This window comes from Streptomyces sp. NPDC025651 (assembly GCF_055558735.1).
The window spans coordinates 56,676-110,649 of the sequence record NZ_JBVHLZ010000021.1; the positions used below are offsets into that span (position 1 = coordinate 56,676).

The 53,974-nt window shown below is 70.7% G+C and carries 61 protein-coding genes and 1 pseudogene (2 of these 62 only partly in view); 43 read left to right on the forward strand and 19 right to left on the reverse strand.

The features are described 5' to 3' along the window. The 23 genes from ACZ4D5_RS41840 to ACZ4D5_RS41950 form a co-directional block, all read left to right on the forward strand. Positions 1-42 carry the end of a conjugal transfer protein gene (locus ACZ4D5_RS41840; protein ID WP_467777771.1) on the forward strand. Its footprint begins 1,065 nt before the window's first position, so only the last 42 of its 1,107 coding nucleotides appear in the window; the start codon falls outside the window, past its left edge; its stop codon occupies positions 40-42. Continuing rightward, on the forward strand, positions 39-368 hold the full coding sequence (locus ACZ4D5_RS41845; protein ID WP_467777772.1) for a hypothetical protein: 330 nt from the start codon (positions 39-41) through the stop codon (positions 366-368). The genes ACZ4D5_RS41840 and ACZ4D5_RS41845 overlap by 4 nt, the downstream gene beginning before the upstream one ends. After that, the gene (locus ACZ4D5_RS41850; RefSeq protein ID WP_467777773.1) at positions 365-955 is read left to right on the forward strand and encodes a hypothetical protein; all 591 of its coding nucleotides are present in this window, start codon (positions 365-367) and stop codon (positions 953-955) included. Before ACZ4D5_RS41845 ends, ACZ4D5_RS41850 begins: the two co-directional genes overlap by 4 nt. After that, positions 952-3,600, forward strand: a complete 2,649-nt coding sequence (locus tag ACZ4D5_RS41855) for an ATP-binding protein (RefSeq protein ID WP_467777774.1) — start codon at positions 952-954, stop codon at positions 3,598-3,600. The genes ACZ4D5_RS41850 and ACZ4D5_RS41855 overlap by 4 nt, the downstream gene beginning before the upstream one ends. Continuing rightward, entirely contained in the window at positions 3,593-3,952 is a 360-nt protein-coding gene (locus ACZ4D5_RS41860) for a hypothetical protein (RefSeq protein WP_467777775.1), read from the forward strand. Before ACZ4D5_RS41855 ends, ACZ4D5_RS41860 begins: the two co-directional genes overlap by 8 nt. Next, positions 3,949-6,423 (forward strand): hypothetical protein, encoded by a 2,475-nt coding sequence (locus tag ACZ4D5_RS41865; protein ID WP_467777776.1) that lies wholly within the window; start codon positions 3,949-3,951, stop codon positions 6,421-6,423. The genes ACZ4D5_RS41860 and ACZ4D5_RS41865 overlap by 4 nt, the downstream gene beginning before the upstream one ends. Then, positions 6,420-7,529, forward strand: coding sequence for a C40 family peptidase (locus ACZ4D5_RS41870; protein ID WP_467777777.1), 1,110 nt, complete (start codon positions 6,420-6,422; stop codon positions 7,527-7,529). The genes ACZ4D5_RS41865 and ACZ4D5_RS41870 overlap by 4 nt, the downstream gene beginning before the upstream one ends. Next, a complete protein-coding gene (locus ACZ4D5_RS41875) occupies positions 7,526-8,155 on the forward strand; it encodes a hypothetical protein (RefSeq protein ID WP_467777778.1) in 630 nt (209 codons plus the stop codon). The genes ACZ4D5_RS41870 and ACZ4D5_RS41875 overlap by 4 nt, the downstream gene beginning before the upstream one ends. 765 nt (positions 8,156-8,920) lie before the next feature. Then, entirely contained in the window at positions 8,921-9,373 is a 453-nt protein-coding gene (locus ACZ4D5_RS41880; RefSeq protein ID WP_467777779.1) for a MarR family transcriptional regulator, read from the forward strand. Next, positions 9,370-9,681, forward strand: coding sequence for a replication initiation protein, RepL2 (locus ACZ4D5_RS41885; protein WP_467777780.1), 312 nt, complete (start codon positions 9,370-9,372; stop codon positions 9,679-9,681). Before ACZ4D5_RS41880 ends, ACZ4D5_RS41885 begins: the two co-directional genes overlap by 4 nt. 1,007 nt (positions 9,682-10,688) lie before the next feature. After that, the gene (locus tag ACZ4D5_RS41890; protein ID WP_467777781.1) at positions 10,689-11,315 is read left to right on the forward strand and encodes a hypothetical protein; all 627 of its coding nucleotides are present in this window, start codon (positions 10,689-10,691) and stop codon (positions 11,313-11,315) included. Between the two features lie 194 nt (positions 11,316-11,509). Next, a complete protein-coding gene (locus ACZ4D5_RS41895) occupies positions 11,510-12,145 on the forward strand; it encodes an ATP/GTP-binding protein (RefSeq protein WP_467777782.1) in 636 nt (211 codons plus the stop codon). Between the two features lie 18 nt (positions 12,146-12,163). Beyond that, positions 12,164-12,868, forward strand: coding sequence for an SAF domain-containing protein (locus ACZ4D5_RS41900; RefSeq protein ID WP_467777783.1), 705 nt, complete (start codon positions 12,164-12,166; stop codon positions 12,866-12,868). After that, on the forward strand, positions 12,865-13,689 hold the full coding sequence (locus ACZ4D5_RS41905; protein ID WP_467777784.1) for a hypothetical protein: 825 nt from the start codon (positions 12,865-12,867) through the stop codon (positions 13,687-13,689). The genes ACZ4D5_RS41900 and ACZ4D5_RS41905 overlap by 4 nt, the downstream gene beginning before the upstream one ends. Next, positions 13,679-15,202, forward strand: a complete 1,524-nt coding sequence (locus tag ACZ4D5_RS41910; protein ID WP_467777785.1) for a CpaF family protein — start codon at positions 13,679-13,681, stop codon at positions 15,200-15,202. Before ACZ4D5_RS41905 ends, ACZ4D5_RS41910 begins: the two co-directional genes overlap by 11 nt. Continuing rightward, complete coding sequence (locus ACZ4D5_RS41915; RefSeq protein WP_467777786.1) at positions 15,199-16,131, forward strand: type II secretion system F family protein; 933 nt, start codon at positions 15,199-15,201, stop codon at positions 16,129-16,131. Before ACZ4D5_RS41910 ends, ACZ4D5_RS41915 begins: the two co-directional genes overlap by 4 nt. Continuing rightward, on the forward strand, positions 16,128-17,015 hold the full coding sequence (locus ACZ4D5_RS41920; protein ID WP_467777787.1) for a hypothetical protein: 888 nt from the start codon (positions 16,128-16,130) through the stop codon (positions 17,013-17,015). The genes ACZ4D5_RS41915 and ACZ4D5_RS41920 overlap by 4 nt, the downstream gene beginning before the upstream one ends. Positions 17,016-17,038: 23 nt before the next feature. Beyond that, positions 17,039-17,233 carry a hypothetical protein gene (locus ACZ4D5_RS41925; protein ID WP_467777788.1) on the forward strand — a complete coding sequence of 65 codons (195 nt, stop codon included), beginning with the start codon at positions 17,039-17,041 and terminating at the stop codon, positions 17,231-17,233. Positions 17,234-17,344: 111 nt separating this feature from the next. Beyond that, complete coding sequence (locus ACZ4D5_RS41930; RefSeq protein ID WP_467777789.1) at positions 17,345-17,560, forward strand: hypothetical protein; 216 nt, start codon at positions 17,345-17,347, stop codon at positions 17,558-17,560. Next, positions 17,560-17,991: a TadE family protein gene (locus tag ACZ4D5_RS41935; protein WP_467777790.1), complete on the forward strand. Its 432-nt coding sequence runs from the start codon at positions 17,560-17,562 to the stop codon at positions 17,989-17,991. Before ACZ4D5_RS41930 ends, ACZ4D5_RS41935 begins: the two co-directional genes overlap by 1 nt. A 5-nt stretch (positions 17,992-17,996) precedes the next feature. Next, positions 17,997-18,437 (forward strand): TadE/TadG family type IV pilus assembly protein, encoded by a 441-nt coding sequence (locus ACZ4D5_RS41940; protein ID WP_467777791.1) that lies wholly within the window; start codon positions 17,997-17,999, stop codon positions 18,435-18,437. Between the two features lie 2 nt (positions 18,438-18,439). Beyond that, positions 18,440-18,877 (forward strand): pilus assembly protein TadG-related protein, encoded by a 438-nt coding sequence (locus ACZ4D5_RS41945; RefSeq protein WP_467777792.1) that lies wholly within the window; start codon positions 18,440-18,442, stop codon positions 18,875-18,877. Continuing rightward, entirely contained in the window at positions 18,877-22,155 is a 3,279-nt protein-coding gene (locus ACZ4D5_RS41950) for a LysM peptidoglycan-binding domain-containing protein (protein ID WP_467777793.1), read from the forward strand. The genes ACZ4D5_RS41945 and ACZ4D5_RS41950 overlap by 1 nt, the downstream gene beginning before the upstream one ends. A gap of 317 nt (positions 22,156-22,472) precedes the next feature. Here ACZ4D5_RS41950 and ACZ4D5_RS41955 read toward each other — a convergent pair whose 3' ends face one another. From ACZ4D5_RS41955 to ACZ4D5_RS41965, 3 genes are all read right to left on the reverse strand, one after another. Beyond that, the gene (locus ACZ4D5_RS41955) at positions 22,473-23,018 is read right to left on the reverse strand and encodes a GNAT family N-acetyltransferase (RefSeq protein ID WP_467777794.1); all 546 of its coding nucleotides are present in this window, start codon (positions 23,016-23,018) and stop codon (positions 22,473-22,475) included. After that, positions 23,015-24,283: a Tat pathway signal protein gene (locus tag ACZ4D5_RS41960; RefSeq protein ID WP_467777795.1), complete on the reverse strand. Its 1,269-nt coding sequence runs from the start codon at positions 24,281-24,283 to the stop codon at positions 23,015-23,017. The genes ACZ4D5_RS41955 and ACZ4D5_RS41960 overlap by 4 nt, the downstream gene beginning before the upstream one ends. 294 nt (positions 24,284-24,577) lie before the next feature. After that, on the reverse strand, positions 24,578-25,348 hold the full coding sequence (locus tag ACZ4D5_RS41965) for a GntR family transcriptional regulator (protein ID WP_467777796.1): 771 nt from the start codon (positions 25,346-25,348) through the stop codon (positions 24,578-24,580). A 120-nt stretch (positions 25,349-25,468) separates the two neighbouring features. Here ACZ4D5_RS41965 and ACZ4D5_RS41970 point away from each other — a divergent pair, with 120 nt between their 5' ends. The 8 genes from ACZ4D5_RS41970 (at position 25,469) to ACZ4D5_RS42005 (ending at position 30,946) form a co-directional block, all read left to right on the forward strand. Beyond that, a complete protein-coding gene (locus ACZ4D5_RS41970; protein ID WP_467777797.1) occupies positions 25,469-25,720 on the forward strand; it encodes a hypothetical protein in 252 nt (83 codons plus the stop codon). Between the two features lie 33 nt (positions 25,721-25,753). Beyond that, entirely contained in the window at positions 25,754-26,167 is a 414-nt protein-coding gene (locus ACZ4D5_RS41975) for a hypothetical protein (protein WP_467777798.1), read from the forward strand. Positions 26,168-26,373: 206 nt separating this feature from the next. Further along, positions 26,374-26,751: a hypothetical protein gene (locus ACZ4D5_RS41980; RefSeq protein WP_467777799.1), complete on the forward strand. Its 378-nt coding sequence runs from the start codon at positions 26,374-26,376 to the stop codon at positions 26,749-26,751. After that, positions 26,748-27,287, forward strand: coding sequence for an ATP-binding protein (locus ACZ4D5_RS41985; protein ID WP_467777800.1), 540 nt, complete (start codon positions 26,748-26,750; stop codon positions 27,285-27,287). The genes ACZ4D5_RS41980 and ACZ4D5_RS41985 overlap by 4 nt, the downstream gene beginning before the upstream one ends. Further along, a complete protein-coding gene (locus ACZ4D5_RS41990) occupies positions 27,287-28,171 on the forward strand; it encodes a hypothetical protein (RefSeq protein WP_467777801.1) in 885 nt (294 codons plus the stop codon). Before ACZ4D5_RS41985 ends, ACZ4D5_RS41990 begins: the two co-directional genes overlap by 1 nt. Before the next feature lie 859 nt (positions 28,172-29,030). Then, positions 29,031-29,183 carry a hypothetical protein gene (locus ACZ4D5_RS41995; RefSeq protein WP_467777802.1) on the forward strand — a complete coding sequence of 51 codons (153 nt, stop codon included), beginning with the start codon at positions 29,031-29,033 and terminating at the stop codon, positions 29,181-29,183. Positions 29,184-29,357: 174 nt separating this feature from the next. Beyond that, the gene (locus ACZ4D5_RS42000) at positions 29,358-30,449 is read left to right on the forward strand and encodes a helix-turn-helix domain-containing protein (RefSeq protein WP_467777803.1); all 1,092 of its coding nucleotides are present in this window, start codon (positions 29,358-29,360) and stop codon (positions 30,447-30,449) included. Next, positions 30,446-30,946, forward strand: coding sequence for a hypothetical protein (locus ACZ4D5_RS42005; protein WP_467777804.1), 501 nt, complete (start codon positions 30,446-30,448; stop codon positions 30,944-30,946). Before ACZ4D5_RS42000 ends, ACZ4D5_RS42005 begins: the two co-directional genes overlap by 4 nt. Before the next feature lie 242 nt (positions 30,947-31,188). On the opposite strand, the gene ACZ4D5_RS42010 is transcribed toward ACZ4D5_RS42005, so the two are convergent. Then, entirely contained in the window at positions 31,189-32,109 is a 921-nt protein-coding gene (locus ACZ4D5_RS42010; protein WP_467777805.1) for a hypothetical protein, read from the reverse strand. Between the two features lie 473 nt (positions 32,110-32,582). On the opposite strand from ACZ4D5_RS42010, the gene ACZ4D5_RS42015 reads away from it, so the two are divergent. Beyond that, a complete protein-coding gene (locus ACZ4D5_RS42015) occupies positions 32,583-32,984 on the forward strand; it encodes a hypothetical protein (protein ID WP_467777806.1) in 402 nt (133 codons plus the stop codon). Between the two features lie 50 nt (positions 32,985-33,034). On the opposite strand, the gene ACZ4D5_RS42020 is transcribed toward ACZ4D5_RS42015, so the two are convergent. Beyond that, the gene (locus tag ACZ4D5_RS42020; RefSeq protein WP_467777849.1) at positions 33,035-33,451 is read right to left on the reverse strand and encodes a hypothetical protein; all 417 of its coding nucleotides are present in this window, start codon (positions 33,449-33,451) and stop codon (positions 33,035-33,037) included. Here ACZ4D5_RS42020 and ACZ4D5_RS42025 point away from each other — a divergent pair. Next, a complete protein-coding gene (locus ACZ4D5_RS42025) occupies positions 33,347-33,574 on the forward strand; it encodes a zinc finger domain-containing protein (RefSeq protein ID WP_467777848.1) in 228 nt (75 codons plus the stop codon). The genes ACZ4D5_RS42020 and ACZ4D5_RS42025 overlap by 105 nt on opposite strands. A 137-nt stretch (positions 33,575-33,711) precedes the next feature. On the opposite strand, the gene ACZ4D5_RS42030 is transcribed toward ACZ4D5_RS42025, so the two are convergent. From ACZ4D5_RS42030 to ACZ4D5_RS42040, 3 genes are all read right to left on the reverse strand, one after another. Then, positions 33,712-34,383, reverse strand: coding sequence for a nucleotidyl transferase AbiEii/AbiGii toxin family protein (locus ACZ4D5_RS42030; RefSeq protein WP_467777807.1), 672 nt, complete (start codon positions 34,381-34,383; stop codon positions 33,712-33,714). Continuing rightward, positions 34,380-34,742, reverse strand: coding sequence for a hypothetical protein (locus ACZ4D5_RS42035; protein ID WP_467777808.1), 363 nt, complete (start codon positions 34,740-34,742; stop codon positions 34,380-34,382). Before ACZ4D5_RS42035 ends, ACZ4D5_RS42030 begins: the two co-directional genes overlap by 4 nt. 213 nt (positions 34,743-34,955) lie before the next feature. After that, positions 34,956-37,640, reverse strand: a complete 2,685-nt coding sequence (locus ACZ4D5_RS42040; protein ID WP_467777809.1) for an ATP/GTP-binding protein — start codon at positions 37,638-37,640, stop codon at positions 34,956-34,958. A 130-nt stretch (positions 37,641-37,770) separates the two neighbouring features. On the opposite strand from ACZ4D5_RS42040, the gene ACZ4D5_RS42045 reads away from it, so the two are divergent. After that, on the forward strand, positions 37,771-38,025 hold the full coding sequence (locus tag ACZ4D5_RS42045) for a hypothetical protein (RefSeq protein WP_467777810.1): 255 nt from the start codon (positions 37,771-37,773) through the stop codon (positions 38,023-38,025). On the opposite strand, the gene ACZ4D5_RS42050 is transcribed toward ACZ4D5_RS42045, so the two are convergent. Next, positions 37,989-39,833: a zeta toxin family protein gene (locus ACZ4D5_RS42050; RefSeq protein WP_467777811.1), complete on the reverse strand. Its 1,845-nt coding sequence runs from the start codon at positions 39,831-39,833 to the stop codon at positions 37,989-37,991. The genes ACZ4D5_RS42045 and ACZ4D5_RS42050 overlap by 37 nt on opposite strands. 156 nt (positions 39,834-39,989) lie before the next feature. Here ACZ4D5_RS42050 and ACZ4D5_RS42055 point away from each other — a divergent pair. Further along, a pseudogene (locus ACZ4D5_RS42055) lies at positions 39,990-40,235 on the forward strand (helix-turn-helix transcriptional regulator); the annotation flags it as partial. A gap of 335 nt (positions 40,236-40,570) precedes the next feature. On the opposite strand, the gene ACZ4D5_RS42060 reads toward ACZ4D5_RS42055, so the two are convergent. The 3 genes from ACZ4D5_RS42060 to ACZ4D5_RS42070 form a co-directional block, all read right to left on the reverse strand. Continuing rightward, on the reverse strand, positions 40,571-41,470 hold the full coding sequence (locus ACZ4D5_RS42060; RefSeq protein ID WP_467777812.1) for a protein kinase domain-containing protein: 900 nt from the start codon (positions 41,468-41,470) through the stop codon (positions 40,571-40,573). 23 nt (positions 41,471-41,493) lie between these two features. After that, positions 41,494-42,264, reverse strand: coding sequence for a class I SAM-dependent DNA methyltransferase (locus tag ACZ4D5_RS42065; protein WP_467777813.1), 771 nt, complete (start codon positions 42,262-42,264; stop codon positions 41,494-41,496). Positions 42,265-42,343: 79 nt separating this feature from the next. After that, positions 42,344-42,775: a hypothetical protein gene (locus tag ACZ4D5_RS42070; protein WP_467777814.1), complete on the reverse strand. Its 432-nt coding sequence runs from the start codon at positions 42,773-42,775 to the stop codon at positions 42,344-42,346. A gap of 493 nt (positions 42,776-43,268) precedes the next feature. Between ACZ4D5_RS42070 and ACZ4D5_RS42075 the strand changes: the two genes are divergently transcribed. Next, complete coding sequence (locus ACZ4D5_RS42075; protein ID WP_467777815.1) at positions 43,269-44,492, forward strand: tetratricopeptide repeat protein; 1,224 nt, start codon at positions 43,269-43,271, stop codon at positions 44,490-44,492. Positions 44,493-44,561: 69 nt separating this feature from the next. Continuing rightward, positions 44,562-45,107 (forward strand): bifunctional DNA primase/polymerase, encoded by a 546-nt coding sequence (locus ACZ4D5_RS42080; protein ID WP_467777816.1) that lies wholly within the window; start codon positions 44,562-44,564, stop codon positions 45,105-45,107. On the opposite strand, the gene ACZ4D5_RS42085 is transcribed toward ACZ4D5_RS42080, so the two are convergent. Continuing rightward, entirely contained in the window at positions 45,043-45,981 is a 939-nt protein-coding gene (locus tag ACZ4D5_RS42085; protein WP_467777817.1) for a hypothetical protein, read from the reverse strand. The genes ACZ4D5_RS42080 and ACZ4D5_RS42085 overlap by 65 nt on opposite strands. Before the next feature lie 389 nt (positions 45,982-46,370). On the opposite strand from ACZ4D5_RS42085, the gene ACZ4D5_RS42090 reads away from it, so the two are divergent. Then, positions 46,371-46,628, forward strand: coding sequence for a hypothetical protein (locus ACZ4D5_RS42090; protein WP_467777818.1), 258 nt, complete (start codon positions 46,371-46,373; stop codon positions 46,626-46,628). An 83-nt stretch (positions 46,629-46,711) separates the two neighbouring features. Here the strand turns inward: ACZ4D5_RS42090 and ACZ4D5_RS42095 are convergent, their stop codons facing one another. Further along, positions 46,712-47,215, reverse strand: a complete 504-nt coding sequence (locus ACZ4D5_RS42095; protein ID WP_467777819.1) for a hypothetical protein — start codon at positions 47,213-47,215, stop codon at positions 46,712-46,714. Between the two features lie 160 nt (positions 47,216-47,375). On the opposite strand from ACZ4D5_RS42095, the gene ACZ4D5_RS42100 reads away from it, so the two are divergent. Beyond that, the gene (locus ACZ4D5_RS42100) at positions 47,376-47,735 is read left to right on the forward strand and encodes a hypothetical protein (protein ID WP_467777820.1); all 360 of its coding nucleotides are present in this window, start codon (positions 47,376-47,378) and stop codon (positions 47,733-47,735) included. A 111-nt stretch (positions 47,736-47,846) separates the two neighbouring features. Here the strand turns inward: ACZ4D5_RS42100 and ACZ4D5_RS42105 are convergent, their stop codons facing one another. Genes ACZ4D5_RS42105 through ACZ4D5_RS42115 form a run of 3 tightly spaced genes read right to left on the reverse strand, consistent with a single transcriptional unit; the run spans position 47,847 to position 48,877 of the window. Further along, positions 47,847-48,074, reverse strand: coding sequence for a hypothetical protein (locus tag ACZ4D5_RS42105; RefSeq protein ID WP_467777821.1), 228 nt, complete (start codon positions 48,072-48,074; stop codon positions 47,847-47,849). 56 nt (positions 48,075-48,130) lie between these two features. Further along, positions 48,131-48,382, reverse strand: a complete 252-nt coding sequence (locus ACZ4D5_RS42110) for a hypothetical protein (protein WP_467777822.1) — start codon at positions 48,380-48,382, stop codon at positions 48,131-48,133. Positions 48,383-48,439: 57 nt separating this feature from the next. Further along, on the reverse strand, positions 48,440-48,877 hold the full coding sequence (locus ACZ4D5_RS42115) for a hypothetical protein (RefSeq protein WP_467777823.1): 438 nt from the start codon (positions 48,875-48,877) through the stop codon (positions 48,440-48,442). 203 nt (positions 48,878-49,080) lie between these two features. Here ACZ4D5_RS42115 and ACZ4D5_RS42120 point away from each other — a divergent pair, with 203 nt between their 5' ends. Further along, a complete protein-coding gene (locus ACZ4D5_RS42120) occupies positions 49,081-49,935 on the forward strand; it encodes a hypothetical protein (protein WP_467777824.1) in 855 nt (284 codons plus the stop codon). On the opposite strand, the gene ACZ4D5_RS42125 is transcribed toward ACZ4D5_RS42120, so the two are convergent. Both ACZ4D5_RS42125 and ku read right to left on the reverse strand, forming a co-directional pair. Beyond that, positions 49,898-50,431, reverse strand: a complete 534-nt coding sequence (locus ACZ4D5_RS42125; RefSeq protein WP_467777825.1) for a hypothetical protein — start codon at positions 50,429-50,431, stop codon at positions 49,898-49,900. The genes ACZ4D5_RS42120 and ACZ4D5_RS42125 overlap by 38 nt on opposite strands. Positions 50,432-50,794: 363 nt before the next feature. Beyond that, positions 50,795-51,700 (reverse strand): non-homologous end joining protein Ku, encoded by a 906-nt coding sequence (ku, locus tag ACZ4D5_RS42130; protein WP_467777826.1) that lies wholly within the window; start codon positions 51,698-51,700, stop codon positions 50,795-50,797. Between the two features lie 139 nt (positions 51,701-51,839). Here ku and ACZ4D5_RS42135 point away from each other — a divergent pair, with 139 nt between their 5' ends. The 3 genes from ACZ4D5_RS42135 to ACZ4D5_RS42145 all read left to right on the forward strand — a co-directional run. Then, the gene (locus tag ACZ4D5_RS42135; RefSeq protein ID WP_467777827.1) at positions 51,840-52,895 is read left to right on the forward strand and encodes a DNA polymerase Y family protein; all 1,056 of its coding nucleotides are present in this window, start codon (positions 51,840-51,842) and stop codon (positions 52,893-52,895) included. A 29-nt stretch (positions 52,896-52,924) separates the two neighbouring features. Further along, a complete protein-coding gene (locus ACZ4D5_RS42140; protein ID WP_467777828.1) occupies positions 52,925-53,368 on the forward strand; it encodes a hypothetical protein in 444 nt (147 codons plus the stop codon). A gap of 509 nt (positions 53,369-53,877) precedes the next feature. Beyond that, positions 53,878-53,974, forward strand: the start of a protein-coding gene (locus tag ACZ4D5_RS42145; protein ID WP_467777829.1) for a DUF6292 family protein. Its footprint extends 923 nt past the window's final position; 97 of the gene's 1,020 nt are visible here — the first part of the coding sequence; its start codon is at positions 53,878-53,880; its stop codon lies beyond the right edge, outside the window.

Here is a 53,974-nt window from a genome sequence, read left to right on the forward strand (position 1 = left end):
CAAACCCTCACCACCGTGGCCGCTCAGGAGGCGCAGCGATGAACACGATCACTCTGGCCGCTGAGTTCTCCGACATCGGCGACAACCTCTTCGACGTCGGCACCAGCTGGGCCACCCAAGGTCTCAAGTTCGGCCTGCTGGCGATCGTCGTCGTCACGATCATCAAGAAGTTCTCCCTGAAGGCAGGCATCGGCGCCCTGATCGGCTTCGTCATCGCCAACGGCATCTACAACGGCCGCAACGACCTGTCCGAGGCTTTCAAGAACGAACTTCTCAACGTCGGCGCCCCGGCCGTGCACGCTCCGCAGTACCCCGGCACCGGCCCGGAAAGGGCACCGGAGCCCTCTGCGGGGGGTGGGCGCGCATGAACAGCCCCGCCACCCCGGTGCGGATCGGTCGCACCTACACCCGCGCCCGTCGCCATCCCTGGGTCCTGGGCAAGATCGGTGACTGGACGCTGCCGCTGGGCCCCTATACCCCGGCCCAGTTGACCATCGCGGCCGTCGGTATCTACGCGCTGATCAAGACGTTCTCGTGGTGGGCGCCGACCCTGGGGCCCGCGCCGCTGATCGTGCTCGGGGTGGCGGTCTGGCTGGCCCGCGCCTCGCGTATGGGCGGCCGCTCCCCGCTGTGGGTGGCCCTGGGCTGGCTGCAGTTCGCGCTGCAGCCCGCGGGCGGCCGCATCAACGGGCGCACCGTGCGCCCGCCCCGGGCGCAGGCCCTGGGTGGCACCTTCCTCATCGAGCACACCACCACGGCCCCTGACCCGGCTACCGCGGACCGCACCCCCACCAAGCACAGCAAGAGGGATGCCCCGTCGCGTACGAAGCCCGCGCGCCGCAGGCGCCGCACGGCCCGCCCCCGCGCCGCGGCTCCCGCGGCTGCGGCCCTCGCACAGCCGGTGCCGACGCCGCTGCAGCAGCTGCTGCGCGAGCGAATGGAGGCCCGCCGATGAAGCTCGCCATCCGGCACGTCGTGGACAACATCGTGTGGACCAACACGGGCGCGGTGTTCGGCATCTGGTCCCTCACCCCGCAGGGCTCGCGCTACATGGCCACCGGCCCTCGCGAGGAACTGCAGCACCGCATGACCGCCCTGGTGCGCTCGCTGCCGGGCGCGGCCCGCCTGTACGGGCTGTGCGCCCGCACGGACCCGGGCGAGGTCGTGGCGCACACCCTCGCCGGCATCGACCACCGCAGGCGCCCGCACTGGGCCGAGGTCGCCGAGGCGCAGCTGCGGCTGCTGGCCGGGGACGACCTGGCCTCGCCGGTGGAGATGCACCGGCGCACGCTGTGGCTGGCGGTGCCGCTGGAAGTGGGCGGGGCGCGGGCGGAGTTGTCCGCGGCTTTCGCCTCGGCCTGGGGCGAGCTGTCGGCGCTGCTGGGTCTGCCCCCGGCGCCGGTGCCGGCTCACGAGGTGGCCGAGTACCAGCAGCGCGCCCGCCAGCTGGCGGCCGAGCTCGGCGGCGGTCTGGAGATGTCCCCGGCGAGCCCGGCGGAGATCGTGTGGATGCACCAGCACGCGCTCGCGCGCGGTCTGGAGGAGCCGCTGCTGGCCGAGGCGGAACGCTCGACGCTGCGCGGCAGCCGTCTGGTGGGCGGGGCGCTGCGGGCCCCCTCGCATGCCGATCTCGGGCAGGTGCGGCTGCTGGAAGGCGGCCAGGACGAGCCTCATGCCAAGGCAGTGAAGTCCGCCCGTCCGCGCGGCAAGAGCGGCAAGGGGCGTGCCGGGCGGGTGGGGCGTCGGTGGCTGCAGGTCGAGTCCGAGGCGGGCACCTCCTATCAGGCGCAGATGGCGCTGGCGGAGATGCCGCGAAAGTTCTCCGCCGCCTCCGGCGACTTCCTCGCCTCGCTGGATCGCATGCCGTTCGGCGTGGACTGGGTGGTCGACCTCAAGCTCGTGCCCACCGAGAAGGTCCTGGACGAGGTCAAGAAGAAGAAGCGCGATCTCGTCGACCAGGCGGATCAGTACGCCGCGCAGCGCGCCACCGGTCTGCCCGAGGACATCCACGACGCCGCCGAGGACCTCGGCGACCTCGGCGCGCGCGCCGCCCGCACCAGCGTGGAGGTCGAGGTCCAGTCCGTGACCGTCATGACGGTGTGGGCCGACACCGCCGCCGAGTGCGACCGGCGGGCCGGCGCTCTGCAGGCCCGCCTGAAGGGCGCCAACTACCGCCTGGTGCGCCCGGTCGGCGGGCAGGAGGAACTCTTCTCGCTCACGCTGCCCGCCACGGCGACGCCGCCCGCCGTCCGCCAGTACGTCCAGCACCAGCTCGGCGAGGACTGGGCGATGCACGGCGCGATCACCGGCACCTCCTTCGGCGACCCGACCGGCGTGATGGTCGGCTTCAGTCAGGACGTCGGCACTGTCACCGCCACCCTGCTGGACATCGCCGACGCACCCATCCAGAACGCCAGCGCGTCGTTCGGCGTCTCCGGGGACCTGGGCGGCGGCAAGAGCGTCCTGCTCAAACTGATCTCCAGCGCCATCGTCGATCGCGGCGGGCGGGTCATCGCCATCGACCGCACCAAGCGCCGCGAATGGGCCGCCTTCGCATCCTCCGCGGCCGCGGGCCGCAGCCAGGTCGTGGACGCGGCCGCGGCCGAACTGTCCATCGACCCGCTGCGGGTGTTCGCCGACCCGGCCGTCGGCGCGCGCTATGCGCTCAGCTACCTCACCGTGCAGCTCGGCGTGGGGCCGATGACCGAACACGGCGCGCTGCTGAAAGCCGCGGTCAAGCAAGCCGCTGAGTCGGCGGTGCCGTGCATGGCCAAGGTCGTCGTCGCCCTGGAGGAGATGGCCGCGGGCGAGGGGCCGCGCGCACTGCGGGCCGCCGCCCTGGTCGAGTGGCTGCAGGTCGCCGCCGACGAGCCGCTCGCCGCCTCCGTCTTCGACCCCGAACTGCCCCCGCTGGACCTGTCCTCGGACGTTGCCAGCGACTTCGTCGTCATCACCACCACGGGACTGACCCTGCCGCCCCGCGAGGCGGTCACCAACCCCGAGCTGATGCGCAATCAGCCGCTGGAGGCCCTCATCGGCCGCGCCGTGCTCTACCTGATCGCCGCCATCGCCCGCGAGACCGCGTTCACCGACCCGCGGTTCACCCTGATTCCGCTGGACGAGGCGTACTGGCTGACCTCCTCCGCCGAGGGCCAGGCCCTGGTGGACGAAGTCGTCTTCGACGGCCGCAAGCACGGCGCGGGGGTAGCGCTCGGCTGCCACGACGTGCGTGAGCTCGGCACCTCCACCGGCCGCGGCCTGCTCGCCTACCGCTTCCTGTCCCGCACCGCCGACCCCGAACTCGCCGCGCGCGGCCTGGAATGGCTCGGACTGCCCGGCGACGACGAGGAACTCCTGCGCATGGTCACCACCGACCTGTCCCCGTTCGGGAAGCGCGAGCGGGCCGGCGAGTTCCTCGGCCGCGACCCGCGCATGCAGATCGGCCGCTTCAAAGCCCTCGTGCCCAACGTGGACCGCCTCCTCGACGCCATCTTCACCACCCCCGAGGACACCAACTCACCGCCCCCCGGCGGCGAGCAACCGCCGCCCACCCCTCCTGCCCCCGCCGCCCTGACGACCACCGGAGCCCGCGATGCGTAACCCCCGAGTCTCCCGCCCGCGCCACCACCGCGCTGCGACGCTGCTCCTGCTCCTGGCCGTCGCGGCCGTCGTAAGCGTCGTGCTCCTGGCCCCGCGCCTCCTGCTGCCGCGCATCGGCGAGGCCTTCACCGCCGCGCCCGCCGCGCCCGCCGCGACGTCGCACTCGGCCCCCGCCCAGCCCACCGCCGACAGCGAGGCCTGCGACCTGATCGTCGGCCCCGCCAAGGCCTACTGCCTGCGCAGCGACCCCGATGCCGAAGTGCACCCGGTGCGGATGGTGGGCGCGGTGCTGCTGGCTCCGGCGCTGCTGGGCGTGGCGGTTCTCCTCGTACGCCGCCGGAGCACGTCATGACCGCCGCCAACTTCCGCCGGTGGAAGGCGGCCGGGACTGTCGCAGCCCTGACCGTGCTCCTCCTGTCCGCCGGCACCGCCCCCTCCTTCGCCGCGGACGGCGCCGACTCCGGCGGCCTGCTCGACCCGCTCGACGTCACCACCACCGAGGGCGCGCCGCTGTCCCGGTACGAGCTCACCTCCGACGGCGAGGGCGTGATCGAGACCGTCATGCGGTTCTTGATGTCCGGCAGTTTCGCGATCTCCCGCACGGTGGTGGGTTTTTGCTGCTGGCTGATCGACTGGGCCTACCGGTTCCCGGTGCTGGAGAAGCTGGCCGGGCCCGCGCAGACGATCTCTGACGCCTATGAGCGCGAGATCATCGGCCCGCTCGGCATGGCAGGCACCTTCCTCGCCTGGAGCTTCGCCTTCGGCCTCGTTCTGATCATGCGGGGGCGGGTGGCGCGGGGGGCGGGCGAGATCCTGCTGACCCTTCTGATCGCCGCGCTCGCCGCGAGCACCCTGATCCGTCCCGCGATGCTGCTGGGCCACGACGGGCCGGTCCAGCAGACCCAGCGCGCCGCCCTGGAAGCCGCGGCCATCACCGCCAACGGCGGCGACAAGACCAAGGGTGCCGACCCGTGCGACCTGGTGCCCGGCCCCGCGCAGAACTCCTGCCGAAGCGCACAGGCCAACCCCGGCGCTGCGGCGGCCGAGCGGAAGAAGCAGCGGGCGGCCGACTGCGCCGCGGTGGCCGGACCGGCCCGGGACACCTGCATCAGCGGCGAGCGGCCGCTGGCGGCCGCGGACGTGTCCCGGCCGATCACACGCACGCTCACCGACACCCTCGTCGTGCAGCCCTACATGCTGCTGCAGTACGGCCAGGTCGTTCAGAAGGACAGCCCGCTCTACAAGGTCCACAAGAGGATCGTCGATCCGCCCTCGACCAAGAGTGACCGGGACTGCAGTGACATCAAGGGGCCTGCCCATAAGTACTGCGAAAGGAATGAGGACGCCTTCCCCTCCCAGCAGGAGATGAAGGAGCAGGGCAAGGAGGGCGAGGCGGCCGCCGCCTACGGCAAGACGGTCCCCTGGGAGCGTCTGTTCGGCGCGGTGCTGGTCCTGATCGTCACCCTCATCATCGCCGTCGTCATCCTGGCCATGGCGCTGGCGCTGTTCGCCGCGCAGTTCGGCTGTGTGCTCGCGGCCGCGGCGGCCATCCTCGTCTTCGCCTGGGCCATGCTGCCCGGCCCCAACCGCCAAGCCCTGTGGAAGTGGGGCGGCCTCTACGCCGCAGCCTGCATCACCCTCTTCGGCGTCGCGGTCTTCATCCCGTTCTTCGGCATCGCCGCTCGCGCGCTGCTGGCCGACAACTCAACGCCGATGATGGAGCGGCTGCTCACCCTCGTCGGCCTGGCCGTCACCGCGCTGGCCGGGCACCGCATCATGCTGCGCAAGAGCAGCCAGATCGGGCGCCGCTTCGCCGAGCGGATGCGCTACGCCCGCATCGGCGGCAGCCACACCATGGGCGACAACGCCGCCGCCACCGCGGCCGCCATGTCCTCCCTCGGCTATGCCGGCGGCGGTACTTCGCCCGCGCACCAGTCCTTCCTGAGCCGCCATACCGGACTCACCGCCAGCCTACGGGCCCTGAACGATCCCACCGGCCTGCCCGCCCACCCCGGCGCACTGCTCGCCGAGGCCCGCGCCGAAGGCCGCCGCGCCCTGGCCCCGCTCGCGCTGGGCGCCCGCGCCGCGCACACCGCCCTCATCGGCCCCCGGCGCCCCGGCCCGCAGACACGGCCGGGCACCCCCGGCGGCACGACGGCGCCGACAGTCATCGACGGCCACACCGGGCGCATCATCAGCGGCGGCGGTGACCAGTTCACCCCGATCGGCAGCCGCCTGGAGGCCGGGCTCAAGCGCACCCGGGGCGGCCGCATCGCGGTCGGCGCCGGCAAGGTGGCCTATCACTCCACCGTCGGCCTGCCCGCCACCTGGGCCCGCGCCCGCCGCGCCACGAGCACCCTCACCAGCGAGATGAACCAGGAACTGGGCCGTCAGATCGGTCACTACCAGGGTGTCGCCCAGCGGTGGGGTGGCGACACCCGCGACGGGACGCGCGACCTGACCGCTCCGGTACGCCGCACCTACGACGCCGTCTTCCACCACCGCAGCGCCGACCGCACCACGCCTGAACCGCCCAGCTCGGCCCCATTGTTCGACGCCACCGCCGCGCGTCCGCCCCGGCCCGAGACGGCGGACCCGGGCCACATCGACCTGTTCAACACCACCTCCCGCCCCTACCCCTGGTCCATCGAGGAGCGGTCCGCGCCGCTCGACCCGGCTGGCGAGGACCTCCCGCTCCTCGACGAGCCCGCCACCGCGGGCCTGTTCGAGGACCGGGCTGACCGGCGGGGCCGCTGGGACGAGATCTGGGAGGCACAAGAGCGCGAGCGCCGCGACGGCGAGGAGCCGGGGGAGGGCCGGTGAAGAAGCGCCTCGGCTGCGCCACCCTGCTCCTTGCCGTCCTCGCGGCCCCGGTCGTGCTGGTGATGGCTCTCGCCGCCCGCGAACCCGCCGCCGCACCGGCCATGGAGACCGTCGGGAAGGTCGCCGGCATCCCGCAACGGATGCTCTCCGCCTACCAGAACGCCGCCACCCGCCTGCCCGACGAGGTCCCCAAGTGCAAGGGCATGCGCTGGCCGATCCTGGCGGGCATCGCCCGGATCGAGTCCAACCACGCAGGCGGCCGCAAAGTCTCCAGCTCCGGCGACATCCGCCCCAAGATCCTCGGTGTCCTCCTCAACGGCTCAGGCCAAGGCGGGAACGTGACCACCTTCCCGGACACCGACGGGGGGAAGTGGGACGGCACCGGTAGTGGCGAACGGGCCGTCGGCCCCTTCCAGTTCTTACCTTCCACCTGGGAGGCGAACGCGGCCGACGGCAACGGCGACGGCACCAAGGACCCGCACAACGCCGACGACGCCGCCCTCGGCGCGGCCATCTACCTGTGCGGGAACGGCCGCAACCTCACCGACCGCTCCCAGCTCAAAGCCGCGATCTTCCAGTACAACCGGTCCAACGAATACGTTGCCAACGTCCTGTCCTGGGTCGACCGCTACAGCCAGATGGGCGACGGCACCATCCGCATCGGCCAGAAAGCCACGGGAGACGCCCGCACCGTCATCACCACCGCCCTCGACGAGATCGGCACCCCCTACTCCTGGGGCGGCGGCACCCCACAAGGTCCCAGCCGCGGCTCCTGCTGCTCCCCAAGCGGCAAATCCGGCTCGGGCATCACCGGATACGACTGCTCCGGCCTGACCACCTACGCCTACGCGAAGGTCGGCATAAGCCTGCCGCGCACCGCCGCAGCGCAGTCCCAGCGCGGCAAGCGCATCCCCGCCAGCCGCGGCATCAAGGCCCTCAAGCCCGGCGACCTCGTCTTCTTCGGCTACGGCAGCGACAGCTCGATCTACCACGTCGGCATCTACCTCGGCGACGGACAGATGATCAACGCCGCCCGGCCCGGCACGAAGATCCGCGTCGAGCCGATTTGGGATCATGGTTTTGCCGGGGGTGCCCGGCTCCTGTGACCACCAACCCCCGTACACAGAAACGCCCGTCGGCGCTGTGGCCGCTCCTGCTCGCTGGCGTCCTCCTCCTGCTCGGCCTGGCCCTCCTCGTTCCCGCCGCTCCGGGCAAGCACCGCAACGACACCGACCCGGAGACCCCGGCGACGTCGGCGCCCAGCGCCACTGTCCGCCCCGAACCCGAGCAGCGGCGCAGCGCCGCACCCGACACCCGCCCCCCACCCAGCTCCGTACCGCCGCCGGCGGACCCGGCCGACGTCCCGGTTCCCGGAGAGGGCCCGGCCGGAGACCACGCGGTCCAACGGCTCATGGACCGCACCTCACCGGCCAACCTGCCCCGCACCCAGGAGAAGCGGCTCGTCGCCCTCGGCTCCCGGATCCTGCGCGCCGACGTCACCGGCAAGGGACGCGAGCAGTGGCCCAGCTATTTCCCCAAGGAGCCGCTGCGCGCCCCCTACCGGGACATACGCATCCAGGCCGGGATCGCCCGCAGCATCGACGACCGCCCGGGCCGCGTCCGCGTCCAACTGGTCTGGGCCGGAACTGACCCGGCAGGCCAACCGCAGGATGGTCGCCCTGCTCAGATCCTCCTCGCCCTCCATGATCACGAGTGGGAGCCAGAGCAGTAACCCCGGATGAAGGACGGCAGTCGCGCTCGCGCTCTTCGCGCCCGAGGGTCGGCACATCCTCGGCCCTGGGGGCCTGCGGTGCACCGACGGGGTGTGCCGGTGAAGGGGCGGCTGCGGGAGGACCGGGGAATTAATGGAACAGCGTGGTCAGGGACATCCTGGGCTGATCGAGACACACGTGGCGGGCAACTGGTCGGCTGCGGCCGCGTCGTGGCGTGCTTTCGTGGGCTGAGGACGGGGGAGTGACGGAGAGCCTGCAGCCGACCAGAAGGTGGAACCGTGGGCAAGGATGCGCTGTAGGGGAGAACTGGCCTGAGCTTTGCCCGGTGGGCGGATGAGGGACGGCGTCCATTGGCGGCGCGGCTGTGGAAGACATGTCCCTTACTGCATAAGAGGGCGCAACCGCTGATCGGGCTCTGACCTGCGAGAACGATGTTCCCTATGCGGTTCTGCCGATCTTGCACCCAGATCGGCACATCGTGCACCAGGTTTACCAGAGCAGGGCACTCGGATCTGGGAACCGTGGTGCTCATGCTGAGGGATCTGGGACCACTGTTTCTGAACCGGAGTAGATGCACGTCACGTTCATGAGTAGACGCCATCTCTGGCAGGTGATCAGTGCTGTGGTTGATCGACTCTGCGTTCAGCGACACGCCCTGGGAGCGTGGTTCATGAACTCCATGCTCATGTACGTTAAGTTCATCAGGTCAGCCTCGAGGCCGTGATGAATGAGCACCGGGGCAACGCCCAGTGATGGAGGGCCCGTTGGGAGCAGTACGCAGACTGGTGGACGCCGATACCGGCGAAGCCGTCCCATATGCGCCCTACGCCTTCTCCGGCGGTCACACGCAGGTCGACAAGGCCAGGGTGGAAGCGATCACGGAGAGCAAGGAGTTCACGCCGAGCCAGAAGTTCCTGGTGCTCTGGTGGATCGGTGTCTCCCCTGAAGGCATGGCGCCGCTCAGGGCCACCGGCGCGGACATCGCCAGGCGTGTCGGGATGACCGCCGATGCTGTCGGCAAGATCAACCGGAAGCTGCTCAAGAGGCGCATCCTGGTCGAGCGCGGACGCATCGGCAACTACAAGCTCTACCGGATCAGCCCGTACATTGCTTATCACGGACCCGGGATCGAGCAGCGGGAAGCAATCAAGACCTGCAACCCGCCAGACATCCCCGGCTTCGACAACACGACCCCTGCAATGTGGGAGGCCCAGTGAACAACGACGACAAGCAGAAGCTCCTGGACGTCCTCCACCGCACCTCCGGTATGACCGCCAACCAGCGCCTGGTCGTGATGCTCTACGCGATGCACCCCACCGACCGGGCCGGCGCCGTCATTGAGACCGGCGCGAATCTGGCGAAGCTCGTCGGCATGTCCCCAACCGTGTTCTCCCGCACCCGGCGCCAGGTCGTCGAGACCGGCTGGCTTGAGGAATCTGAACGGCTCGCCCACATCAGTTACTACCGACTCAGCCCCAAGGCCACCGGCGAGGACGTCGTCATCCCCCTGCGCCGGGCAACCTGATCGGTCCCACGAAGCACGGCTCATGTACGTGAGGTCAATGAGTACCGCTCTCAGGAGCGGTACTCATTGACCTCACGTACATGAGCCGCCGTGCCAGAACCAGCTGGCTGGCCACTTCTCAGGCAGTGACACCAAGTTCCCTACGGGTCTGCTGGATGAACTCGCGCGCGGCGGGCTCATGTCGCCAGGGGATAGGGGCCGTGTAAGTCCTCCGCCTCGGCCACGATTACATCGACGGTCCCGTCACCGCTGTCCAGGACGCCGACCTGCTGCTGCACCTCACCGAGTGGCCTCAGTTCAGCGACCCCGACTCGAACCTGCTCGTCACCCGAGCAAGATCTGCCGGGCGACTGCCCACTTCAGGCAGCGTTTGATCTCGCGGCTGGTCTTGCCCTCGCCGGTGCGCCGCTCGGGTATGCCTTGGTCGGGGCGTGGTGCTGCAGCCGGGAGAGCACGATGGTGTGCAGCGCGCGGTTGAGATCGACGGCCGCGGCACCGTCAACGCCAACACCTGGCGTCAGGCCAGATGGACCTACCGAGCCCTCGGCCGCCCCCAACACGCGAGACCGAGGGCAACAGGGACGGAAGAGGCCCATCTTCAAACGAGCGAGGAACGAACCCGCAGACGGCCAGTCCATCCCCAGGGGCGGGCCGCCTTCTGCTGCTGCCCGGTCTTCGCTCGACCGATCGTCAACACATTGGAGCCCGAGTGACTGCCGTCCCCCACGGCATGAGGAGCGGCCAACACCGGGGCGATGACAGGGATCTGTGCATAGGCACAGAGCAACTTGTCGATTTCGGCGCCTACTTCGGCAACTCTGTGACCTGGATCGTCCCAAGTGTCAGGAGTTAAAACCCAGTAGCCGCTGGGAATTTAGCTGCCCGGACCGTAATCTCACGACTACACATCTGTGTTTTCCCAGCTTGACCACGCTGCGTCGAGCGCCCAGCGCTACGCGGTATGCCCACACACACGACTCGCTAGCACCAACCTACGGGGAGGCATCGTGAAGCGCGCCGATGGACCGACGGCCTATGCCGCCATTCGCTACCGAAACCGGCTCGCTGCGTCAGGCGTTGCTCTGATCGCCCTTCTGGTCCTGACGGCGTGCAGTTCCTCAGGTGATGACGACAAGTCGGACGAGGCTGCGGAACCCACGCCGAAGGCGTCCAGCGCAATAGAGGAGAGCACGCCTCCGACGGCTGCGCCTGACCCCGAGGATGCCGAGAAGAAGGCAGTGACGGAGGCCTACTCCCGCATGTGGGACGAGCAGGTGAAGGCCTATGCCAAGGCAGATCCGGAGGGAACCAAGCTGTCGACGTACAGCGTGGCGGGTGCCTGGGCGCAGACGAAGAACGATCTCAAGGGCCTCAAAGCAAAGGGAATCGTCGCCGCTGGGGCTCCCGGCCATCAGGTCAAGGTGACCGAGATCAAGCCGGACAAGAAGGTGCCATGGGCAGAGTTGACCGACTGTCTGGACGTCACTGACTGGAAGTACGTCTATCGCAAGTCCGGCAAGGCCGTCCCGATGCCTGAGGACAGGCTGAAGAGCTACGTCATGAAGGTCCAAGCCGAGAAGTGGGGGAAGCAGTGGAAGATCATCGACGCCAAGCCGCAGGACCACGCCTGCTGACGGCTTTCCTCGGCGCAGCGGCCGTACTCACTCTGCTGCCTACTGCGGCTACTGCCCAGCCCGTCGAAGGCGGCGGCTGTTCGTCCGTCGGTCTCGTCATCAGGTGCGAGGCCAGCACGGACAGCAAACCGCCGAGCGGAGGGGACGGTGCCGGTCGGCAAAGCCACGCTCGCGGCGGCAAACCTCCCGAGTGTGTGGTGGAGCGTCTGGAAGAGCAGCCGCCGCCAGGTAGCACGTGGTACCCGGGGAAAGGCAAGACCGCGTACACACGAACCTGCAAGGGAGAGGACGGCCGGAACGGCTCGACCGTTGGCCTGGCGATCGAAGACGGCGAAGAGCCTCCTCAGATTGACCCGGCAGTCGTTGCACAACAAGCCGTGGACCAGATGAAGCTCGTTGGCCCCGATATCGCGAGTCCGCGTGCGGCTGGGAAGTACGTCGTGGGGGTGCCCATGTGGTTGTGGGTGAACAAGACGCCGACGACGTTCGGGCCGAATACGGCGACGGCGACGGCGGGCGGGGTGACGGTCACGGCGACCGCGAAGGTCAAGAAGATCGTTTGGCGGATGGGGGACGGCGCCACGGTGACGTGTGCCGGTCCGGGGACGCCCTACAAGGAGTCGTATGGCGGGCGGGAGTCGCCGACCTGCGGTCACCGCTACACCAAGACCTCGGCGAAGGCCGCGGGCGGCAAGTTCGCGCTGACGGCCACTTCGACGTGGGCGATCGACTGGCAAGTCACCGGCGATGGCGGTGAGTCGGGCGAGTTGACCGAGGTCCGTCAGAGTCAGGCTCAGGTGGCGGTCGGTGAAGTACAGGTCGTCGGCTAGCCCGGAAAGGGATGGAACGTGAGCAAGACGAAAGCCCCCGCAGGGCCTGCCGTGAACGGCATCCCGGCGCAGGGGCAGCCTGCCGCACCGGTTGCGCCTCCGCGGGTCTCCGCACGCCGCCGCAGGCCAGGGCTGATCGCCCTGTCTCTGGCGCTGATCGCCGCGGGCGGCGCGGGCGTTGTGGTCCTGGTCCTGCAGACCGGCCACCGCACCGAGGTCGTCACGGTGACGCGGGACGTCCAGGTCGGCGAGGTGATCACCGAGGCGGACCTGGGGCAGGCGTCCATGGCGCTGGACCCGGCAGTCAAGGCCGTGACGGTGGATGAGCGCGACGAGGTGGTCGGCAAGCGAGCCGCGGTGCAGCTGCGGCCCGGATCGCTGCTTGCCCCCTCGCAGGTGACGTCCCGTTCGCTGGTGAGGGCCGGGGAACAGGTGGTGCCGATCGGCCTGAAGCCCGAGCAGGTGCCCGCCACCGCGCTGGCACCCGGGCAAAAGGTCCGCCTGGTGCATGTTCCGGCCCAGGGCGAGGAGGTGCCGGCGAAGGAGTCCCAGATGCCGGAATCGGTGTCGGCCCGGGTGGTCAAGGCGGGCAAGGCGGCTCCGGGGACCGGGGTGGTCGTTGTCGACGTCGCCGCCAAGGCCGATCAGGCCCCGCGGCTGGCCGCGTGGGTCTCCTCCGAGACCGTGCGGCTCGTGCTCGATGCGCCGGGCGGCCCGAAGTGAGTGTGATTGCGCTTGCCGGGTGCAGCGGGTCGCCGGGGGTGACGACGAGCGCGCTGGCCCTGTTGCTGTCCTGGCCGCTGCAGCCGGGGCGCCGGATGGTGCTCGCCGAGTGCGACCCGGACGGCAGCGCCGTCCTGTACGGGCTGCTGCAGGGCAGTGTCGGTGACCGCTACGGGCTGCGGAACCTGGCCGTGGCCTCGCGTAAGGGCGAGCTGGTCGAAGCGTTCTGGCGGCAGCTGATCGATGTGAGTGCCGAGGACGGCACGGAGTCGCCGCGGAACCGCGTGATCCTGCCCGGTGTAACCGATCCCGCCCAGTCGGCCGGGCTCGGTCCGGCGTGGAAGCTCCTCTCCCGGCTGTTTAACGAGATCGGGAATCAGTCCGTGGACAACCATGACGTGCTGATCGACCTCGGCCGCAGCGGCGCGTTCGGTCCCTCGGCGGTGCTCGCGCAGCGCGCGGACGCGCTGCTCGTCGTGGTGCGCAACACGCTGCGCTCCGTACAGGCGGCGCAGTCGCGGGTGGAGGCGCTGGAGGAGAAGGTCGGCAACGTCGGCGTGCTGATGATCGAGGAGGGCCCGTATCCGGCGGGGGAGGTGCAGCGGCTGCTGAAGGTCCCGGTGGTGGCCACGTTGCCATATGCGCCCCGGGAGGCGAAGGTGCTGTCGGACGGGGTCGAGCAGCCCCGTCATTTCACCAAGTCCGCCCTGATGAAGGCGGCCCGCTCGGCGAGCACGGTCCTGGAGCAGCGGGCCGCGCTGCGCCGCGCCCGACTCGATCCCCGCAACGGCCCGGGGGAGGTGGCGGCCCATGCGCGGTAAGCCGGTACACGACGATCCGACGGTGCGCCCACAGCCAGGCACTCCCGCGCTGAGCGCACGGCTGCAGGCGCAGGTGAACGGCCGCGCGGCCGCCGTTTCGGCCACGAGCGTGCCCGCCCCCAGCACCGGGGTGCCGCAGATCGTCCCGGACTACAAGGTGGCCCAGGCCATCAAGACGCAGGTCGCCCGGAAGCGGGAGGAACTCCTCAAGTCCGAGCCGACGCTGGATCGGGCCAGTGAGGAACAGCGCTGCCTGGGCTGGATCAATGAGCAGGTGGCGCTGTGGTCGAACGCCGCGGCCGCCGAGCGGGGGATCAGCCCGACCGCGGCCGAGGACGACGCGCTGCGGCGCCTGGTGTACGACCTGCTGTTCCGCGCGGGCCGGCTGCAGCCCTACCTCGACGACCCGCGGGTCGAGGACATCTTCATCAACGGGCCCGATGACGTGTGGCTCGACTACGGCGACGGCGAGCGCCGCAAGGTCGGTGCGATCGCCGACTCCGAGGAGGAGCTCCTGGAGCTGCTGCGCGAGCTCGCCCGCGACTCCGGCCACGGCGAGCGGACGATCTCCACCGCGAGCCCGCTGCTCGCGCTCTCCCTGAAGGACGGCTCGCGGCTGCAGGCCATCACGGATGTGAGCCCGATGACGTACGCGGTGATCCGCCGTCACCGGGTCCAGGACGCGGACCTGGACGGCATGATCGAGCTCGGCACGATCGACCCGATCCTGGCCGAGTTCCTGCGGGCCTGCGTGAAGGCCGAGAAGAACGTGATCATTGCCGGGAAGCAGAAAGCCGGCAAGACCTCCCTGCTGCGCTCACTGCTCAAGGAACTCGACCCGGAGGAGCGGTTCGCCACCATCCAGACCGAGGACGAGCTCTTCGCCCACCAGAACGGGCACCACCGCCAGGCGATTTCCCTGGTGGCCCGCGAGGGCAACGGCGAAGTCGGCGCCAATGGCCGCAGCGCGGGCGAGGTCACGCTGTTGGACCTGATGCACCCTGCGCTGCGCATGTCCCTGGAGCGCATGGTCGTCGGCGAGGTCCGCGGCCCCGAAGTCGTCGCCATGATGCAGGCGTTGACCAACGGGGCGGGCGGCAACCTGTGCACCATCCACGCGCGCCGCCCCGACATCGTCTTCGACCGGATCGCCGAGCTCTACGCGCTCGCCCAGGGCAACCTGTCCGAACAACTCGCCTACCGGCAGATCGCCAACGGCCTGGACTTCATCGTCTTCGTCTCGATGATCGACGAGACGAAGATCGGCGGCAGGCGGCACCGGTTCGTCTCCCACATCGTGGAGATCACCGGGGTCGGGGAGTCGGGCCGCCCGGCCACCAACGACATCTTCGCCCCCAACCAAAAGATCGGCGAGGAGCGGGCCGTGCCCACCGGCACGCACCCCGAGTGCATCGACGAGCTGCGCCGCGTCGGCTTCAACTCTGAGCTGCTGCAGCACACCTATGGGCAGTGGGCGCTGCCGCTGCCGCTGAAGGTGGTGAGCAGCGCGTGACGATGCTGTGGGCCCTGCTCAGCGGCATGACGCTCATGGCCGGACTGTCTGCTCTGGTCTGGGGCGTGGTGGGCACCACCGAGCCGGTACGGGACCGGCGCGCCAGCTGGCCCGCCCGGAGCCTTGCGGCGTGGAGCGCGGGGTCGCAGGAGGCGAGGATGCGGCGCCGGACGCAGGCGGTGGCGGCGGTCGTGCTGTGGCTGGGCATCTGGATCGTCACCGGGAACTTCGTGGCCGGGCTCCTGATCGGCACGGCGGTCATCGGCGTGCCCGCCCTCCTGGCTCCGGCCCACGCCACGAAGGCACGCATCAGCCAGCTGGAGGGCCTGAGCGAATGGACCCAGCGCCTGGCCGGACTGCTGCGGCTGGGCATGGGCCTGGAACAGGCGATGATCACCAGTCGGAAGGGTGCCCCGGAGGAACTCACCGAGCAGATTGGCACCCTCGCGGACCGGCTGAACATGGGATGGCGGCCCGAAGAGGCCCTGCGCGCGTTCGGTGACGAGCTCGACGACATCACCGCTGACAAGATCGTCGCGGCGCTCATCCTGTCCGTCGCCGACCGCGGCCCCGGACTGGCCCAGGCCCTGGAGGACCTGGCCGCCACGGTCCGCGCCGAGGTCACCCAGAAACGCGACACGGAAGCGGCCCGCGAGAAGCCCCGCACCACCACCCGGTGGATGACCCTGATCACCCTCGGCGTGATCGTCGCCGGGTTCTTCGTCCCCTCCTACACCGCCCCGTACTCGACGCTGCTCGGTCAGCTGGTGCTGGCCCTGCTGACGGCCGGGTTCGTCGGCACGCTCGCGCTGATGCGGCACCTGGCCCACTACCGGCGCATTCCGCGCTTCCTCAGCCGCGATACGCGCAGCACCGTGCGCCTGCCCGCCCCCGCCACGGCGCCCGAGCACGAGAAGGCGGCCGCATGAACCTCACGCCCATGATCCTGACCGGCGCCGCGGTCGGCGGCGGGATCGCGCTGCTCACCCGCGAACTGCTGCGCCCGCAGCCCGCCTTGGCCGCCGCCCTGCAGCGCACCGACCAGAGCGCTCTGGCTGCGGGTGCCGAGCCGGTCCTGGACCGCGACGAGGTATGGGGCCGCTGGCTGCTGGCCCGCCTGGAGCGCCTGCCCGGCGTGCGGATCCCGACCCAGAACCTGGCCCTGCTGGGCCAGGGGCCGGGCCGTTTCATGCTGCTGAAAACCTCGCTGGCCGCGCTCGGGCTGCTGTGCCCGGTCCTGGTCACCATCCCCTGGATCATCGCGGGCATCGCTGTGCCGTTGTACGTGCCCGCCTTGGTCGGGCTGCTCGTGGCCGGACTGCTGTGGATCACCCCGGACCTGTCGGTGCGCGACCAGGCCAAGCGGGCCCGCGAGGAGTTCGCCCACGCGATGGCCGCCTACCTCGAACTCGTCGCCCTGAAGCGGGCCTCGGACGCTGGGCCCACCACGGCCCTGGAGAAGGCTGCCGAGGTCGGCCGCGGCTGGCCCTTCGTCTACGTCCAGGGCGCCCTGTCGCGGGCACGGCTGGAGAAGATCCCGCCGTGGCAGGCGCTGACCGACCTGCGCGACGAGTACGACCTGCCCGTCCTGGGCGACATCGCCGAGATCATGCGCGGCTCGTCCACCGACGGCGCCGCCGTCTACAAGCAACTGCGGGCGCGCAGCGCCGCCCTCAACCCCGAACTCCTCGCCGCGCAGACCGCGGAGGCGAACGCCGCCAGCGAGAAGATGACCGCCCCCGGCGCACTCCTCGCCGTCCAGGTCATGTTGTTGATGGCGTTCCCCGCAGTCATCCGCATGCTGACCACCTGAAGCAGCCCAGGACAGGGAGACAGATGACCAACAACAGTGATCGTCCCGTGGGCGCTCAAGCTGCCATCGACCGCAGTAACGCCGCGTTCGTCACCGGGGACGTGGATGCAGCCGCCGATGAGCTGATCACGGCTCTGCGACAGACCACGGCCGCCGACCGCGACCAGCTGATGGCCACCATGCTGCAGACCCTCAGGGACCGGGCAGCATCGGACTGACACAGAGCCCGGGGCGCGCACCTACTGAGGCATGCGCCCCGTGACCATTCAGGGGCCAGAGACGGCTCTGTCCCCTCGCCCCATCCCCACCCACCTTGGAGCTGACGCCCGATGAGATACACCGCCCTCCGCACCTACCAGGCCGTGCGCGCGCTCGCCGCCCACGCCGAGGCCCGGCTGGAGGAGGCCCGCAAGCGCCCGGACCAGGGCGACATCAGCATCACCACGGTCATCATCTGGGTGGCCTCCATCACCGGCGCGCTGCTCATCGCCGGGACGATCGCGGTAGTGATCGCCAAGTACAACGGCAAGCTGAGCGGCATCTGATGCACCGGCGTATACCGCAGCCCGCGGCCTGGGGACGCGGCCGCGACTGGCGGGATGACCGGGGGGATGCGTCCATCCAGATGGCGATCGTCTACCCGTTCGTCCTGCTCGTCACGGTCGCCGTGATCCAGGCCTCGATGTGGTACTACGCCCGCGAGATCGCGCTCACCGCGGCCCGCGAGGGCGTCAGCGCGGCCCGCTCCTACCAGGCCGGACCCGGCGACGGGGCGCAGCGCGCCCGCGAAGTCCTCAGCCGCACGGCGGGCGACAGCCTGCTCGGAGCCAGCGTCTCGACTGCGAGCAGCACCGGCGAGCGCATCCGGGTCCAGGTCTCGGGGACGGCGCAGTCGATGCTGCCGCTCGTACCCGGCCTGCGTATCACGCAGTCGGCGTCCGGGCCGGTGGAGCGCTGGACGGCCCCAGGGGAGTGAAGTCGGTGTTCCACAGAGCCCGTTGTGCCCCGCGTGATGCGGGAAGCGCCGCGATCGAGGCGGCGATCGTCCTGCCGGGGCTGCTCGTCTTCCTGTGCATGGCGATCGCCGGCGGCCGCCTGGTCATGTCCGGATCCAAGGTCGACGCGGCGGCCCAGGATGCGGCCCGGGAGGCGTCCATTCACCGCACCGTGGCCTCCGCGCAGGACGCCGCGCGCACGGCGGCGACCGAGTCCCTGAACGACCAGGGCATCACCTGCGCCAACACCAGCGTCACGGTCGACACCAGCGGCCTGAACGTGCCCATCGGTCAGGTGGCCACGGTGTCCGCGACCGTGCGCTGCACCGTCAATCTCTCGGATCTTCTCCTTCCTGGCGTCCCTGGTGCCCGGACGCAGGAAGCGACCGCGACGTCGGTCGTTGATCAGTACCGGCAGAGGGGCTGACCATGACCCGTGGAACACGCCGCCTCGATGACCGGGGCGGTGTCACCGTCTTCGTGGCCATCTGCGTCCTCGCGCTGCTCGGCATCATCGGCCTGGCCGTCGACGGCGGCGGCAAAATGCGCGCGGTCGAGCGCGTCGACTTCATCGCCACCGAAGCCGCGCGCGCCGGCGGGCAGGCCATCGACCTCGGGCAGGTCGTCCCCGGCAAGGCCGTCACGGTCGACCCGCAGGCCGCCCAAGCCGCCGCCCAGGCCTACCTGTCCGCCGCCGACACCGCCGGGACCGCCACCGTGTCCGCCGACGGCAAGACCTTGACGGTCACCACCCGGGGCACCTACGACACGAAGTTCCTGTCGGCCGCGGGCATCGGCTCGTTGAGCGTGACCGGCCACGGCAAGGCCAGCCTCCTGCACGGCGTCACCACACCCGAAGGACCGTGATGCGCACCCACGCCCCCACCGGCCCCGGCCGCACCCCCACCGCAGTCCTGCGCGCCCTGGCCAGCCTCGCCGTCCTGGCGGCCGCCGTCGCAGGCCTGCCGCTCCTGCTCATCAAGGTCACCCCCGTGGTGTGGGACACCAGCCACGACGACCTGGCCCACCTCCTCGACCGGCAGGACACCGGCAGCGCCTTCCTGCTGCTCCTCGTCGCCATCGCCTGGATCGGCTGGGCACAGTTCACCTTCTGCACCCTGCGGGAGATCCCGGCCCAACTGCGCGGCCACACCTGGCGCGCCCCGCGCGGCCTGGGCTCCTCCCAACGCCTCGCAGCAGTCCTGATCGGCAGCATCCTGGTGCTGCTGCCCACCGGCACCGCCCTGGCCAATCCCGCCACCGCCGCCCCGGCCGCAACCGCCACCCTTCACCCCGAACAAGCCCGGCAAACACCCGATGAGCAGTCGACGGCGCCCACCACGCGCGACACTGCCGACGACACAACCCCCACCTATACCGTCCGGGATGTCCGTCCGGCCGAGAGCCTGTGGAGCATCGCCGAGACCCAGCTCGGCGACGGCGAACGCTGGCGCGAAATCGCCGCGTTGAACGAAGGCCGCACCATGGCCGACGGCAGCACCTTCCACGCCAGCGCCTTCCTGCAGCCCGGCTGGCAGCTCCGCATCCCCACCCCCACGGCGCCCGAGAGGGCCGCCGCTGCTCCGCAGGGCGAGCACACCGAGGCCACGGTCGGCTCCGGTGACACGCTGTGGAAGATCGCCGAGGAGCAGCTGGGCGACGGCACAAAATACCGGGCGATCTTCGAAGCGAACCGTGGCGCCTCGCAGCCCGGCGGGACCACGCTCACCGACCCGGACGACATCCGCGTCGGCCTGAAGCTGGACATCCCGCAACCCGCCGCGCCCACGAAGCCCGACAAGACGCCTGAGATTGCGAAGCCGGACACTGCTCCGCCCGGCGGCAACGACGACCAGACCTCGAAGGCGCCGCCAGAGGATCCCAAAGACAACGGCCGCGACCAGCCGGCGCCATCCGCTCCCGACACGGCAAAGCCGGAAAGGCCGTCCGCCTCCACGCCTCCCTCGCAGCCCAACACTCCCGAGCCGAGCCAGACGGCCCCCGTGAAACCGCAGCCCGATCGGAGCGAGGCACCGCAGAGGCAGAACTCCGCCGAGGCCTCAGAGGAGGACGACGAGCCAGTGGTCGGCGTACGCGCCGCCGCAGGTATCGGGATGCTCCTGGCGGGCTGCCTGATCGCCGCCGTGGGCATCAAACGTCTGCTGCAGCGCCGCCGTCGGCGGCCGGGAGAGACGATCGCCATGCCCGAACACCCCGCCCGCCTGGAGCACGTCCTGGGGGCCAGCAGCGAACCGGGCAGCGTGGACCTCCTGGACCGGGCGCTGCGTACCCTGGCCCACGGCGCCACCGAGCAGCACACCGCACTGCCCCAGATTCGTGGGGCGCGCGTGACCTCCCGCACCGTCGAACTCCTCCTCGACACCGACACAGCGCCCGGCCAGGCCCTCGCGCCGTTCACCACAGCCGGTGCACACCGGTGGAAGCTGGATGAGACACAAGCTCTCCTGGACCCCACCGAAGCCCGAGACGTTCCGGCCCCCTACCCGGGACTGGTCACCCTGGGCAGCGATCCGGACGGGAGCCACCTCCTCCTCAACCTGCCGACTGTCCGCGTGCTGTTGCTCGACGGAGAGCCCGAGGCTGTCCGTGACACCGCCCGTGTCCTGGCGCTGGAGGCCGCGACCAGTGCCTGGAGCGACCATGCCGAGGTCCTCACCCTCGACCTGGGCACCGAACTGCCCGCCCTGCTGCCCCAAGGCCGCTTGCGTATCGTGCCGCACCTGCGGGCTGCCCAGAGCGAGCTCGGCGAACTCCTTCTGGAACATCACCAGCACGCACACGACGCGGACGACGACATGGTCCCGCTACCGTGGCTGCTGCTCTGCGCCGCCCAAGTCCATCCTGCCGACGCGCGACACCTGGCCGACGCCCTCGCCGCGGCAGGGGACCTGCCTCTCGCCCTCGTCCTGCCTGCCCAGGGCGCGAGCGAGGCCTTCCCCCACGCCGTGCGCCTGACCGTCGGTACCCGGCAGCCCCAGCACGTCGAGGCCCTGAGTAGCGACCTGATCCTGCAGACGCTGACCGACGAGGACTACCAGTTGCTCCTCGAGGTCCTGCACACCGCCGAACAGCCGCCCCAGCCCGCCGAAGGCCCTTGGACGAAGGTGGCCCCCAGCCCGCTCATTCCACCCGATGTACCCCACCGGCCCCGACCGGAGCCGCACGTCGCCGGACTGACAGCTGTCCCCGACATCCCGGAGGCACCGTTCACCGCACTGACCGCCTCCCCCGAGGCCGTCTCACCCGGATCCACCCCGCCCTTCACCTCCCTCGCCGCACAGCACACTCCAGAGCGCGACCACGACGGTGGAGACCCGACTCGCCTGGAGCCGGCAGCCGCGGACAGCGAGCCGGAGAACCCCACGCGGGACGAGAGCGCCGATGCCCCCGCAGACCCGAACGCCCCGGAAGTCTGCGTGCTCGGGCCGGTCACCGTCACCGGCGTCCAGGCCTCCAAGCACGGCTTCAAACTCGCCCTGCTCGCCGCCCTCCTGCACTTCAAGCCGGACGGCTGCACCATGGACACCGCCCGGGAAGCCATGAACCCGGCCGCCCCCTGGAGCAAACAGACCCTCCAAGTCCGCATCTCCGAACTGCGCAACCGCCTGGGCGCGGATACGGACGGCAACCTCTACCTGCCCAAAACCCGAAACGGCCTCTATCAGCTCTCACCCAAGGTCCGCTCGGACTGGCAGCGTTTCCAGCAACTGGCCGCGCACGGCCTCTTGAAGGGCCCCGCCAGCGGCGTCGCCGACCTGGAGGCCGCACTCGGACTCGTCCGCGGCCGCCCCTTCGACGGCGCCGACATCACCTGGGCCGCCGCCCGCATACAGGAAATGCTCGTCCGCATCACCGACGTCGCCCACACCCTGGCCACCTGGCACCGCACCGCATCCCGCCCCGACCTGGACGCCGCCCGCCGCGCCGTACGCATCGGCTTGGACGTCGATGACAGCGCCGAACTCCTCTACCAGGACTGGATGCTCATCGAGGACCAGGCCCACAACCACACCGGGGTCACCGCCGCATTCGAGGCCCTCCGCAGCGTCAATAGGCTGCTCGACGTCGGCATGGAACCCGAGACAGAACAGATCTACGACACGATCATGAGCCGCAGCGCGTAACCGCCACTCAAGATGACCTTGCGCTCATTCGCGGTCTGCCAGGCCGTGGTCAGCAGCTGTGCCAACCGTGAATGGGTGTGAGGGCGTCAAATCGGGTAGTAGGGCCAGGCCTCGGACGTCGTCACAGCAGCGTCCGTCAGCCTGGCCTGGCCGTGACGTTGTTCAACGGTTCCACCATGACGGCCTCACGTGGGCCCGGTTCGTGAACGCTCTATGCATCTCGTACGTCTTGGTGCCTGGAGACGGTGACGCCGGGCGTCCTGCCGAAGGTGAGCTGACCGGCGCAGGGACGTGGGGACCGTGCGGCCGAGGTCAGCTCAGTGCAGTTGGCGCATCATGGCGGCGAAGACGGGGGAGTCCGGGAACGGCTGTTGCTCGCCGATCGTCTCGTATCCCCATCGCTCGTACACGGCCTGGACCTTCCCCTCGCCGGCCTTCGGATTGACCAGGAGCGTGACGCGTTGTTCGGTGCGGCCGGTCAGCAGTTCCTCGTGCATGCGGTGGGCCAGGCCGGTGCCGCGCCATGCGGCCCTGAGGACGATCTCGTTCAGCGCGAGCGTGCGGTCGCCGGTCTCGTCGGTGTAGCCGTCGGGCAGTGCCGTGGTCATCGCGGACCACCAGCGTGTGGTGGGGCTGAGAGGGGTGCAGTAGGCGAAGCCGGCTGGCTCGCCGTCCTCGGCGTACCCGACGATGGCCTCCCATCCGGGGGCCGAGCTGTGACTGGACAACCGGGTGTTGAACGCCTCTGCGGTGTAGAAGGTGCCGACGAGCCCGAAGTCTTTTTGCCGGACCTCGACGTGGATGTCCACGAGGGTGTGCCGGATCTCCTCGACGTTGCGGTAGCGGCGCAGCTGGACGGTCACATCGTGCCCCTCTCTCGGGTGTAGCTGGTCCATGCCCGGGTTTCCGCGCTGTTGGGGGCCAGGGTGGTCATGCGAATTGTGAAGCTCTGCAGTAGGAGCCCGGTGCGGCCGTGCCAGGCGTCGTGGGGGATCGCTTGGGCCGAGGCGACGGCGGCCTCCAGGGCGCCTTGTTCCAGCTGTGCGCGAGCCACGTGAACCAGGGCCAGAGCACGGTTGCGGATGAGGTCGGGGCGCAGCAGTGCGAGGTTGCGGTGGCCATGGGCTTCCGCGTCGACCCATGAGCCGAGGGCGTAGTGCGCGATCAGGGCTAGCAGTTCCAGCTCGGCCTGATCGTAGAAGCGCATCCACGGCGGCCGCGGCGCGTTCAGATCGGCTCGCCCGAGGGCGTCTTGAGCATGGTCGATGCTGCGGCGCACCGCTGTGCGGTCGCGCAGGTCGCCGTGGTGGACGGCGGTGCGGGCGTGGGCGAGCGAGGCGTAGAGCGGGTCGCGGCGGTAGATGCTGCTGGAGCGGGCGACGTCGTCGGCGGCCAGGGCGTCGGTGTACTGGCCGCGGTAGCGGTAGAGGGCCCCGGCGTGGCCCCAGACCCGGAACTGGATCGCCGGATCGGCGGAGAGCCCGGCGAGGGTGACGGCCTCCTGCATGTGCTGCTGTGCAGCCTCCAGGCGGCGGCCGTCGATGGCGGCCCACATGGCGGAGCTGGTGAACGCGGAGGCCAGGGAGTAGAGCTGTCCGCGTACCCGGTCGGTGGCCGTGCCGCGTTGCTGGAGAGTGAGGGTTTGGCGGGCGAGCTGAAGGGCGCGGGCCTCGACCTTCTCGGTGCCGCCGTGCCGGTCGTCGGACGCCACGACGGACGCCAGCTTCGCTGTGAGCCGCTGTACGTCGGTCATCCCGACCCGTGAGCTTGGCCTTCTGCTCTGTGGCTGTGGGGTGACTGCGGCCAAGGCCGTTCCGGAGGAGGTGGTGAGGAAGCGGCGGCGGTGCACGGACGGGACCTCCTTGCTGCGAGCGGTGCGCCGTGCGGGCGCGGTGAACCCCAGCTCTGCGGGGGTCTTCCCGGTGACGGCCTGGAGCGCGGTGCGCTGGAGGGTCTGGGGCCAGCGGATGTCGCCCGACCGCCACTTGAAGACGGTCCGTTCCGTGACGAGGCCCTGTCGGCCGGTGAGATCCCCGATGTAGGCGTTGAGGGCATCCACGAGCTCGCGGGTCTTCATCTTGAATTCGGTCATCCACCCGACCAGCGCCTCATTGCGCGTGCGCTCCATGGGCCAACGGTAGAACCGGAGGGCCACCCTCAATCGGTAAAGGAACAGTCAACTCGACAGGGTGCGTGCACGCAGGAAGTTGCCACTCGGTCATGGCCAGCCCGGTTGTCCCGACGGTTACTTACTGCGTACGGCGGCGCGCCCCCGGAGCGCGCCGAGAACACCGGAAGGACCGCTCCGATGCCCACCAAAACCGCATGTGCTCCGGAGCGTGCAGGATCCCCTGCAGCCAACGAGCTTGCGCGGGCAGGCAGTAGTCCTGCCAGCTGCTCGCGGTGGGCCCGGCGTGGTGCGTCAGGACTTCGGGGCGTTGACGGGGAACTCGTAGGCCACTTCCCAGTGGACGTCCGGGACGATGATGTCGGCTGTTTCCACGGCGCGGCCGTCGGTGTCGTAGTAGGTGCGCTCGATGGCGAGGACCAGGTCGCCGAGGCTGATGCTGAGCAGGTTGGCCTGCTCCTGGGTGGCCCGGGCCGGATGCGGGACTTCTACGGCGTGCGCGATGACGATGCCGATCGAGTGCATCCGCTCCACCACGCCTTTGCCTGCGAGCGGCCCCATCTCGGGCAGCACGATCGGCGTCTGGCCGGTGAGGGCCATGGGCTCCCAGCTGACCGAGAGCTGTGCGGGGCGGCTGTCGGCGAGGAACTCGTAGCTGGTACGCACGCACAGGTCGCCGGGCTGGATGCCGAGACGGTGGGCGATGCCCTCCGGCGCGGGCGTGCGGGCCTGCGAGTGGGCCTCCCAGGTGCCGACGCGGCCGAGCTCGGCCATGTCGGCACGGAAGGGGCTGCCGCCGCGGTGCTCGCGGTGGCGGGAGCGGACCATGCGGCGCCGCTCGCGCGGCTGGGCGACGTAGGTCCCGGATCCGGCGCGCCCTTCCAGGAGCCCTTCGATGATCAGGCGTTCCACCGCTTTCTGCAGGACGTTGGTGCCGACCTTGTAGTGCTGGGCGAGCTGGGCTCGGGAGGGCAGGCGGTCGCCGCTCGCCCATTCGCCGTTGGCGAGTCGGCGGCGCAGGTCGTCGGCGACTTGCTGGTGCGGCGGTGGCTCGTCGATGCCCATGCGCGGACTCCGTACTGGTCGGCGGAGGGATTACCTGTTTCGGTTGACAAGCTAATGCATCAGGTTCAATCTAATGCATTAGAAATACGTTACGTGATGCGACGTGTGTGGGGGAGAACTGTGCGCTCGCCGAAGGCCACGACCACCGCGATCGCCGCAATGTTCACCGCCCGGTTCGGCACGGCCCCGAGCAGGAACGAGACAGCCGAGCGAACCCGCATTGAAGCCGAAGTGCCCGCCGCGCTCAGCGAATCCGACCGGATCGAGATCCTCCGGTTCCTCATGGAACACGCCAACCGCTTCGGGCACAGCGTCGACAAGGCCGGGACCTCGCTCATCTGGGCCGAAGTCGACCAGCGACGTGAACCGTGACGTCCCCACCCCCGTGCTCTGGAGCTGAGGGCTATGCCTGATATCCCCACCGCACCCGCCGGGGCCGACCCCGAGATCGTCGGTACGGTCTCGGGCGAGGCCCGTGTGGTGCTCTACGCCAGCAACACCGACTCGCGGACTGCGACGCGAACACTGAGACTCCTCCACGACTTCGCCGTTGCCGCGCCGCGCCGGTGGGCGGTCGTGCAGGAGCTGTACGACCGCGCGCCGCTCGACACGCCGCGCCGCTGCCGTACCGGCTGGCTGACAGCTGAGAGCCTCCTGGCCGACGCGCTCATCGTGCGCACGGAGCAGGAGATCGCCTGGCATGCCGGCGACCGCATCGCACTGGGGGTCTGGCTGCTCGGGATCCCCACATTCGCCGTATACCTCCAGGCCGCAGCCACTGCGCACGCCGCACCCGGCACCGTGGAGGCGATCGTATGACTGCGCACTCGTCAAGCCCCAAGGCCCGCGCGGCCGCCGAAGCCGCACCGAGCGGTTGCGACGGGCAACGGACGTCTGGCCAGGCATCCCGCAGCAGCGATGAGTGCTGGGCCCCGGGGCGTCTCCCGCCGGAGCACCTGCGGGCGGCGTGGGCTGCCGGTCAGTGCGGCCCGGTCCGCATCACGGGTGCCGATGTCGTCCGCATCGTGACTCCCCTGGCCACGGTCGCCCTGCAGATCCTGGCCCATCGGGGCAGCTCCCTCGGCCTGGCCCTGGCCACCCGGGCGCGCGGAGCGGTGGAGTTCGTCGTCCCCATCGGCACTGCCGCCAGCTGGCCTCTGCTGCCGGGCACCCGGCCCGTAGCGGACGCGGTCCTCACGTGCCCCGCCCCGGAAGTGGTCACCTGCGGTGCCGGTCCCGGCTCCGGAGGCCGGGCCTGGATCTGTCCGCCCATCCAGGGATTCCCCGTCCTCACCGACCCGGACGACCTCGTCGAAGCCGTCGCCGTCGCGCTCGCCCGGTCCCGACGCCCCGACCTCACCGGCCCGCACGGCACCATCAGCTCTTCAGGAGGCCCTGCATGACCAGCCGAGTCCTGCCGAAGGGCACGTCGGTGTTCCAGGCCAACTGGACCCTGCCAGGGATGTCGAACACCGTCCGCGCGGCCCGCACGAACGTCTACCAAGCCCTGCGAGACCAGGAAGTCCCCCAGGAGATCGCCGAAAACCTCCGCATCATCGCCAGCGAGCTCACCTCCAACGCGGTGCAGCACACCAGCAGCAAGCTGCTCTTCGTGTGGGCGGAGATCACCGTCGTCGAGGCCGTGGTGGGTGTGCTCGACCGCGGCCCGCGACCGCGTACGCCGCTGGAAGCCCGCCTCGCCTCCCTCGCGCTCACGTCCGCTGACCGCGAGTTCGGGCGCGGTCTTGTTCTCGTCGACGGCCTCGCCACGCGATGGGCGAGCCGGCCCGTGGGCCGGGGCACTGCAGTCGAGGCCGCCATCCGGCTTCCGCTGGACTACCAGCAGCAGCTCAGTACCCGGGACCCCGCCCTCTACCGCCTGCCGGCCCAGGGCCTGATCGCGCCGTCCGCCGTCAGCCAGGAGATGGATCCCCTCTGATGCTCGAACTGTCCCTGATCCCGGCCATCACGGAGTACCCCGCGTACGCCCCGATGCTCGAAGAGGCCTTCCACCAGGCGGCTCCGCTCGTCGAGGACGTCACAGGACTGTCCCTTCCCGCGAAGGCGACCGTGCGCCTCGAGTCCCAGCCCGCGTTCGTCTTCGCGGTCATCGCCGAGCAGCGCCGCGTGCTGACCAACGATCTGACATGGTTTCGCCCCGGCGAGGACGAGCAGCGCGAGTTGTGGAGCTGCCTGGCCCAGCGGGAAGCCGACCTCGCCGACCGCGAGTGGCAGCGCCATGCGTCCCGGACGATCGTGACCGACGACGGCAGTCCTCAGGTCTTGGTCATGCCCGCCTCGCTGCACCGCCAGGGCATGGTCCAGGAGGACCTCGTCATGCTCGCGGCCCACGAACTCTCCTACCTCGCACGGCACCACGCCAGTGACGGCCTGTTCAGCCACGCGTGCACGACCGCCTTCCCCTGGTCCACCTACGGCCTGGACGGACACGGATACGTGGCCTTCGCGGAAGCGGGCCATTCCTGGTGGTGCGCGCGGGAGGTGATGGCCCGGGTGCGGCCCGAGACCATCGCCGCCCGCACCTGGTCCGGCAGTCTCTGCGAGCAGTACCGGCGCAGCGCCGAGGAGGTCCGCAGCGGCCCTCTGGGGGAGCCGCTGCGGACCGAGCTGATTGCGGCCGACAGCCCGCACTACGAACTGCCCCGTGTGCTTTGCGACTTGGGCACCAAGTGGGTGGCCGCGGTGGTCGCCGAGGGCGGCCTTGACCACCTGAACCGCATGTGGACGCAGCTAGAGCTACTGCCCTCACTGCAGGAGGCCCGAGACGCCCAGGCCTGGCTGGAGCGCGTTGCCGCCTGCTGACGGGGGGCGTTTGCCCCGGAGCGCACCAGGGGCACAGCGATGCGGCAACAGCCCTGAGGCGCCCGGCGCAGCGCCACCTTGAGACCCCGCTGGTCCGTGCCCCCCGTCGCGGATCAGCGGATCACCGGGCCCTGAGTCCCTGGACCGCTTGCGGTCCAGGGACTCAGGGCCCTACTCACCTCAACCGTCCCAAGGAGGGTGGTGCCTATGGGCACCACCCTCGCCCGGCCGGGCAACCCGCACGCCCCGTGAGCTGCGGCCGTCAGATCTGGAGACGCTGCGATCCCGCGCGTTCGGCGCCGCATCCCTGCAGACCAAAGGACTTCCGCTGGCAGAAGAGCGATGACGCGGCGGGGGAGCGGGTGCCGGGGCGCGGGCCGGGCGGTGCCGCCGTGCACCGTGGTGCGCCGAAGCCGTCCGGAGAGCAGCAGCGCGTCGATGAGCGCGCGGTGGTGCGGGAGTGCGCGTATGGCTGGATCTCGCGCCGGACCCGTGCGGGTGACGGATGCATATATGCGACCCATTGCGTCGCACTGTGACCGAACCGAGCCAACTTCCGATCAGAGTCGCAAAAGCGAACGAGAGACAACCGCAAGTGTCCCATTAACGGACTGTAGTGATGGAGTCTCGTCTGCGTGAACGGTACGTTCGGCCCACACGAGCAGCCCCGGCCCGGACGGCACATCTGAACCAGGGCTGACTCGCCAACTGTTCGGATCTACTGATCTAGGAGGGCGTCATGCCTCCCGACCACGCTCCAGGCCGACCGGCGCGTACCGTCCGGCTGGGGGGACCCGAAAGTAACATCCCTCATCCAGCCCGGGGTAAACCCACCGAGCAGCGTGACCAACAGGTCAACATGCAGGTCGGCGGGTTCCTTGCGGTGCTCTTCGCGGGCTTCGTGCTCGTCTTCCGCCCCGAGGCGGGTGAACTCGCGCTCGCCGCGCTGCCGTTCCTCGTCCTCGCCCTGCGCCACTCCTACGTGCGCTACCGGCGCATTTCCGCCACCTGACCCGCCTGCGGGCGCCGGGCCGCCGCCGACCGCGGTCCGGCGCCCGCAGGCGGCACCGCCCGGCCCTTGTCCGGCGGTCAGGAAAGGCCCGGAGAACGATCTCCCGCGCCTTGCGGAACCCCCCAATTCCACCTGTGATTCCCGGTAGCACACCCCCGAAAGGGACTAGACACCATGACCCCGAAGGACCAGGCACCCGAGTGCGCCAACCCGGCCTGCACCAACCCGGTCCCGCAGACCGACAAGCCCCGCCCCGGACGGCCGCCGCGGTACTGCTCCGAGGCGTGCGGCCGCGCCTACCGCAAGCTGTGCGGCCTGCAGGGCGAGAGCGACCACGACGCCTACGCCGAACAGGTCGCCGACGACTGCGTACACCACCTGCAGAACGTCAAGGATCTCATCGCCGCCCACCAGCCGCTGGACGCGCTCGCGCAGATCGCCCGGTTCGAACGCGAGGTACAGGATCTGACCGCCGCAGCCGTGGCCCAGGCCCGCGGGCACAAGAAGAAGGCCCTGGACATCGGACGCGCCCTGAACACCGGCACCGACAACATCAGCCGCAACTGGTCCGCGGAGACCTGCGCCCGCCGCCGCCAGCTGCGTACCCAGCGCCGCCAGCCGCCTGCGGCCGCCGTCCCGCCGGAGCGGGCCATTCCCCGCCAACGCCCCCCGCACCGGACCGCAGCCCCCGGGCCAAAGGACGAGACCACCGACGTCACCGATCCCGGGCTCCCTGCCCGGGACCTGGAACACCCCGGACAGCTGCTGGCGCGGGCGCTGTCCCAACTGCAGCGCACCAGCGGCAAAACACTGCGCGCGCTCGGCAAGGAAGCCGGCGTCTCCGGCTCCTACATCAGCCGCCTGCTGAGCGGCGACCGCCTGCCCTCCTGGCGGATCACCCGCGTGATCGCCACGGCCTGCGGCGCCGACCCGGCCGACCTCCGCCCGCTGTGGAACGACGCCCGCGGCCTGCACCCCGCCGAGCCGACGAACCTGGTTGCGGCGCTGCGCGGACTGCTGCTGGCCGACGCCAACCCCAGCGCCGGCCAGCTCAGTTCACGCCTGAACCACACCCTGTCCACCGAGGAGATCAACACGATCCTGGAGGGCACCCACGTACCCGAGTGGGAGACGGTGGGCCGCCTGGTCAGCGCGCTGCACGGCCGCCCCGAGACCATCCGCCCGCTGTGGGCGGTCGCCAGCCCCGCTCCGCACTCCACCACCGACACCTTCGCGAGTCCGCTGCCCGCCGGAGCATTCGGATGACCACCACCATCCAGGCCTCCGTGCCCGGCCCGGCCGCACCCCTGCGGCCGGGCCGGCTCCCCGCCCAACGCTCCGCGCACCGCTGCCGTCCGGCCGACGCGATAACCGCCGCAGGCACCCCGCTCACCCTCCCGCCCGCCTTCGAGGCGTTCTGCACCCTGCACCGCGACTGCTACCTCGGCTACGCCCACGCCCACCTGACGCTCCATGCCGCACAGCACGCCGTCGCCGCCGTCTTCGGGCACCTCGTCACGCACTGGCCCTACGTCGTCAGTCGCCCCAACCCGGCCGCCTACGCCTGGCAGCAGCTGGTCACCCACAGCGGCAGCCGCACCCACCCACTGCCGCTGACCGCCAACTCGCCGCTGCAGTACGACGTGGCCGTCCTCCACTACGGCCTGGGCCACCCGCTCACCGCCGTGGCCGCCGCCACCGGCACCGACACCGCCACTCTCACCTACCTCGTGCGCACCTGGCGAGAACCGTGTCGGTCTTGAACGGGGGTACTCCTTGCTGCCGGTGTCGACGAGATAGCGCAGGGCATCGACGATCTCGCGCCGCAGGTGCGCTTCGGGACGGCCGCCGCGCGGGGTCTGGCAGGCCGGCCCCGGAAACAAGGGCTCGATCAACGACCATTCGAGTTCACGGGGCGGTCGTGGCGACCACGGACCCGCAGCGGTGGCAGGGCCAGCCCGTCCGGGTCCTCGACCTCGCCCCCTGACCGCCCCGGCCAGCGAGGTCAGGCGAAGGCTGCGCGGTTCATCGCGGCGACGGTCTCCCGGCGGCGGGCGTCGAGAGTGCGGCCCCACTTCGTGTTGGAGTAGTACACGAGCCCTCCGGTGGTGGGCTCCCGGAAGTTGATGCTGCATCCCACGTCGGCGTGGGTGTGGTCGCACAGGCAGGTGCAGCTCTTCTGCTCTACTGCCCAGCGCAGTCCGGTGGGGCCATCACCGAGAAGCCGGATGAGGTCGGGGCAGGGCGGGCCGTCGGTCGTCTCCAGCCGGAAGCCGCCGCTGGTGCTCCACGCGGCGGTGCCGTTGACCGGGCCAGGACCGGCGGTCGCACGGATGCGGCGCAGCAGGGGAGAGAACAGCGAGGCCGGTTCGAAGGGAGAGGCCACGGCTGCGGCATGGGCGGCCCGTTCCGCCGGTGTCCAATCCGGTTCGGCCTGGAGCAGGTCGTAGTAGTCGGTGGCAAACCGGTCGGTGATGCGTTCCCACAAGCGGGGATTGAAACCGGTCAGGACGATGCGGGCCGACGTGCCGGGGCGGTGCAGGCAGATGCTGCCGCCTTCGCGCCGGTAGCGCAGCCCGGGCACGCCGGTCACACCGTCGCGGGGATGGCTGGGGCCGTCGGTGTTGAGACGGGGGAGGAGGAAGTCCGCCAAGTGGTGGATGACGTACGGCTCGTTGAGGAGCCGAAGGGTGAGCTGGTCCTCCTCGGGGCGCACCTGGACGATACTCAGTGGATGTGGTGAGAGGCCGCCGACCCTGCAGCTGGCAAGGAAGAACGCGGTCTCCAGCTGAGCCTGTTCCGGGTGACGGGCTGCGGGGATGGTCAGCGGCTGGCCAGTCTCGGTGAGCAGTGCGTGGAGCGCTTGGTGGGACTCACCGGTGCTACGGCGGCGGTCTTCGGTCAGGGCCAGGGCAGCCTGAGGCATCGTGGTCGATCCCGCGCCGGACCGGCCCCCGGCGGTGGGCGCTGCGGTGAGGTCGTGTCGGTGGGCGTCGGTTCAGGTGGTGATGCTTCTGGCCGGTCCTTCGGTGAGGAGCTGCGGGGGCCTCTCCGTCACGCGGCCGGGCGTTCACAAGCCCAGACATATCCAAGTTCGCGGTGAAGCGGCGGCGCAAGACGCCACCACTGGCGGTGACTCCATCGGATGAGAAGGCGATCGCGCAGGCTGCGGCCCTGCGAGGCTCTCGGGCGGTTTCTGGTGCGGCGCCATAGGGCGCATCCCGCGTGTGTGGCGCATCGCGGATCGCCGGTGCCGAGGGCAGGCCCGGGACATGGCACAGATCCGGCAGTCCTTGACCAGCCCGCACTAGTTGCCCATCAGAAGCTGTGTCACATCCGGTGATCTGCGGCACTCGGTGCCTAGATGGCCGGGGCCGAGTGGGTGGCTAAGCTCGGATCGTGACGACAGCAGAGACCGTCCTGTGGGACGTCCGGGTAAAGCGCGGCAAGGTATGGGTCACCGTGGCGGACGGGAAAGACCAGACCACCGACGGAACCGTCCTGGCGCTGGGGGCACTGGCCGCCCACCTGATGACGGTGGACCACGACAACGACCTGGATGAACGACGCGTGCTGGTGAAGTCACCTGACGGACTCGCCACCCGTGTCCGCGCAGAGCTCACGGAAGACGACCTGGTGCAGTACCTGCGCCAGCACGGCTACTACCCCCGCAGAGAAGAAGCCCCGCTGTCCGCCTTCTTCCCCAAGGCCGTTCTCGACGCCCTGCCCCTATACCTTCGGTCCGAACTGGAACGCGTCGGACCGCCCCGGCGGCAGTACGCCCCCGGAGAACTCGCGTAACTACGAGTCTCCCGGGCCAGCCCGGCGGGACATGATCCGCGCCTCCGAGATCAGCGCAGGGTGGTAGGGGCCAGCCGGATCGTCTGTGGCTTCTGCGTCCGCAGGCGTATGGGTGTGGGTTTGCCGGCCGTTTTCACCGGTTCGACGGGGTGCGGTGACGAACGGGGTGGGCGGGAAGGCCGGGTGAGGCGGCGGACCATGAGGGTGATGAACGTCCAGGTGATGTGGGCCTCGCTATGGGAGATGAGCCGCTCGTAGTTCTGGACGACCCACTCACCGACTGCACGGAGCAAGCCCGTGAACGCTATGCCGTCGAGCAGCAAGAAGAGGCCGAGCGGCGACTTGAGAGAGCCCAAGAGGCCATGCAGCAGCGTCTCGACGCGGCGCGGAGGCAGCTTTGGATCTCCGACCCGCACCACGCAGCGCGGGCCCTGACGCACCCATGCCCCAAGTGCCAGGCCGAACACTCACAGCCGTGCCTGCGACGGCGCGGCTGGTCCCGGGTGGACTACCACCACGAACGGGTTGACGCCGCCATGGCGGAGGACAGCGCGATCACGGTCAACGCAGGTGCCGCCCTCGGGACGTGAAGCCGTCAACATCACCGGTGTTTCATCCCCTCGTGCTGTCGACCGCCACCGCTGAGCAGGCGCCTGTGGACCGGCCACCGTCCAGCAGAACCAGGTGGAATGTAACTCTGGCCTCTCGGGCAACGCCTCCAGGAGGGTCAGATGTCGTCCGAGGCATCCTCGGCGTGGAGTCGGGCATCGAGGTCACTGGACCAGGCCAGGGCCCAGGTACGCAAAGCCTCCACTTCGTCGGGGCCCAGTCCGTAATCGGTAAAGTCCTCGTCGTCCCACCACTCGGCGCCGCTGAGACGGTCCCGGAGATCGTGGAGGCTGAACTCGGTGCGGGCGTGGCGGCGGCCGAGCATCTCGAGCTCGATGGTGGGGCGGTGGCGGGAGGCGGCGTGGACGTCGATCAGGTCGCGGACCGCGCCGCGGTCGGCCAAGGCACGGACTTTGGTGCCGATGACGTCGTCAAGAGCAAGGACCGGGCCGTGCTCGGTGGCGGTGGGCGGGGCCCAGAACGCTTCCTTGAGTACGTCGACCTCGCATTCCTCGCCGGTGCTGGAATCGGTGACGATGAGCCGGCCGGAGAGCGGGTCGGTCTCGATCTGCTGCACGGCCCATCCTCGCCGCGTGAGTCCGTCGCTGAGTGCGCGGATGATCTCGTCCATCGGGGCGGGGTTCTCGGTCGCCACATCGAGGTCCTGGCTGAGGCGGTCGACCAGGCCGTGGGCCTGGACGGCGTAGCCGCCGGTGATGACCAGGGGGTAGGGCGTGCCGATGGTGAGAACGTCGGCCAGGAGCCGGCGGTGCAGGTCGCTCAGGTTCATGCAGCGGTCGTCCGGGCGGTGGCCAGCGCCGGGAAGGCGTCTTCCCATACATCGCGGATGTGCCTGCTGATCAGAGTTCGCAGTACGGGCCACTGCCCGATGAGCAGGTCGCGGTTGAGGAAACCGGTCACGTCCTGGCGCTGCCCCTCGGCCAGGACAGTGCGGTACAGGCCCATCCGGGACCGGGGACGGTCCACATCGAAGGACCGACGCCCTGACCAGACCACGTGCAGCGGCAGGTCGACCGTGCCGTGTGCGGGGCCCGCCAGATCCTCCAGGCGCGCGGGCAGACGCTTCGCGTACCGGGCGCGCAGCACCTCGGCCGCGTTCGGGACAGGAGTGGTGGGGGACAAGGCCATGCGTCGATTATCACCTGCTCTTCCCGCAGTGGTCACGCAGACTGGGTGCCTTCATCGGCCGCAGGGGGGATCCGAACCGGGCAGGGGCGACGATCCTCTGCGTCTGAGGGCCTCACTCGAACACACCGAGGCTCAACGCGCACGTGCGTCCCGGGGAACGGTTCGTTCCCCGTCAGGAGCGTCGGCGCTCCTCGAAATGTCGGCTCCTCAGCGTCAGGCGTGCAGAAGCGTGCGCCGAGCGGTGACAAGTTCGTGCCACCGCGTGCGGGTGGCGTGCTCGCCGTCGAGCCAGTGGGGTGGTGTGTGGTTGGTGGGCAGGGGACGGTCGGCCATGAAGTGGGCGATGTCGACGTAGTACGCGTACGCCCCCTCCCGGGTCTGCTCGCGCAGCCGGTTGATGGTGGCGGCGAGCGCGTCCTGATCGTCGAGGACGGCCTGGTGGAAGGCGAGGGCGACCTCCAGGGTGGGCATCGTGGAGGTGAGACCGGCCGCGTCGAGTTCGGCGCGCAGGGCGCGGCCGCGGTCGTCGACGGCGGAGTCGCCGGCGTCGCGGATGAGGGCGGCGATGGCGGCGTTGAGGGTGGTGGCGCGCAGGTCGAGGCCGATCAGGAGCTGCTCGGCGAGGTCGAGTTCGTCGTCGGCGGCGCGGGGGTCGGCGAACGCGACGGCGAGCGCGCGCAGGGCCTGGTTGTGGGCCATCTCCCCGGCCTTGGCGTGCTGTTCAGCCTCCAGTCGTCCGGCGAGGTAGGCGTCGGCCGCGCGCTCGACGTCGCCCTGGAGCCAGTACAGGTCGCCCAGGACGCGCTGGTGGCGGCCTTCCCACCCCAGACTCTGGGCGGCGGCGAGGGCGGTGGGGAAGTCACCGTCGAGGCGGGCGGCCTGGGCCAGGCCGCGGCGGGCGGCGGGCGCGAGACGGCCGCCGGCGTCGGCGACGAGCTGGTAGCCGTGGCGTGAGTCGCGGGTGCGGCCGATGTCGCGCAGGGCCTTGGCCCGGTAGTAGAGGGCCATCTCGTGCAGTTCGGAGGGCAGCAGAGCGGTGTCGAGGACGGTGGTGAGCCGCTCGACGGTGCGGGCGCGGTGTTCGCGCTGGCGGCGGGCGAGCGTGCTGAGGGTTTCCACCAGCGCGTCGGCCGCCGTGGCCGGGGTGGTGGTGTCGTGGCTGGTGGTGGGCGGGGCGAGGGGTTCCCAGATGGAGTCGCCGACGTAGGAGAAGGCAGCCTCGGTGAGCCAGCCGGTGATACCCAGGTTGAAGTCGGCGGCCAGGCGCAGGCCTTGGCGCAGGCAGCCGATCAGCACGGCCCGGTCGCGGCGCGGCCCATTGGCCCACTCATTGCCGAGCGCGGCCAGGGCGCGGACCGCGGCCCGCATCCAGTCCGCATCGGACCAGCGGTCGTCGCTGTGGTCGGGGGCGTTGCGGATCGCGGAGCGCACGACCTGGTGAAGGTGGAAGGGCCACAGGCCCGTCGGATCCTGAAGGACGAAGGGGCGCTCGGCCAGCCGCAGGGCGGCGGCGTCGTGGGTGAGCCCGGCGACCTGAGTGGCCAGCGGCACGTCGAAGGCGTCGAGCAGGGACACCGAGCGCAGCACGTGGCGCTCGTCGGTGCTCAGGTCGCTGACGGTGCGGGCGATCAGGGCAGGGAAGTCACCGAAGTCGTCCGGCACGGGCGTCTGGCCGGTGCGGCGTATCTCCAGAAACCGCAGGACGGCCAGGTCCAGGTAGAGGGGCAGGCCGTGGGAGCGGTCGGTGATCGCCTGGCGTACCTCGGGGCCGATGAGGGGCTGGCCGCCGTGGGCCAGGCGGCGGGCGAGGTGGTCGTCGCAGTCCTCGGGCGCGAGGTCGCCGATCAGGATCTGCCGCACGGTGGGGCCGCTGTGGGTGCGGGCGCCGGGCAGGTGGCCGGCGAGGCCGGGCCAGGCGGTGGGGCCGCTCCAGTCGAGCTGCCCGTGCAGGCCGTCCTCGGCCCACTGCAGCCGGTTGCGGCCGGTGATCACGAACAGGGCGTTGGGCATCAGCCACACGATGCGCTGCAGCAGCCGCTCGAAGTCCCGGTGGATGCGGTCCCCGATCTCCTCGAAGGAGTCGAAGAGGACCACCGGGGTCACCCGCTGGTCGTGGGGGAGTTGGGACAGGTCCCAGGCGAGCAGATGGGTGGCGAAGCTGAGGGTCTCCAGGTCCGGCTCGGCGTCCAGGACGTCGGCCAGGCGCGCGCAGCCGGCCAGCGCGCGTACCGTCTGGCGGCGTTCGCGCAGCGCGCCGACCAGCGCGCCGGTGAGCTGGGAGACGGCGCCGCCCACCGTGCCGGGCATGGCCAGGGCCTGGGCGGCATCGGCGAGCGCGGACTGTATCTGGGCGGGCAGGTTGATGGCGTTGGAGAACCGGCTGATCAGGCCGCCGCGCCGCAGGTACTCCTCCAGCGGCTCGCCGGGGTGGTTGTGCTCCCAGTGCCGGCGCAGCGCGAGGTCGAAGGCGGGCATCGGGCGCCCGAGGGCGGCGATGGCCAGGCGCAGGGAGAGCACCACGCGCTCGAAGTCGGTGCCGGTGGAGCGGGCCAGGTCGATCCGGATTGGCAGGAGACGCTCGGCCGGCCAGGCGGGTGCGTCCCACTGGGCAGGGCGGCCCTCGGGGTGGGCGAGGGAGGCCTCGATCTTGCGGGAGAGCGTGGACTTGCCGATCCCGCCGACGCCGTGCGCGACCAGGACGTTGTGCCGCGGGCTCGTCAGGTCCTCGACGTCGAAGGCCGGATTGGCGGTGTGCTGGAGGTGGTCGGTGAGCGCGGCCAGGACGGCGTGCCACTGGGACTGTCGGTTCGTGAACGCCTCCTCGGCTTCGATGGACCGGTCGCCTGCCCCGAAAACCGTCCGCAGATCCCGCGCCACGACACCCCCAAGAAAGATCAACAGCTGCCCCAACCTACGCGGTCGCGCCCCCTGTACGCGAGGCCTCCGGCTCCCCGGCCCGGCGGGGCGCACCGTCTCGGCCAGGGACAATGACGACCCGTCATCCGCCGGCAACGAGAAGGATCCTGTCGTGTCCGAGTCAGAACATGTGAGCCCCGAGACCGCCGTCCAGCTGGTACGGGAGGTCCGGCGCTGGTACTCCGAAGAACTGATCAAGGAGCGGCGGGCCGTCGCACCCGCCTCTGAGCGGCTGACGATGCTTAAGGAGGGCCTGGCGGCGTGTACCGCTGACCAGCAGGTCCTCCAGGACGATCCCGACGCACACCAGGTCGCTGAGATCGCAGCCCGCTATGCGGCTCTGCGCAAGGAACTCACCGGCCAGTAGGGGACAGGCAGGGCCGTGGCGGGGAGCGTGGAAGCGAGCGGGCGTGGCCGCAGATGGGCGGGCATCAAGGGCCAGGCCATCGCGGCGATCTCGACCAGATCCGACCGGTACTGCGGCAGCTCGCCCTGCACCTGCTGGAGTGTGGCGAGGAACCACACAGCCTCAGCCGACGTGTAGAGGCGCTGCTGCTCCGCCTCGACGACCTGTCCCCCCTGCGGCGGCCGCGCCCACGCCCCGCCCAGGGTGCGCGAGTTGCGGTACACCGCAGTCAAGTCCCTGCGGATGACGGAGACGGAGTCGACCACGCCCGGCTCCTGCTCGGCCGCGCGGACCACATCGGCGAGCACGGCGCAGGAGCGAGCGTGCGCGGCGGCCTGGGTGAAGCGAGGTGTGCCGCCCAGGCGGGCCAGCTCGGCACATCGGGTCGCCGTCCCCATGCGGCTGTCGGCGGCGCGCACCCCCAGCACGATCAGTTCCACGCGGTAGCCCGCTGCGTGGTGGCGGCGCGCGCCGCCAAGGAAATGGTCGACGCCGTCCGGGGCGATCTCGATCAGCAGGTCGCCGCGGCGCTCTCGCACATAGGCCTCGGCTGCCTCCTGCCAGGCCCGGTAGTCCGGGCGGATCCGGGCCGAGGCCGTACGCGGCTCCTCCTCCAGGAGGCGGCGGTAGTCGGGGTGCAGGTCCTTAAACATGCCGCCGTCGATCTGCACGGGCCGACGGGCACGCAGCACGCGGCGCATCATCCGCGCTGTGTAGCTCTTCCCTGATCCCTGGGCGCCCATCACGTACAGTACGACCGGCTGCTCATGCGGTGTGATGTCGCTCAGGTACATCGGTACAACCAACTCATCGAAGATGAAATGGTGCTCGTCAGCCGAGAGCCGGTGGTAGTCCACGCCGGGCGGCACGGTCAGCGGCTGTGCGATCCGGCGTACCGGCTCGGCCAGTGCATGGGCCCGCTCCACACCCCCGGCCACCGTCAGGCGCCGTGTGGGGGCGGTCGCCAACGAGTGCAGCTGCCGCTCCAGCTCGGCCGTCTGGCGGCGGAACTGCCACGTCTCGCCCGCCGTCCACGGCCGTGCCCGCTCCGCCTCCAGCGCCCGGCACGCCCTGGCTGCCGCCTGCCCGAAACCGTGATCGGTCAGTTCGCGGTCGTAGAGGACGGTGAGATCACGCCGCACCACCATGATCCGGTCGACCAACCGCTCACTCTCCAGGACGTCCACGGCCCCGGGCAAGCCGCCCGCACATCGGGCGTGGTTGTCCCAGGAGACGTACCGGCCGACCCCCTGCTCGGCGACCTGCGCGAGATAGCGGTCCAGCACGCTCAGCTGCGTCACGGCCTGAGGAGCGGCCAGCACCACCACCTCGATCCGGAACCCCGCCGCGCGGTAGGCATGCGCGCTCGCCCTCGCCTCGGCCACGTCGGCAAGCGGGGTCTCCAGCACCGCATCCAACCTGTGGCACCGGACGTGCTCCTCCACTGCGGCTTGCCAGCGCAGCACGTCTGGACGGACCCGGACGCCGGCGGTGCGGTCATCGCTCTCCAGGAGCGTCCGGTAGGCCGGGTGCGCACTCTTGTACAGGTCGCGGCCGATCAGCACTGCCCCGCCCCGCCGGTCCAGGGATGCCTTGAGCACCGTGCACAGCGTGGACTTGCCGCTCCCCGGAACCCCGGCGACCAGTACCACCACCGGCTGTTCCTGGGCGGCAGCGCCCCTGGTCCACCTCGGCAGGATCTCGGACGCGAGGATCTCATGGTGCTGCTCCTCGGACAGTCGGACCGGAGTGATGTCCTCGTCCTTCACAGCACACTCCTGAACTCGCTCGTACCGGCGGTCACACCTCTCATATCCAAGATCGTACGGTATGCGTACGCCTATTGTGCGGGAGATGTACGGTCAATGGGCGGGTGTACGGTCTATGGAAGTAGGGTTCTGGATCAGGAGGCGGCCATGCCGGAGCTGGCGGAGTTGTTTGACGCGGTCGACGCGCTGGTCGCATCCCGCTCCCCCCTGCCACCGCCAGCAGAGCGCAAGCGGCTGCGCACGGCGCACGGCCTGACTCTGGACGAGGTAGCCGACGCGCTGAAGGTGCGCCGGGCCACGGTCAGTAGCTGGGAATCCCCCAAGGCCGCCACAGCGCCGCGAGGACCGGAACGCGAGGCGTACGCCCGGCTGCTGCAGAAGCTCGCCGATCTCTACCCAGCTGGCACCACCGGGACCGCCCAGGCACCGCAGGCCACAGACGAGAACACCCACACCAGTGCTGACACCACCGGATCTGACCCGGCGCGCGCTCTGGGAGCCGACGACACGGTGCTTTGCCAGAGCAAGCCGTAGACACCCCGCTTCGCCAATAGTCCCAATACAGTCGGGTCTGCGGTCGTTGGAGCGAGGCCCGGCTCGCGGCTCGGAGAAACCACCGGGGATTGGGTAGCTGGCTGGAGTTCGTCGACCGGCTCTCCGACGATCCCATCCATCGACTTGCGGAACGCGCCACGGGTCGGCGCACCGTCGTCCCGCTGCGTCGGCGCAGCCCCTGACTAGTGCGGGAGCAGCGACTCGAAAGCGTGCTGGAGTTCGCGGGCGGTGGGTCTGCGGTCCGGTTCGGTGTTCAGGCCCCGGGTGATGACGTCCTCGAACGCGGCGAACGGCCAGGGCCTTGTCTGCTCCCACGGTTTGACGTGCCCGGCGGCGAGCTCTTTGCGGAGCTCGGGGGTGGTCTGTGTCGTGGTCTTGGAGCTGATGGGGTAGGTGCCGGTCCAGCAGGCGTAGATCACCGCGCACAGTGACCACACCTCGGAGGCGGCTGTGAGGGGCAGGTCGTCGGCGGGGGTGGTGGTCAGGCGGGCGTGCGCGAGTTCGGGGGACATGAACCAGTCATACGCGCCGCGGTAGATCACCGGCCCGCCGCCGACGGTGCGGTCGGGGGTGTGGGCCATGGCGAAGTCGAGGAGGTGGGCCGCGCCGTCGCCGAGGATGAAGTGCACTTCCTGAAGGTCGCCGTGGCGCCAGCCGCCCGCGTGGAGGTCGGCGACGGCGCGGCTCATCGCTGCGGCGTACGCGGCGGCCCGGAGCGGGTCGGGGGCGGTGCGGAGCTTGGCGAACGCCGCCTCGGCGTCATCGCCGCTGACCCACCGCAAGGCCAGCCAGGACCCTTCGTTGCCCGGCAGGGCGCCATGGGCTTCGTACAGGCCGCTCAGGACGGCGTCGGCTTCCAGGGCGAGCAGCAGTTCGGCCTCGACCAGGGCGAGGCACTCGGAGTCCACATGCCCGTGGGGGTCGTCGCAGGCGGTGGTGATCTTCAGGGCGTGGGGGCCGGTGCGGGTGTCGATGCGCCACAGGCAGGTGCCGCGCCGGTCGGCGACCAGCGCGGCGGGGGCCTGCTCTCCCCAGATGGACGTGATCAGTTGGTGTGCGGTGGTGCGAGGGGAGTGGGCCACAGGGTCCGTCCGGGGCGTGTGCGCTAGCGGTCGTCCGAAGAGTGGGAAGTGTAGACCGTCACGTGCCGCGCACTGCCGGCATCGAAGGGAGCGCCCTCCCAGTTGCCGAAGCGCCACGCGAGCCGCAGTCCGGCGAGCTGGGCCATGAGGTCGAGCTCGGCCGGGTACGCGTAGCGGGTGACCATGGGCAGCAGCCGCATTCCGGATTCCTCGGCGCGGATCTCCTGCGAGCGCACGGTCTGGCTGACGGGGTCGTGCAGCATCGCCGTCCAGTGCGCGTGGGTATCGGACACCTCGCGCACGCGCAGGGACTGCCGGGTTCCGGGGTGCCAGTCCGGGATACGTGCCTCGACGATGAACACCCCGCCCTTGCACAGGTGGCTGGCCGCGGCCCGGAAACAGGCGACCTGGTCCTCCTGCGTGGTCAGCGCGAACAGGGTCGAGGCCACGACGAAGATCGTCGCGAAGCGTTCCGCGCGATCGATGCGGGTCATGTCGCCCAGCTCGGCGCGGGCATCCACGCCGAACACCTCCGCCTTGGCGTTGAAGGCCTCCACCATCTTCGGGGAGGCGTCCAGGCCGGTCGTCGTGGTGCCCAGGCGGGCCAGTTCCAGGGCCATCTGTCCGGTGCCGCAGCCCAGTTCCAGCGCGGGGCCTTCGGGGGCCAGGTCGTGGAGCCGCTCAGCGTCGTGGCGGGCCTGGCGGCCGGTGGACAGCTCGTCGTAGTGCGGCGCCCACTTGTCCCAGCGGGCCGCCTGGCGGTCGAGGTCGCTCTCCGAGTCGCTCTCCGGCATGTCTGTCTCCTTTGGTGGTGTGGGCAGAAAGAGGGGGAGGCCCCGGCGGTGCCGCCGGGCCCTCCCCGTGGTGCGGGCGTCAGGAGGCGAGCGCCACCTCACGCCAGTGGGTCACTTCGATCGCATCCAGTGCGACGCCGAGCGCCGCGAACATGTGCTGGTGCATGCCGTTCTTGAACGCGGTCGCCTTCTCGGTGAAGTACGGCTCGGAGTACCAGGCGACCCCGAAGAGGACGCGGCCGCCGTCGCCCTTCTGGGTCGGGTCGAACTCGACATACGTGCTGGTCCAGTCGTAGAACGCCTCCTCGGTCGGGCGTTGCTGCAGCTGCTCGTCGGAGGAGCGCAGGGCCTGGACGGTTCGCTCGATGGTGGCCCTGTCCGGGCAGACCAGCGCGCACTCGGACCGGGCCACGGGCTGTTTGTCGCCGCGGCGCGCGGGGTCGTCGTTCTCGCCGGTGAGCACCCGGTAGCGGACCAGGGTGTCACCGCTGCCGAAGGGCAGTTCAGGCATGGGGAATCTCCTTCTCCTGTGCGGTTCGGCCCGTCGCCGACGAGGGGCGGAACCGGTGGGGCCGTGTCGCAGCCCCGGCCGTCGGGGGAGAGGGCCGCACCGCTCGCACAGCGCGGTGCGGCCCCTGAGCCGGGTTCGCGTGCCCGACGGACCCGGGTGCCCGTCAGACCCCGGCTGGGCGCCGCCTCCCCGGGCTCGGGGCACCGGAGGAGGCGGCTGACGTGGCGCCAACTCGACGTCTGTAAAGGCCTGTTCGCCTTGTGGCGCGGTGTTGAGTCAACGCCATGACGCCGCGCGTGGGGAGGTGCCAAGGTGTAACCCCGTGTCATCCCGCGTCACCCCGAAGACGTCACCCCGGGAGGGGGCCAGGGAACAGATGGACGAGCCCCAGAGCATCACGGCGATGATCCAGGAAGCGTGCGCAAAGCACGGCTGGGGGCCATCGAAGTTGGCCCGCGCGTTGGGCACCGCGGCCGGACGGGGGCCGCGCGGCATGACCCGCCAGTACGCCCACAAGCTGATGACCGGTGAGAAGCGGCCGGACTTCTGGCTCCCCTACCTGGTCGAGGTCCTGGCCCTGGAATTCCCGCAGGGTGGCGATATGCCCGCCCTCTGCGCGGCTCCCGTCGATACCGTGGCGTCAGTGCTGGCTCTCGGGAGGAGCAACGTGGACCGCCGGAACTTCCTGACCGCCTCCAGCGGTGCCAGCCTGGCCCTCCTCGGCGTCCCCGACGCCGAGGCCATCACCCGGCGAGTCCAGCGAGCCCCTGCCACGGCCGTACGCGTCGGCCAGGGCGAGGTCGACGCGATCCTCTCCATGGTCAAAACACTCGGGGACCTGGCCTCCGAGTACGGCGGAAGCCGCTTTCGCAGTCTGGCCGTCTCCTACCTCACCGACACCGCCGGCCCCTGGCTCGATGGACGCTACAGCGAGGCCACCGGCCGCAAGCTGTTCGCGGCATCCTCCCAGCTCGCCCACCTCATCGGCTGGATGTACCAGGACGAAGGCGGCCACGGCGATGACGACGAACCGCAGCTGCTGGCCAGCGCCTACTACGAGCACGCCTTCCGCCTCGCTGACGAATCTGGTGAACCCGAGCTCGCCGCGACCGCCCTGCGCGGCATGACGGTCCACTCCATCAGCTTCGGCCCCCGCCACCGCGCCGAGGCCTTCGCACTCGCCGAGCGGTGCATGCACCACGCCCACGACCTCGCCAACCCCCGCGCGCTCGCCTACTACCAGTCCACCTACGCCGAGGCCGCCGCCCTGGATGGCCAGCACCGGCTCGCCACCAGAGCGCTCTCGGCCTCGCAGAACGCCATCGAGCGCACGGCCACCGAGGAGCCGGGCCAGTCATGGGCCTCGCACTTCACCCTCGGACGGTGGGCGCACGCATCCGGGATGATCCTGGCCACCATGGGCGACCTCACCGGCGCCCGCGAACAGCTCCACCAGGCCCTGGAAGTCCACGGCCTGGACCGGCGCCGCAGCCGCGCAAGCGTGCTCGGCAACCTCGGCGAGATCCACTTCCAACAGGGAGACCTCGACGGCGCGTTCACAGTGTGGGGCGAGTTCCTCGACTGCGCGGACGACGTGAAGTCCGTACGCGTGCGGGACGCGGCCCAGGACATGCGCGTCCGCCTCATCCGACACCGCAACAAGCCCGAAGCGGCCATGCTCGATCAGCGGGCCGCGGCGCTCCTCGCCCGCCAGTAGCTGTGTCCGCCCCCCCTCACCTCGACATCATTTCGCCTGATCCGTACGGCGAGTGCTGCTGTTACGACGATGAGGACGAGGTGGCGGGAGCTCCGCGGCCGTCATCGAGGGCGCGGTGCGCGCCGTCCGGCTCGGGCTGGCCGTGTTCCCCATCCCCGCGGGAGGCCGGGTGCCCGAGCGGGGTGGCAGCGGCTGGCCACGCGGGAGGAGGCGGCGCTGTCCGAGCTGCTCGCCGGGGGCGACAACATCGGCGTGGGCTGCCGGGCCTCCCGCGTCGTCGGCCTGGACCTCGATGTCGGTGAGGTGGACGGTCCGGCCCGGCTCGCCGATCTCGCCGCGCGCCTCGGTGAGCCGTGGCTCCAGACGCTGACCGTGGCTACCCCGAGCGGCGGCCGGCACGTGTATTTCCGGGTGCCTGCGGACTGCACGATCGGGAGCTCCTCCGGCGGTCGGAGCCCGCTCGGGCTCGGGATTGATGTGCGCGGGCCGGGCCGTCGCAGTGGCGGCTATCTGGTCGGGCCGGGTTCGGTGGTGGAGGGGCGGCGGTACGTCATCGTGCGTGACGTACCGGTGGCGCCGTTTCCCGGCTGGATCGCTGCCCGGCTGCGCGCATGAGCTCCAGGAGCGTGGTTGCGGCGTCGTGGTAGCCCCGGGCCGGGTCGGGGGGTGCGCAGGGCCGGGTGACGTTGCTGAACGCGCTGACTGTGATGGATCCGGTGATCCAGCCCGCGATCGGGAGGCCGCTGTCCGCCATGTCTGCTGCGACGGCGTGGGCGAATGCCGGATCGGCGGTGACGGGATCGTCCGTGCTGACGCCGATCATGCCGACCAGCCGCTCCCGCAGGGTGGAGGAGGGGGAGGAGAAGCGCAGTTGGCGGTCTCGCAGGATGGCCGCGCTCTGCTGCGGGGTCAGTGCCTGCTCGGTGCCGGACTCGCCGGTTGTAGCGGTCAGTTGTGTCTGGGTGCGGGGCATATCGGTGTAGGCGACCAGGACGTACGACTGAGCCTCGGCCCAGGGATAGCTCATGTCGCCGCCGTCGAGGAGGACGATCACGTCGAAGTGGGGCCGCATGTCGTCGAGGGCCTCGTCCACCGGGATCTTGCCCCACGGGTGCTGGTACTCGACCAGCCGTCCGGTCCCGGACGGGTTGGACCAGAGCACGTCGAGGCGCGTCCCTCGCGCGACAGGGGGCTGCTCTAGGACCATGCGGCCGTTCTTCTTGACGAAGCGGAGGTTCGCCAAACAGTTGTCGTCTGAGGAGGTCAGGAGCAGCACTTCCAGGCCCTGGTCGGCCCAGCCGGCAGCCACCTGCACGGCCACGGAGTAGGGCCGGTGGGGGCTTTTCCCGAGGAACTGCACGACCTGAGGCTGCTGCTGGGACCCGGCGGTCCCACGGGCCTGCTGGTAGGTCGTGCCGTTGCGCGCGACGCGGCCGCGGGTACGGGACTTGAGGCTGTTCGAGCCGCTCTTCACCATCGCGTCATCCAAGTCCGGGGCCCCACGCCACGCCCCGACGGATCGACCACGGAAGGGTGGGCATGGCGAACACCGGGTGCCACGGCGCCCCTGCCAATGACTGGAGGAGCCTTCCCTGCCGTCGTGGTCGACCGCCAGGCAGCGTGGGAGGGCCTGGGGCGACGGCGGCGGGCGGCGTACGTGCCTTGCCGAGGGCACTGTAGGGCGTGGTCCGGCACGGCGGCTTGCATGCTCCGACAGTGGGCGTGTCCTGGGGCTGACCGCGCGGGACAGGGGAACAGGGCGCCCGCGCGGGCCGCGCCTGGGCCGCGGAGTTCACCCGATAGGCCGCAGCCTGCGCCCTTCTGACCAGAAATCATGAAGAAGGAAAGATCATCACCTGTTGGAGAGGATTGCTGGTCATGAGCCATGTGCGGATCAACGAGGCTGCGCTGCAGCAGCTGATGGAGGGTGTCGGTCGGGAGCGGGGCGAGAAGTGGCAGCGGGAGTACGGTGCGATCCGGGAGAGCTATCAGGGTCGTCCTGTCGAGGAGGTCCTGCCGCTGGTGTGGGAGGCGGCCCGTGCCGCTGACCTGTCGGTGGACGAGGCCGAACTGGCCAAGGCCGCTAAGGCGGTGACTGACGGTACGGACTTCCGCCTCGACATCCACGTCCGCTGACCGGCGGCGCATCGGTGTGGGGCGATGACTTGGTCGGGACCGTGCTGCACGGGCGGCGTGGTCCCGATCGCCGTGCGGGACGGTCAACTTCCGTAGGAGTTGCGGCACATGGCGGCCCAGGCGGGGTCGATGTCGAGCTGCTCGGCGGTGTCGCACAGGTCGCTCATGCCGTACCCGTGCGCGCCGGGGGCGGGGTGGCGCGCGGGTGCCGGCTTCGTGGTGGGGGTGCGGCGCCGTGCGGGGGAGGCCGCGGGCGGCGTCGGGCGTTGGGCGGCGGGGCGTCGTTGGGACGGTGCCGGGCGCGGCGGGGGCGAGGGTGTGGTGTGCGGGGGTGTGTATGGCGCGGTGGGTCGGCGGCTGGCGGCCGGAGGGGTGGGGGCGGTGGTGGCTTCGCGGGTGATCTCGACGAGGGCCTCGCGCGCGGGCGGCTGGATGGGTGTCCGGGTCGGTGTGGGGCTCGGGGGCGTGGGTGTCGCCGAACTCGGTTCTGGTGGCGGGTGGTTGGTGGTGGGGTGGTGGGGGACGGCCATGCATCCGCACAGGGTGAGGATGGCGCCGAGGACGGCGGCGGCGAGGGGGCGGTGCATGGGTTCACGGTGGTGCACGGGCGGGTCGGGTGCGGGTGGGCGCCCGGTGGGCTCACCGGGGAGAGTGACGGCGGGTCGCTCCCAGGGGTGATCGGCGGGGCGGGGCCGTGTCCGGGGGTGTGGATCATGTGGTTGGGCCGGTATGCGAAAGATGATCAGCATGATGGTTCTGACGGCCGCCGCGGTGGCCGGTGCGGTGGTTGCCCCGCAGGCCTCGGCCGCTCCCGTGTCGGCCCCCGCTGCGCACACGGTGAGCGCGTCACCGGCGATGGCGAAGCGGTGCGCCACGTATCGGATCACGGGGAAGGCGGTGGCGGTGCGCAGGCCGTCGGGTGGCGCCTCGTCGGCGACGACGAGTGACCCGGTCGACCACTACCTCCACCGTGGGGATCGCGTGCGTTCCTGTGTGACGACGTTCAACCGCGGTGGCGACTCCTACTTCAAGTGCGGGAAGTCGGGGTCGGATTGGCGTCTGGTGCGGGGTGGGCAGGTTCCGGTGACCTGCACGAAGCGGGTCTGACGCGCCCACGTCCACGGCACGGCGGCACGGGCCCGGCGCCAGGTTGTTCCTGGTGCCGGGCCCGTGCCCGTATTCGCGCTCGGAGCCTGGTGAGAAGGGGACCCCTTCCGTTCAGGCTCGCTTGCGCAGAATGCCGAGGATGTCGTCTGCGAGGAGGGTTCCGTAGCCGAGCTCGCTGGCGGGCACTCCGTGTGCCTCTGCGGCAGCGATCATGTCCGTGAGGATCTGTTCAGCGGTGGCGATCTGCTGTTCGGTGGGCGTCTGGTGACGGGATTCGGCAATCGCCTGGGCTACGTAGCGTCGCGCGTCCTTGCTTGCGGTGCTGCTGTTCGATGCCATGCCGGTGAGTCTGGCAGAGCGCGATTCGACCCTGTGCGGGGTTCTCGCGCAGCTGCTCACAAGGCGGGGGCGGTGTACGTCCATGCCGTGGTGGTGCAGGCGGCGCCGATGAGTGCGCAGGCCCAGAGCGTGGACGGGTTCAGGCGGTGGTGCCATCGCGTCGTGATGGCGTAGGTGGCTCCGGCAGCGGCGGTCCACAGGGGTGTGGTGGTGGGTGTTCCGGTGGTGGTGGCGAGCAGGGCGAGGGTGGTGAGCTCGGCCAGGACGAGGACGGCGGGCGGGAGGGGGGAGGAGAGCCAGGCGCGCATGCTTCTCTATCGGGCGGTGGCCGGTGAAGGGTTGCCCGTGTGCGGATGGCGTGAGGGCTAGCGGGGAGGGGAGTCCATCCGGCGGATCTCGATGCATCCGTCGAAGGAGTCCGGGTCGGCGGGTGGGGGCAGTTCGATGGTGAGGCCGACCGGGTCGGTGGGGATCTTGGTGCGCCAGTAGTCGAGGGTGTCGGCGAGGACGTCGAGCCGGTGGCGGCGGGGCATGGCGCAGATGAGGCCGTGGATCATGAAGCCGCTGCGGGTGCGGATCACGGGGTAGATGACGCGGGTGCCCTCGCGGACTTGGTGCGGGGGGTGGTGAGGCAGGGAGATGGCGAGCGCGGCCAGGACGAGCAGGTCGCCCCGGATGACCTTCGTGGTCAGCTTCTTCTGGCAGGTCTCGCAGTCGGCGAGGTTCGCGGCGAGCAGGGCGGCCGCGAGGCTCATGTCGGCCTCGTGGTCGGCTCGGAACGGGGCGCCGGGCACCGGGGCCATGGCGGGTCCCGGGTGGTCGTGGAGAGGCTGCCGCGGGCGTGCGGGGCGGCGTGCGGGTTGGTGGTCTTCAGGGCTGTGGCTCATCGCGGGGTTCCCGATCGGTGGGGTGCGTGCACGGTGCCGAGTCCAGGGTCCGGGCCATGGCGGCCGGGTATCAACTGTTGGCCACGGGCTCGGGCGGCGGGGCGGGTACTTGTATCCGTGTGGGGATCGTGTGGGAGCGCGTGGTGGAGCGGGCCCGGTTGGTGGCGGACGAGTACGACACGAAGGTGACGTTGCGGCAGCTGTTCTACAGGCTGGCTGCGCGGGAGGGGATCATTCCCAACCGACCGTGGGCCTACCGGAAGTTGTCGTCGAAGATCGCGGTGTCGCGGAGGGCGGGGCGGGGTCCGGAGCTGGTGGACACGACGCGGGTGGTGCATGTGGCGCCGGTGTGGGCGGATGCCGGCGAGCTGCTCGCCGCGGCGCCGGAGTCGTTCCGCCTGGACAGGACGCGGGGCCAGGCGGTGGCACTGCACGTGTGCTGCGAGAAGGACACCCTTCAGGCCCAACTCTCGCTCTGGCTGGAGGAGTTGGGGATACCGGTCCTGGTGGTGCGGGGGTTTGCCAGTGAGCCGTACGCGCAGCTGGTGAGGGAGCGGACGGCGGCGGATCCGCGCCCGGCGGTGCTGCTGTATGTGGGGGACTGGGACGCCTCGGGCGAGGACGTCGAGCGCGACTGGGTGGCTCGGACGGGGTGCTGGGCGCGGGTGGAGCGGGTGCTGCTGACCCGGGAGCAGGTCGAGGTGTACGGGTTGCCGCCCACGGAGGGCAAGGCGTCGGATCCGCGCTGGCCCGCGTGGGCACGCAGGCACGGGTACGACCCGCAGTGTCCGGTGCAGTGGGAGGTCGAGGGGCTCGATCCTGCCGAGCTGCAGCGTCTGGTCCTCGCCGCGGTCGAGGCCTATGTCGATCGCGGGGTGCTCGCGGAGGTGCTGGCCGAGGAGGCGCGCCAGCGTGCCGCGCTGGGGAGGTTCGTGGCTAGGTGGCCGGATCGGGAGGCGGGCCCAGGGCCGTGAGCTGAGGAACCAGCGGAGGCTGAGGCGGGGGCCCGGGCTCACTGGGTGAGCGGTTCGGCTGAGGGGCTGTTGAGGAGGCGAGGGGTGTGCTCTGGCCTGTGGCGCGGTGGCGTCGGCGGTGGCGGGCGTCCTCGGGGCAGCCGACGGCGCGGCAGACCAGCTCCTGCTGGATCGGGGAGAGCCAGACTTCGTCAGGGGGCTCCAGGGGCGGGGCGAGCGGGATGTGCTGCTCGTCGTCGGCGGGGAGGAATCCGGAGTCCCGGCTCGCTGCTCGCTCGCGGAGATCCTTTTCCTGCTGTGAGATCAGCCGCAGGACGATGTCGGTGAGGGCGAGTGTGTCGCGGTGCCACCAGATGGCGTGGGCCGCAGCGCCGTGCCGGGCGGCGTCCACGGAGGCGTGAGTGTAGCGGCCCTGGACGGGGCAGGCGCGGCACACCCAGATGATGGCGACGTCGAGCTCCAGGTCGGCGTTCAGCTCGTCGAGCAGGGTTCCCATGCCGGGCCAACGGGCTGATGAGGGTGGTGGACACGGGGGCCGGGCGGGCGTGGTCCGGGCGGCGTGTGGAGGAGTGGGTCCTACTGCCGTTTGCGATGTGATCACGGGGGTGAGGTGCGGTGCCGTGGCGCACGTATAGAACGTCTGATCCAGCCGGGTCCTTATCCTGGGTGCATGTCCCTTCCCGCCCCGGCTCCGCGCAGTGTTGTTCCGTCGTACTCGTCTGACCAGGCGGGACCGTGCCGGATCTGTTTCGAGACGACTCACCGGTATGGGGTGGGCGGCAATCCGTTGTGCCGGACGTGCCGGGCCCGGGTCGAGGCCGGACGGGGCGGCAAGAAGAAGTCCTGAGCGGCGTGGTCGTTATGCGCTGCGCCCTTTGCGCGCCGGGGTGCTCTTCCTCGGGGTCTTCTTCTTGGGGGTGGGGGCGAGTTCGTGGACGGCGGCGTCCTCGGTGTCTTCGCCGCGGCGGGTGCGGGCGTCGGTGACGGATTGCTGGAGTGCGGCCATGAGGTCGACGACCTGGCCGGGTGGTTCGGGGGCAGTGCCGGCGGGCGTGGTGCTTCCTGTGCTCTTGGCGGCGATGAGGTCTTCGAGGGCTTGGCGGTAGCGGTCGGTGAGGCCGGGGATGTCGTCGAGGGTGTCGGCGCTGAGCTGCTCGATGAGGTCGAGCGCGGCCGCCAGCTCGTCCTCGTCGACGTCGACGGGCCGGGCGGGCGTGACGGTGGTGGCGGGGTCGCGGACCTCGTCGCTCCAGCGGAGGCCGTTGAGGACGAGGGTGTCGTCCAGGACGCGGAGCATGCCGAGCCGTTCGCGGTCGCCGCGCAGCGCGTACTTGACGATCGCGACGGCGTTCTGGCGGGCGAGTGCCTGGCGCAGGAGTACGTACGGTTTGGCGGCGGCGGGGCTGCTGTCCGTGCCGATGAAGTACGACGCCTGCCCCATCTGCAGGGGGCTGATCGTCTGGGCGGGGACGACCGCGACGAGCTCGATGGCGCGCGCGGTGGGCAGGGGGAGGGTGTCGAGGTCCTGGTCGGTGATCGGGACGATGCTGCCGGTGGAGGTCTCGTAGCCGCGGGTGATGTCGTGCCGGGGCACCTCCTGGCCGTCGAGCTCGCACACGCGGCGGTAGCGCACGCGGGCGCCGTCCTGGGTGTGGATGAGGTGGAGCGGGACCGTCCTGGACTCGGTTGCGGCGTAGAGGCGGGCGGGGATGCTGATGAGCCCGAAGGAGATGAAGCCGTTCCACAGCGGTCGGCCGTCGGGCATGGTGCGCCTCCCTGGTGACCTGGGATTTCATGCTAGGCCGCGGGGCCCGGGGCGGCGCGCTGCAGGCCCTGGCCGCCGGACGCGGAGGTGGGACGAGGGGCGTCGCACACCTCGCGTGTTCGAATAAATGTTCGGTACCGTGGAGGTGGAGGTGGAGGTGGAGGTGGAGGTGGAGGTGAGGCCGGTGGGTGAGCGGAGCAGTGGGGCAGGGGCGGCGAGCGTGATGCATGTGCGCTGTCCGGTAGGTCTGCCGGAGCCGGTGTACCGGCAGGTGCTGGAGCTGCTGCGGGACATCTCGCCGGTGGTGCAGGCGATCCCGCCCGGCGCGGTCTTGGTGGAGCTGCGGGGTGCGTTCCGGTGTCTGGGGATGGACGGCCGCCGGATCGGCGAGGTCGTGCGGTTGCGCGCGCTCGCGCGGCTCGGCGTCGACCTCCGGGTCGGGGTGGGGGTGTCCTGGGCGGTGGCGGCGACGGCCTCGGGCCAGATCGCCGGGCCCGGTGGCGTGCTGGTCGTCGAAGCGGACCGGACGCGGGAGTGGCTGGCGCCGCTCCCGGTGGCCGCGCTCCACGGAGTGGGGATCAAGCAGGCGGAGGCGCTGACCGGCTACGGAATTCACACGGTGGGTGCGCTCGCCGGGGTGCCGGTGGGCACGGTGCAGCGCATCCTCGGCGGCCGCGCCGGACGCCAGGCCACCGACAGGGCCCGCGGTATCGACCCGAGGCCGGTGACCCCGAAGGACCTGCCGGCCTCCGCGACCGCCCGCAGGCGCTTCGACCGGCACGAGCTCGACGGGGCACGGGTCCGTGCCACGCTCTTGGACCTGGTCGTCGAGCTCGGCGCCACCCTGCGCGGCCGCGGCCAGGCGGCGCGCGCCGTGAGCTTGCAGTTGCGGTTCGCGGGCGGGGCGAGCTGGGAGCGCTCGCGCCGTCTGCCGGAGGCCTCCGGCCACGACATGGACCTGCGTACGGTGGCCTACCGCCTCATCGACGCGGCAGGCCTGCAGCGGGCCCGCCTGATCGGCATGACGCTGCGCGCCGAGGACCTGGTCGACGCCGAACACGCCCCGATCCAGATCTCGTTGGACCGCACCCGGGAGGCGCGGCTGCTCGCCGAGCGCGCCGTCGACCGCGCCAACGCGAGGTTCGGCGCGGGCGCGGTGGTGCCCGCGGCGACCCTGCTCGGCAAAGCCTCATAGCACCCACAGATCGGGAGGAGAGGATGCGGATGAGTCCGGGAGACCTGTTGCCGCACGCCCCGTACATCCACGCCGTCGACCACGCGCTGGACGCGCACGACGTCGGGCCCGCACGGCTGTGGGTGTACGGCGCGGCCTACCCGGGCCAGCACGCCACCTGCCCGGCCGAGCAGCGCATGTGCGCGCGCCTGGACTGGGAGCCCACCCGCAGCACGGCGGGCGTGTCCTGGCACTGGGGCGACGACACCGGATGGCGCGCCGCGCGCATCGGCCGCGGCGGCCGGCGCCTGCCCGGCACGACCCGCGACTTGGAGCTCCCGGTGTACGCCGACCCGACGGCGCTCGTCGTCGTGGCCAAGACCCTCGCGGTCGACTGCGCGCGGACGTTGGGCGATCGACTGGAGGAGTGGAGCGGCGCCTCCGCGGTGCGTGAGGCGGTGGAGGAGTTCCGGGCAATGCCGCGGGAGCGCTAACTCGGCGGTCGATCGGTGCTCTCGCTGCTCTGCGTCGGCGATCCGCTGATCGATCCGGGCCAGGTTCTGCTCACGTTCAGGATCCCGGGGCGCCCACTTCGGCCGCGATGAGCAGCAGGGACTCGGTGTCGCTGTCCCGGCCGATCATGCCTTGGCGGGCGCGGACTTCGGGTGGCGCGACTGGTCGGGGTGCCGCAGGCGCCGCTCGGTACGGCATCAAGACAGAAAAGTGCCGGCGCCCAATCCGCTGAGGCGGGTGGCAAGGGCGCCGGCTTTCCGAAGACCCACCCCTGAGGGAGAACCCGTAGGGATAGATCGGCTCAAGTGTAGCGGCGCGGCACGGGCCAGGACCATCGTTGCCGCTGGTGATGTAAGTCCGGTAGCCTTCTTTCGATGGTGCCGTAGGTGCCGGCCGTGCCGAAGTCCTCCTCGCCACCCCGAATCCCGCACAGTAGGTGTGCGGCACGAAGCTGCCTCGCCACCGGCGCAGACCTGACTGGGAGTGAGTGATGATCCGCGCGGGACGCCGAGATGTCGTGCAGAACAGCCAAGACCTGGCCGCGGCTATGAAGCTCACCATCGGCAGCTTCCGCAACCAGAAGCCGT

Excerpts from the sequence above, each read along its gene's own strand:
- ACZ4D5_RS41845 (WP_467777772.1), top strand. The coding sequence starts at position 39 with ATGAACACGATCACTCTGGCCGCTGAGTTCTCCGACATCGGCGACAAC.
- ACZ4D5_RS41850 (WP_467777773.1), top strand. The coding sequence starts at position 365 with ATGAACAGCCCCGCCACCCCGGTGCGGATCGGTCGCACCTACACCCGC.
- ACZ4D5_RS41855 (WP_467777774.1), top strand. The coding sequence starts at position 952 with ATGAAGCTCGCCATCCGGCACGTCGTGGACAACATCGTGTGGACCAAC.
- ACZ4D5_RS41860 (WP_467777775.1), top strand. The coding sequence starts at position 3,593 with ATGCGTAACCCCCGAGTCTCCCGCCCGCGCCACCACCGCGCTGCGACG.
- ACZ4D5_RS41865 (WP_467777776.1), top strand. The coding sequence starts at position 3,949 with ATGACCGCCGCCAACTTCCGCCGGTGGAAGGCGGCCGGGACTGTCGCA.
- ACZ4D5_RS41910 (WP_467777785.1), top strand. The coding sequence starts at position 13,679 with ATGCGCGGTAAGCCGGTACACGACGATCCGACGGTGCGCCCACAGCCA.
- ACZ4D5_RS41920 (WP_467777787.1), top strand. The coding sequence starts at position 16,128 with ATGAACCTCACGCCCATGATCCTGACCGGCGCCGCGGTCGGCGGCGGG.
- ACZ4D5_RS41925 (WP_467777788.1), top strand. The coding sequence starts at position 17,039 with ATGACCAACAACAGTGATCGTCCCGTGGGCGCTCAAGCTGCCATCGAC.
- ACZ4D5_RS41930 (WP_467777789.1), top strand. The coding sequence starts at position 17,345 with ATGAGATACACCGCCCTCCGCACCTACCAGGCCGTGCGCGCGCTCGCC.
- ACZ4D5_RS41935 (WP_467777790.1), top strand. The coding sequence starts at position 17,560 with ATGCACCGGCGTATACCGCAGCCCGCGGCCTGGGGACGCGGCCGCGAC.
- ACZ4D5_RS41945 (WP_467777792.1), top strand. The coding sequence starts at position 18,440 with ATGACCCGTGGAACACGCCGCCTCGATGACCGGGGCGGTGTCACCGTC.
- ACZ4D5_RS41950 (WP_467777793.1), top strand. The coding sequence starts at position 18,877 with ATGCGCACCCACGCCCCCACCGGCCCCGGCCGCACCCCCACCGCAGTC.
- ACZ4D5_RS41960 (WP_467777795.1), bottom strand. The coding sequence starts at position 24,283 with ATGGAGCGCACGCGCAATGAGGCGCTGGTCGGGTGGATGACCGAATTC.
- ACZ4D5_RS41965 (WP_467777796.1), bottom strand. The coding sequence starts at position 25,348 with ATGGGCATCGACGAGCCACCGCCGCACCAGCAAGTCGCCGACGACCTG.
- ACZ4D5_RS41975 (WP_467777798.1), top strand. The coding sequence starts at position 25,754 with ATGCCTGATATCCCCACCGCACCCGCCGGGGCCGACCCCGAGATCGTC.
- ACZ4D5_RS41985 (WP_467777800.1), top strand. The coding sequence starts at position 26,748 with ATGACCAGCCGAGTCCTGCCGAAGGGCACGTCGGTGTTCCAGGCCAAC.
- ACZ4D5_RS41990 (WP_467777801.1), top strand. The coding sequence starts at position 27,287 with ATGCTCGAACTGTCCCTGATCCCGGCCATCACGGAGTACCCCGCGTAC.
- ACZ4D5_RS41995 (WP_467777802.1), top strand. The coding sequence starts at position 29,031 with ATGCAGGTCGGCGGGTTCCTTGCGGTGCTCTTCGCGGGCTTCGTGCTC.
- ACZ4D5_RS42000 (WP_467777803.1), top strand. The coding sequence starts at position 29,358 with ATGACCCCGAAGGACCAGGCACCCGAGTGCGCCAACCCGGCCTGCACC.
- ACZ4D5_RS42005 (WP_467777804.1), top strand. The coding sequence starts at position 30,446 with ATGACCACCACCATCCAGGCCTCCGTGCCCGGCCCGGCCGCACCCCTG.
- ACZ4D5_RS42010 (WP_467777805.1), bottom strand. The coding sequence starts at position 32,109 with ATGCCTCAGGCTGCCCTGGCCCTGACCGAAGACCGCCGCCGTAGCACC.
- ACZ4D5_RS42025 (WP_467777848.1), top strand. The coding sequence starts at position 33,347 with ATGCAGCAGCGTCTCGACGCGGCGCGGAGGCAGCTTTGGATCTCCGAC.
- ACZ4D5_RS42030 (WP_467777807.1), bottom strand. The coding sequence starts at position 34,383 with ATGAACCTGAGCGACCTGCACCGCCGGCTCCTGGCCGACGTTCTCACC.
- ACZ4D5_RS42035 (WP_467777808.1), bottom strand. The coding sequence starts at position 34,742 with ATGGCCTTGTCCCCCACCACTCCTGTCCCGAACGCGGCCGAGGTGCTG.
- ACZ4D5_RS42065 (WP_467777813.1), bottom strand. The coding sequence starts at position 42,264 with ATGCCGGAGAGCGACTCGGAGAGCGACCTCGACCGCCAGGCGGCCCGC.
- ACZ4D5_RS42070 (WP_467777814.1), bottom strand. The coding sequence starts at position 42,775 with ATGCCTGAACTGCCCTTCGGCAGCGGTGACACCCTGGTCCGCTACCGG.
- ACZ4D5_RS42075 (WP_467777815.1), top strand. The coding sequence starts at position 43,269 with ATGACCCGCCAGTACGCCCACAAGCTGATGACCGGTGAGAAGCGGCCG.
- ACZ4D5_RS42080 (WP_467777816.1), top strand. The coding sequence starts at position 44,562 with ATGAGGACGAGGTGGCGGGAGCTCCGCGGCCGTCATCGAGGGCGCGGT.
- ACZ4D5_RS42090 (WP_467777818.1), top strand. The coding sequence starts at position 46,371 with ATGAGCCATGTGCGGATCAACGAGGCTGCGCTGCAGCAGCTGATGGAG.
- ACZ4D5_RS42095 (WP_467777819.1), bottom strand. The coding sequence starts at position 47,215 with ATGCACCGCCCCCTCGCCGCCGCCGTCCTCGGCGCCATCCTCACCCTG.
- ACZ4D5_RS42100 (WP_467777820.1), top strand. The coding sequence starts at position 47,376 with ATGATGGTTCTGACGGCCGCCGCGGTGGCCGGTGCGGTGGTTGCCCCG.
- ACZ4D5_RS42105 (WP_467777821.1), bottom strand. The coding sequence starts at position 48,074 with ATGGCATCGAACAGCAGCACCGCAAGCAAGGACGCGCGACGCTACGTA.
- ACZ4D5_RS42110 (WP_467777822.1), bottom strand. The coding sequence starts at position 48,382 with ATGCGCGCCTGGCTCTCCTCCCCCCTCCCGCCCGCCGTCCTCGTCCTG.
- ACZ4D5_RS42115 (WP_467777823.1), bottom strand. The coding sequence starts at position 48,877 with ATGGCCCCGGTGCCCGGCGCCCCGTTCCGAGCCGACCACGAGGCCGAC.
- ACZ4D5_RS42125 (WP_467777825.1), bottom strand. The coding sequence starts at position 50,431 with ATGGGAACCCTGCTCGACGAGCTGAACGCCGACCTGGAGCTCGACGTC.
- ku (WP_467777826.1), bottom strand. The coding sequence starts at position 51,700 with ATGCCCGACGGCCGACCGCTGTGGAACGGCTTCATCTCCTTCGGGCTC.
- ACZ4D5_RS42140 (WP_467777828.1), top strand. The coding sequence starts at position 52,925 with ATGAGTCCGGGAGACCTGTTGCCGCACGCCCCGTACATCCACGCCGTC.